Here is a 56,059-nt window from a genome sequence, read left to right as displayed (position 1 = left end):
ACCAGCTGCGCCACCAGGACGTCGCGGCCGTCGACGCGGGCGAGCGCCACGGTGGCCTGCACCCAGGAGCTGGTGCCGTCCAGGCGGCGCACCAGGGCCTCGTGCACGGCGGCACCGGCACCGTCGCGGTCCAGCCCGCGCACGACCTGCTCCAGGGGGAAGCGGCCGTCGGCGGTGAGCACGACGTCCTGCAGGACGCGGCCCACCACGGCCTCGCGACGGGTGCGGAGGAGCGCGCAGAAGGCGGGGTTGACGTCCAGGACCAGGCCGGCGCGGTCGGTCACCGCGATGCCCGCGGACAGCGACTCGAAGACCTGGCGGGTGCGGGTGGGCAGGACGGGCACCGTCTCGAGCACCGTCGCCGCAGCGGTCCCCCCGCCCGCGGGCGACGGCGCGCGCCGGTCCTGCCGGGACGGGTCGACGGGCACGGGCACCTCCTGGGCGGCCACACCAGATGATCCCCGAGGAGCGGGTGCGGGGGAAGGTCCCCGCGTGTCGTAACGTCCTGCGCCGTGCCCGCGACGACGACCACGTCCCACGCGGCCCGTCGCGCCTGGCACGCGTACCGGGCGTGGCGGAACCTGCCGGCCACGCTCGTGGCGGTCGGGTGGGCGCGCCTGCACGGGGTGCGACCGGTCCTGGGCCCGGACCTGCTGGTCGAGTGCGCCCCGATGCCGCCGCGCACCTACGGCCGCGGCGGCACCACCGTCGGCAACGCGTGGTTGCACGGGGGGCTGGGCGGGCCGGCGCGGCGCCGGCACGAGTCCCGCCACGCCGACCAGTACGCGCTGCTGGGCACCGTGCCGTTCCTGGCCCTGTACGGGCTCAACGCGCTGCTGACCGGCAACGACCCCGCGCGGAACGCGTTCGAGCGCTGGGCGGGGCTGGCCGACGGCGGTTACGCGCCGTCGCGGAGGACCGGGCCGGGCACCGGGCGCACCCGCACCGCCAGGACGGCGACGTCGTCCTCGGCGTGACCGGCGACCTCCGCCAGGACCGCGTCGCAGATGCCGTCCGGGCCCAGGTGGGCGAAGCGGGCGGCGGTGCGGGCCAGCCAGTCCACGCCGTCGTCGATGGAGGCGCCGCGGCGCTCCACGAGCCCGTCGGTGTACAGCAGCACCGTCGCGCCCGGCGCCAGGCCGTGCACGTGGTCGGCGCGCTGGAAGGAGGCCTCCATGCCCAGCAGGAGGTCCGGTTCGGTGCGCAGGACCTCCACCCGGCCGTCGGGGGTGATGACCACCGGCGGCGGGTGGCCGGCGTTGGACCAGCGCAGCCGCCACGCCCGGGCGCCCTCGACCGGTTCCACGGTGGCCAGCACGCCGGTGGCCAGCGCCCCCACGCCCAGGTCGCGCATCGCCCGGTCCAGCGCCGACAGCGCCGAGGCGGGCGAGACCTCCAGGGAGTAGCCGATGCCGCGCAGCAGGTTGCGCACCTGCCCCATGGCGGCGGCGGCGTCCTGGTCGTGGCCGGTGACGTCGCCGATGACCAGGCACGCGGTGCCGGAGGCGGTGAGGAAGGCGTCGTGCCAGTCGCCGCCGACCTGGGCGTGCTCGGCCGCCGGCAGGTACCGCACGGCGATCTCCAGGTGCTCCGGCTGCGGCGCCGACGTCAGCAGGCTGCGCTGCAGCGTCTCGGCCAGCGAGCGCACCGCGTCGGCGGCCTCGCGCTCGGCGCGCCGGGCCCGCACCCGGTCCACGGCCTGCGCGGCGGAGGCGGCCAGCGCGGTGAGCAGGTCGCGGTCCTCCGGGCGCAGCTCGCGCGGGCGGCGCCACGACAGGCCCAGGACACCGACGGTGCGGTCGGTCAGGCGCAGCGGCCAGGCGGCCGTGCCGGCGGCGGCGTCGAGGACCGGCACGCCCCGCAGCGCCGACGCCAGCGCCGCCGCCGCCGGGTCGGCGGTGTCGCCGAGGACCTCGAGCCGGCCGGTGCCGTCGGGCGAGGCCTCCAGCAGGCCCAGCACGACGCCGTCGGCGCCGAGCAGCGCGGAGGCGCCGCGGCCCAGCACGCGCAGCACGTCCACCTCGGCGTCGACGTCGGGCAGGGCCTGCGCGACGGCGACGAGCCCGCCGAGGCGCTGCGCCTGCCACGCCTGCAGGTCGGCGCGGCGGCGCTCGGCCTCGTAGGAGGCGGCGGCGGACAGCCCGTCGCCGACGGTGGCGGCGACCAGGCGCAGGAAGTCGCGGTAGGTGGTGTCCGGGGCGATGCGCGGGCTCAGGCGCGCGGCGAGGACGCCCGGGGAGGCGCCGCCCAGGGCGGCGGGGATCGGCACCCAGGCCAGCGGGCCGGCGCCGCCGTCCTCGCGCACGAGCACCTGACGGGGCCGCAGCGGCTCGGGGGCCGCCGGCAGGACGTGCTCGCGGCCGGTGCCCACCGCGCCGGGCAGGTGCAGGTCGACCTCGGGCAGGTCCAGCGGGGCGGTGCGCAGCACGTCGAGGGCGCGGTCGGCGACCGCGGCCGGGGAGTCCAGGTCGGTGGCCAGGTCCCCGAGCAGGGTGAGCAGCTCGAGGCGGCGGTGGTCCTGCACCTGGCCGGTGGTCTCCACGGCGATGTCCATGACGCCGTGGACGGCGCCGTCCTCGCCGAGCAGCGGCGAGTAGGAGAACGTGAAGTACGACTCCTCGAGGAAGCCCCTGCGGTGCAGCGGCAGGGGCAGGTCCACCGACCAGGTGGCCTCCCCGGCGAGCGCCTTGTCGAAGAGGGGGCGCAGCTCCTCCCACGCCTCGGGGAACACCTCGCGCACGGGGCGGCCCAGCGCTGCGGGGTGCTTGCCCTCGACCATGTCGGCGTAGGGCTGGTTGTAGAGCATCACCAGGTCCGGGCCCCAGCAGACCAGGACGGGGAACCGGGTGCCCAGGGCCAGCTCCAGGGCCTGGCGCAGCGGGCGCGACCAGCCCGCGGGGTCGCCGATGGGGGTGGCGGCCCAGTCGACCGCCTCGTACGCCTCGCGCAGGCCGCTGGCCTCGGCGAACGGCAACCTCTTCACGCACGGGAACCTAGTCGAGATCACCGACGCGCAGCGCGCCGCGTCCCGGCGCTGACCGGCAGGCCGGGGGTGACCGGCAGGCCGGGGGTGCCGGTCGGCGCCGGGGTGCGGGAAGAGACCGGGCCCCATGTTCGTTGAAGGCTCAACCAGGTGCTCGAGGGAGCACCGCAGGACCAGGCGCCCACGCGGCGCCGGGGAGGGGAGCACCGTGGAGATCGGCATCAGCGCCTTCGCGGAGACGACGCCCGACGCGCGCACCGGCGAGGTCCTCAGCCACGCCCAGCGGCTGCGCGAGGTCGTCGAGGAGATCGAGCTGGCCGACCAGGTCGGCCTGGACGTCTACGGCCTCGGCGAGCACCACCGCCCCGACTACGCCGCCTCCGCACCCGCCGTCGCGCTCGCCGCCGCGGCCTCGCGCACCTCCCGCATCCGGCTGTCCAGCGCGGTCACCGTCCTGTCCAGCGACGACCCGGTGCGCGTCTTCCAGCAGTTCGCCACCCTCGACGGCCTCTCGGACGGGCGCGCCGAGGTCCTCGCCGGCCGCGGCTCCTTCATCGAGTCCTTCCCGCTGTTCGGGTACGACCTCGACGACTACGAGGAGTTGTTCACCGAGAAGCTGGACCTGCTGCTGACGATCCAGCGCGACCCGGCGCACGTCACCTGGCCCGGCGGGCGCCACCGCGCCGCCGTCGACGGCCTCGGCGTGTACCCGCTGCCGGTGCAGCAGCCGCTGCCCGTGTGGATCGGCGTGGGCGGCAGCCCCCAGTCCGTCGTGCGCGCCGGCACCCTGGGCCTGCCGCTGGCCGTCGCCATCATCGGCGGCGAACCCGCGCAGTTCCGGCCCCTGGTGGACCTGTACCGCGAAGCCGCCCGCCGTGCCGGCCACGACCCCGCCACCCTGCCGGTGGCGACCCACTCCCACGGCTTCGTCGCCGAGACGTCCCAGCGCGCCGTCGACGTCCACTTCGAGCCGTACCGGCACGCGATGGACGTCATCGGTCGCGAGCGCGGCTGGCGACCCTTCAGCCGCACCGGCTACGAGGCGGCCCGCAGCCGCCGCGGGGCGCTGCTCGTCGGCTCGGCGCAGGAGGTCGCCGAGAAGGTCCTGCTGCAGCGCGAGCAGCTGGGCATCGACCGGTTCATGCTGCACCTGAGCGCCGGGACGATCCCCCACCGCGACGTGATGCGGGCGGTGGAGCTGCTGGGCACCGAGGTGGCACCGATCGTGCGGGCCGAGGCGGGCCCGACGGTGCCCTCGCACCCGGTCGCCCTCCCCGGCGTCCCGGGGCCCGCCGTCACCACCACCTGATCCACGAACCCGACGTGATCATGCATCGTTGAGGGTTCAACAGTGCATGATCGCGGCGGGAGGGGGTGGGGCGGGGTGAGACGGGTCAGCGGCGCTTGCGGCGCACGACGAGCCAGACCGTCACCGCGGTCAGCACCACCACCACGCCCACCAGGGCGCCGCCCTGGACCTTCGGGCTGCCCGGGGCGCTGTCGCTGGCGCCGTGCACCTGCGTGACGGCGCGCTCCTTGACGTCCGCCACCTTGTGCTGCGCCTGCGCCTTGAGGTCGTCGACCTTGTGCTGGGCCTGGGCCTTCACGTCCGCCTTCGCGGCCAGCGCGTCGGCGGTCTGCGCCAGGCGCTCGCGCGTCTCGACGATGTCGCGCTCCAGCTCGGCGCGGTCGGTGGGCGGGGTCGGCTGGGTGCTGCTCATCGCTTGAAGCCCTCCTTGACGGCGTCGACGTCCTTCTTCACGCCGTCCACCGCCGCCTGCGGCACCGGCGGGGTCGCCTGCTGGACCTCCTTCTTGCCCACCAGGGCGGCCACCGCGGCCACCGCCAGCAGGACCACGGCCACGATCAGCGCCGACAGCCACACGTCCAGGACGAGGGACAGCGCCGCGATGGCGGTGGTCACCAGGGCGGCGATCCCGAAGAACGCCAGCAGGCCGGCGACGGAGAACGCGCCGAGGCCCTTGCCGGCCTTCTTGCCCTTCTCCGTCAGGTCCATCTTCGCCAGCTGCACCTCGTCGCGCACCAGGCGCGACACCTGCTGCGTCAGGTCGCTGACGAGCTGGCCGACGGACTCCCCCGGCGGGGTGCTCGACGCCACGGGGCCCGGGCCCGGTGCGGGCGTGGCGGCGCTGGAGGCGGCGCGCGAGCCGGTGCCGTGGACGACGCTGAGGTCGTCCGTGCGCGTGGAGCTCCTGTCGTGGCTCATGGCTGCGCACTACCCGTCGCGGGCCCCGGTGAAACGCCGGGCGATCACCGGGGCCCGCGGGGGCGTCAGCGCATGTGGGGGTACACGTGCGTGGTCGGCGCCACGAACGTCTCCTTCAGCGCGCGCGGGCTGGTCCACCGCTGCAGGTTCAGGATCGAGCCGGCCTTGTCGTTCGTGCCGGAGGCGCGCGAGCCGCCGAACGGCTGCTGGCCCACGACGGCACCCGTGGGCTTGTCGTTGACGTAGAAGTTGCCGGCCGCGAAGCGCAGCGCGTCCTGCGCCTGCCGCACCGCGACGCGGTCGTCGGCGATCACCGCGCCGGTCAGGCCGTACTGCGAGCCGGAGTCCACCAGGCGCAGCACGTCCTCCCACGCGCCGGGGCGGGAGTCGTCGTAGACGTGCACGGCGAGGATCGGCCCGAAGTACTCGGTGCTGAACACCTCGTCGCCCGGGTCCTCGCCCAGCAGGACGGTCGGGCGCACGAAGTAGCCCTCGGAGTCGTCGTACGTGCCGCCCGCGGCGACCTCGACGCCCGCCGTGGCGCGGGCGCGGTCGATCGCGGCGGCGTTCTTCGCGAACGAGCGGGCGTCGATGACGGCGCCGCCGAAGTTCGACAGGTCCGTGACGTCGCCGTAGGCCAGGGAGTCCACCCGGGCCAGGAACTCGGAGCCCACCCGCTCCCACACCGAGCGCGGCACGAACGCCCGCGAGGCCGCCGAGCACTTCTGGCCCTGGTACTCGAACGCACCCAGCAGCATCGCGGTGGCGAGCACCTGCGGGTCCGCCGAGGGGTGCGCCAGCACGAAGTCCTTGCCGCCGGTCTCCCCCACCAGGCGCGGGTAGGTGCGGTAGCCCGCGATGTTCTCCCCCACGGTGCGCCACAGGTGCTGGAAGGTGGCGGTGGAACCGGTGAAGTGGATGCCGGCCAGGTTCGGGTCGGTGAGCGCGACGTCGGAGACGGCGCGGCCGTCGCCGCCGACGAGGTTCACCACGCCGGGCGGCAGGCCCGCCGCCTCCAGCAGCCGCATCGTCCAGTGCGCCGACAGCATCTGCGTCGGGCTGGGCTTCCACACCACGGTGTTGCCCATCAGCGCCGGGGCGGTGGGCAGGTTCCCCGCGATGGCGGTGAAGTTGAACGGGGTGACCGCGTAGACGAAACCCTCCAGCGGGCGGTGGTCCAGGCGGTTCCACACCCCCGGCGAGGACACCGGCTGCTCGGCGATGAGGCGGCGGCCGAACGCGACGTTGAACCGCCAGAAATCCACCAGCTCGCAGGGGGCGTCGATCTCCGCCTGCTGGGCCGTCTTGGACTGCCCCAGCATCGTGGCGGCGGCCAGCTTCTCCCGCCACGGCCCGGCCAGCAGGTCCGCGGCGCGCAGGAACACCGCGGCGCGGTCCTCGTAGTCCATCGCCGCCCACTGCGGGCCGGCGGCCAGGGCGGCGTCCACGGCGGCGCGCGCGTCGGCGTGCGTGGCGGCGGCGAACGTGCCCAGCACGCTCGCGTGCCGGTGCGGCTGCACGACGTCGATGCGCTCACCGCCGCCGAGCGACTGCACGCCGCCGATGGTCTGGGTGATCTCGACGGGGTTCGCGGCCTGCGCGGTGAGCTGGTCGGTGAGCAGCTTGCGCTCGGTGCTGCCGGGCGCGTAGCCGTGCACCGGCTCGTTGCGGGGGGCGGGGACCTCGGTCACGGACTGCACGACGACCTCCGGGTCGGGTTCTGGGGGTTTCTCAGGCGTGGGCGAGGGAGCGCGCGAAGAAGGCGAGGTTGGCGGGGCGCTCGGCCAGGCGGCGGGAGAAGTACGCGTACCAGTCGGTGCCGAAGGGCACGTAGGTGCGCACCACGTGCCCGGCCGCGGCCAGGCGGCGCTGCTGGTCGGTGCGGATGCCGTAGAGCATCTGGAACTCCGCGGCCCCGGGGGCGCGGTCGGCCAGCAGTTCCTCCGCGATGCGCACGAGGCGCAGGTCGTGGGTGGCGACCATCGGGTACGCGCCGCCGTCCAGCAGCGTGCGCAGGCAGCGCACGTAGGCGCGGTCCACGTCCTTCTTCGCGGGGTGGGCGACCTCGGCGGGCTCGGCGTAGGCGCCCTTGACGAGCCGCACCCGCGAGCCGGGGTGCGCCAGGTCGGCGGCGTCGCCGGGGGTGCGGCGCAGCATGGACTGCAGCACGCAGCCGGTGCGGGGGAAGTCCGCGCGCAGGGCGCGCAGCGTCTCCAGGGTGGCGTCGACGCGCGTGTGGTCCTCCATGTCGAGGGTGACGTCCACGCCGTGCGCGTGGGCGTGCTCGACGAGGGCGCGGGCGCGCTCGGTGGCGCGCGCCGGGCCGTCCGGCAGCAGGCCCTGCCCGAGCGCGGACAGCTTCACCGACACCTCGTTGCCCTCGGCCAGGCCGGCGTCGGCGAGCCGGGTGACCAGGTCGCGGTAGGAGGCGACGGTCTCGTCGGTCTGCTCGGGGCGGGTCACGTCCTCGCCGAGGACGTCGAGGGTGGTGCGCACGCCGTCGGCGGCGAGGGCGCGGACCGCGCGCAGCGCGGCGTCGGCGTCCTCCCCGGCGACGAAGCGCTGCACGACGGGGCGGCTGAGGCCGCTCCCGGTCACGAGGGAGCGCACGCGCGGCGAACCCGCCACGCCGAGGACCACTTGTCCGAACACCTCGACGACGCTAGGCCCGCGGGGGCACCGGGACCAGGGACGAGTGGATGAAGATGCCCGGCGCCCGTCGTACGAGTGGATGAGGGGTGGCAGGGTGGGGACGTGAGCACCACCTCCGCGCCGGGCCTGCAGGAGCTCGTCGACAGCGTCGCCGAGCTCACCGGCGCCCCCACCACGCTGGAGGACCGCGACCTGCACCTCGTGGCCGCCTCCGGCCACGAGGACGTCGTCGACGAGGTGCGGCGCACCTCGATCCTGCGCCGGCGCTCGGACGCGGCGGTGCAGGAGTCGTTCGCGGCGTTCGGCATCGCCCGCGCCCGCAGCCCGCTGCGGGTGCCCGCCGACCCCGCCTCCGGGCGGATGGCCCGCTGGTGCGTGCCGGTGCGCTGGCGCGGGGTGACCTACGGGTACCTGTGGCTGCTGGACCCCGGCGGCCGCCTCGAGGAGCACCGGCTGGCGCAGCTGCACGACGTGGTCGACGCCGTCGCCGCCACGCTCGCCACCCGCTCGCGCACCGCCGACCGCACCGCCTGGTCCGTCGGGGAGCTGCTGTCGCCGGACGCCGCCGCGCGCGCCGCCGCCGCGGAGGAGCTGGCGCGCGAGGCCGTCCTGCCGGCCGGGGAGCTGCGCGTGGTGGCCGTCGCCCCCGTCGGCGGCGAGGCCGCCGGGCCCGTCAACGCCTGGCTGCTGCCGCGCACCGTGCTGGTGGCGCCCGTGGGCACGCGGGCGGCGCTGCTGGTGCCCGGGGCGCTGGCCGCTGCGGACGTCGCCGCCCGCGCCGCCGGCGCCCTGCTGGCGCAGCACCCCGCGGGCGTGGCGGCGGGGGTCTCCGGGCCCGTGACCGCGGCCGGCGCGCACACCGGGTGGCGCCAGGCGCGGGCCGCGCTGCGCGCCGCGCTGACCGCGGTGCCGCGGGGCGCGACGGCGGTGCGCGGCTGGGAGGAGCTGGGCACGCTGCGCCTGCTGGCGCTGGCGGGGGCCGCGGACCTCGCGACCGTGGCGGTGGACGAGCGGGCGCGGCGGTTGCTGGCCGGCGACCCGGAGCTCGTGCGCACCGCCCGCACCTACCTGGACCTGGCGGGCTCGGCGCAGCGCACCGCGGCAGCCCTCGGGGTGCACCGCCAGACGCTGTACCACCGGCTGCGACGGGTGCGGGAGGTCAGCGGGTACGACCTGGACGACGGCACCGACCGCCTGGCGCTGCACCTCGCCCTGACCCTGACCGACCTGGCCGGCTCCTCCTGACCCGGTGTCAGGGGCCGGGCAGGGGCAGGTCGTCGGGCAGGACGTGCGGGCCGGCCACCTGCGGGCGGGGGCCGTCCTGCGGGTGCAGGCGCACCGCCACCAGCGCCACGTCGTCCTCGGGCTCGGGCGGCAGCAGCTGCTCCAGGATGGCGTCGCACAGGTCGTCCAGGTCCGCGTGCGCCAGCTCCGCCACGACCTCGCGCAACCGCGCCAGCCCCTCGTCGATGTCCTGGTCGCGGCGCTCCACCAGGCCGTCGGTGAACAGCAGCAGCGTCGAGCCGCGATCCAGCCGCACGTGGCCGTCGCGGCGCGGCAGGTGCGGGGCGATGCCCAGCAGCAGGTCCGGCTCGCCGCTGGTCAGCTCGGCGACCGTGCCGTCGGGGCGCAGCAGCACCGGCGGCAGGTGCCCGGCGTTCGACCAGCGCAGCCGGGTGACGCCCTCCTCGCGCTCGGTGCCGGTCTGCTCCAGCCGCGCCACCACGGCCGTCGCGGTCGTCGCCACCGCCAGCCCGCGCATCGTCGCGTCCAGCGTGGACAGCACCGCCGCGGGCGAGCCGCCGCTGGAGTAGGCGATGCCCCGCAGCAGGCTGCGCACCTGGCTCATCGCGGCCGCCGCGTCCACGTCGTGGCCCATGACGTCGCCGATGACCAGGACGGTGCCGCCGTCCGGCTGCAGGAAGGAGTCGTACCAGTCGCCGCCCACCTGCACCGCCTGCGCCGCGGGGCGGTAGCGCACCCGCACCTCCAGGTGGTCCGGCTCCACCGGCGGGGTGAGCAGGCTGCGCTGCAGCCCCTCGGCGACGTGCTGCTGGCGCGCGTACAGGGAGGCGTTGTCCAGGGCCAGCCCGGCGCGGTCGGCGATCTGCACGGCCGTCGCCAGGTCGTCCCCGGACAGCGGGTCGTCCCCTGCGGAGCGGAACAGCGACATCATCCCCAGCAGCCGTCCGCGTGCCCGCAGCGGCAGCACGTACGCCGACTCCGGCGCGAGCTGCAGCAGCAGCTCGCGCGCCTCGCCGGACAGCACCTGCGACAGCCGCTGCGCCGCCCCCGACTCGATGACGACGGTGCCCTGCCGCGCCTGCGAGCGCCGCAGCGGCGCGTCGGCCGCCAGGCCCGCCAGGCGCACCCGGCAGTAGCGAGCGGTGAGCTCGCGCAGGGCGGGGTCGGCGTGCCAGGACCCGACGTCGCGCATCTGGCCGCCGTCGTCGACGACGGTGACCACGGCCCACCGCGCCAGCGTCGGCACCACGTGGCGGGCCAGGCGCGCCACGGCCCCGTCGGCGTCGAGGGTGGCGACGAGGTCCGAGCTGACGGTGGCCACCAGTTCCAGCCGGCGCGCGGTGCGCTCCGCCTCCTCCTGCGCCGCGCGCCGCGCGCTCACGTCGAGGAAGTACACCGACAGCCCGTCCGGGTCCGGCCAGGCCCGCACCTCGAACCAGGCGTCCAGCGGCGGCGGGTAGTGCGCCTCGAACGCCACGGGCTCGCCGGTGCGCAGCGCCCGGCGGAACTCGGTGTCGAACGAGGTGCCGGCCGCGTCGGGGTACAGCTCCCACACGTCCCGGCCGAGCAGCTCCTCGCGGGAGCGGCGCAGCAGCCGCTCGGCCTCGGCGTTGACGTACGTGAAGCGCCACTCGCGGTCCACCGAGTAGAACGCCGTCGGCATCGACTCCAGCACCCGCGCCACGCGGGCGTCGTCGCCGCGCGCGGCGGTCGTGTCGTACCCGGCGCCGAGCAGGCGCAGCGGCCGCCCGGACTCGTCGCGCAGCACCTCCCCGCGCGCGGTGATCCACCGGGTCTCCCCCGACGGCAGCAGGACGCGGTACTCCGCCTGGAACGGCGCCCGGCCCTCCACCGCCGCGGCGATCGACTCGTGCACGCGCGGCAGGTCGTCGGGGTGCACGCGCGCGTCGAAGGCGGCCAGGCTGCCGTCGAACTCCGCGGCGGTGTAGCCGAACATCTCCAGCATCCGCTCGTCCCAGCTGATGACGCCGCTGGCGAGGTCGTAGTCGAAGCTGCCGACCCCGCCGGCCGACACGGCCAGCCGCCAGCGCAGCCGGTCCACCTCGTGCTGCACGGACAGGGCCGACAGCTGCAGCTCGCCGACGGCGACGGCGGCCAGGTCGGTCAGCAGGTCCACGTCGGTGCGCGTCCACCGGCGCGGCGCGGGGTCGAAGACGGCCAGGACCCCCACGACCCGGGCGTCGGTGCCGCGCACCGGCACGCCCAGGAAGGAGCCGACGACCCCGGAGGTCACGGCCGGCAGCGCCGCCCACCGCTCGTCGGCGCGGGCGTCGGCCACGGCGAGCGGCGCGGGCGCCAGGGCCGCGGCGGTGAGCAGCGGGTCCACCGGCGCGAGCAGGCCCACGCACGCGCCGGCCCCGGTGGGCTCACCGTCCTCGGTCAGCTCCGCGCGCGCCGACGAGACCGACAGCGAGCGCGCGGCCAGGGCCGCCAGGCGCTCCAGGGCGGGGTGGGGGGCGGGCACGCGCGTGCGCGGGGCGTGCGCGGGGTCGCCCACGACCCGGCCGTCCCTGCCCGCTGCGGGCCTGCCCTGCATGTCCCACACCCTCGACTCCGCGCCGCGGACCTCCCGGACGCACCGACCCACCCGACCGTCGGCTCGATCGGCACGGCACCGGCGGAGCCGTGACGGTCCTCGCCACCACCCTGCCCGTCACCGGGGGTCACAGGATAGGGGCGGGCAGCGACCGGCCGTCGCTGTCCGAGCACACTCCTACGCTGGTGGCACACGCCCCCGCCCCCCGGGAGCACCGGACGCAGGGAGAGCACGTGCGCGGTGACCCCACCCGCGACCCGTTCCGCCCCGGCAAGGGCGAGCCGCCGGCGGGGCGGCCCCAGCGCGCGGAGGTGGTGCGGGCGCTGCGCCTGTTCCGGCCGCACGCGCGCACGCTGTCGGTCGTCGCCGGCCTCATCGCGCTGTCCGCCCTGGCGGGGGTGGCCTCGCCGTTCCTGCTGCGCGAGATCGTCGACGAGGCCCTGCCGGAGCAGGACCTGGAGCTGCTGGCGGCGCTGGTCGGCGGGTTGATCGCGATCGCGGCGGTCACCACCGCCCTGGACGTCGTGCAGGGGCTGCTGACCACGCGCGTGGGGCAGTCCGTCATGCACGGGCTGCGCACCTCCCTCTACGCGCACCTGCAGCGCATGTCGCTGGGGTTCTTCGCCCGCACCCGCACCGGCGAGGTGCAGTCGCGCATCGCCAGCGACATCGGCGCCCTGCAGACCGTGGTGACGAGCACCGGCGCCGAGCTGGTGCAGAACCTCGCCACGGTCGTCGTCACGGTGGTGGCGATGCTCGCGCTGGACTGGCGGCTGGCGCTGTTCTCCTTCACGGTGCTGCCGCTGGCGGTGCACCTGAACCGGCGCGTGGGCCGGCTGCGCCGCCGCATCACCGCGCAGCGGCAGCGGCAGCTGGCGGAGATGTCCGCCACCGTGGAGGAGACCCTGTCGGTGTCGGGGATCCTGCTGACCCGCACCACCGGCCGCACCCGCGAGGTCGTGGAGCGGTTCACCGCCCAGTCCGACGGGGTGGCCCGCCTGGAGGTCGGCTCGGAGATGGCCGGGCGCTGGCAGTGGTCGCTCATCACGCTGACGATGGCGGCGGTGCCGGCGCTGACGTACCTGCTGGGCGGGTGGCTGCGCGGCACGGGCACCGCGCTGAGCATCGGGACCCTGGTGGCCCTGGTGACGCTGCAGGCGCAGCTGTTCCGGCCGCTGGGGGCGCTGCTGCGCATCCTGGTGCGGCTGCACGCCTCCATGGCGCTGTTCACGCGCGTGTTCGAGTACCTGGACAGCGCCCCGGAGGTCGCCGAGGCGCCGGACGCGGTGGAGCTGCCCCGCGCCCGCGGGCGGGTGGAGTTCCGCGGCGTGGAGTTCCGCTACCCCGGCGCGGACCGCCCGGCGCTGAGCGGCATCGACCTCGTCGTGCCGGCGGGCACGTCGCTGGCGGTGGTGGGGGCCACCGGCTCGGGCAAGACCACCCTGGGCTACCTGCTGGCCCGGCTGTACGACGTGGACGCCGGAGCCGTGCTGATCGACGGGCACGACGTGCGCTCCGTGACCGCCCGCTCGCTGGCCGAGGCGGTGGGCGTGGTCACGCAGGAGACGTTCCTGCTGCACGCCAGCATCGCGGACAACCTGCGCTTCGCCGCGCCGGACGCGGGCGAGGAGGACCTGCGCCGGGCGGTGCGCACCGCCCAGGTGGACGCCGTGGTGGACGCCCTGCCCGAGGGCCTGGACACCGTGGTCGGCGAGCGCGGCTACCGCTTCTCCGGCGGCGAGAAGCAGCGCATCGCACTGGCCCGCGCGGTGCTGCGCGACCCGCCGGTGCTGCTGCTGGACGAGGCCACCAGCGCGCTGGACACCCGCACGGAGCGGGCGATGGCCTCGGCCCTGGAGGAGGTCTCCAGCGGCCGCACCACCGTGACGATCGCGCACCGGCTGTCCACGGTGCGCGGCGCCGACCAGATCGTCGTGCTGGAGGGCGGGCGCATCGCCGAGCGGGGCACCCACGAGGAGCTGCTGGCCGCGGGCGGGCGCTACGCGGAGCTGGTGGCCGCCGACGAGTCCCGCGGGGCGGTGGAGCCCTCGCTCTGAGCGGCCGCCACGGCCGCCTCGGCGCGCTGCAGCAGGGCCCGCACGCCCCCGTCGAAGGAGGCGGAGCGCTCCTGGGGGGTGGCCTGCACCACCCGCACCACCACCCCCACGGTCCGGTCGCCGCGGCGGCGGCCGCGGCCGGGCAGCGGGGCGGGCGGCACCCACTCCGCGACCCGCCCGGCGAGGGCGTCGGCCGCCGCGGCGGTGGCGCCCGGGAGGACGGCGACGAACTCGTCCGCGCCCCAGCGCCCGGCGGTGGCGCCGGCGGGCAGCAGCGCGAGCAGGTGCGCGGTGAACGAGATGAGCAGCGCGTCGCCGGCGACCCAGCCGTAGGAGTCGTTGACGGCGCGGAAGCCCCGCAGGTCGGCGCGCAGCACGCTGACGGGACCGTCGTCGGCGCGGGCGGCGGTCAGCGCCGCGGCCAGCCGCTCCTGCAGCAGGCTGCGCCCGGCCAGACCGGTCAGCGGGTCGCGGCGGGAGGCGTCGGCGAGCCGGACGGCGCGCTCGCGCAGGGCGCGGGTGGCCTCGCGCAGGGACCGCTCCAACTGCCGCTCGCCGGTGACGTCGCGGCTGACGAGGACGACCCCGGCGCAGGCGCCGTCCGCGCCGACGAGGGCGGTGGCGCCGACGTCGACGAGCAGGTCGCGCCCGGCGGCGGTGACGACGGGCACGGCGGAGCGCGACCACGTGCCACCGGCGGACACGGCGTCCACCAGCGCGCGGAAGTCCTCCTCGAGCCGGGGGCTGTGCCGGGTGAGCACGTCGAGGTGGCGGCCCACGACCTCGTGCGCGGGCGGTCCCCACAGCCGCTCGGCTCCGGCGTTGGCGAAGACGACGGTGCCCGCCAGGTCGGTGACGACCACGGAGTCGCTGACGCGGCCCAGCAGGTCGGCGCCGTCCCGGGGGGAGGGCGTGCCCTCGTGCACGCGCAGCACGTGGTGGTGCTGCGGGGGTGAGCCGGGCGGGGCGCTCCACCGGGTCAGGACGCCGCAGACGGGCGCCCCGTCGGGCCGGGTGAGCAGGACCTCCCGGGAGGTGGGTGCGTCGCCGGGTCCCGGCGCCGGGCCCGGCGGCGCACCGGTGCCGGCGCCGAGGAGGGCGGCGGCGCAGCGGCCCAGGGCGTCGGCGGCGGCCACCCCGAGCACGCGCTCGGCGGCGGGGTTCCAGGAGGTGACCAGGCCGTCGGGGCCGGTGGACCAGCAGGGGTCGGGGGCCCCGGCGAGGTAGTCGGCCAGCTCCGCGCCCACCGCAGCGGGCACCGCGGCGACCGGGGGCTGCGCCGTGTGCGGGGCCACGGGTGCGCTCGCCACTGCCACTGCTGCTCCTCCCGCTCCCGTGCGGCCGCTTCGTCGGCCCACCCCCTGACCGTCGGTCGTCGCGGGGCGCGGGTGCAGGGACCGATCGGGTGGTTCAGGCGGGCGGACCGGCGTGTCGGGGGGCGCGCGCCGCCGCGAGCAGCGCGGCGACGCCGGCGACGACGTCGTCGAGGTCGTCGGGGGCCACCCCGATGGACGAGCCGGCCCACAGGCCGTCGCCGACGAGCTGCACGACGCGGGACAGGACCCGGTCGCCGACCTCCTCCTCGATGGCGGCGCGCCACTCCTCGGTGGCGGCGGTGAAGGCGTCCGAGGCACGGGGGTCGCCCTCCTGCGCCAGGTGCAGGACGGCGACGGCCGTGCGGGAGAGCGGGTCGCCCTGCTGGGTGACGGAGGTGCGCAGGTAGTACTCGGTGGCGCCGGCGGGGGCGGTGCGCATCTCGCGGGCGTCGTCGCCGGCCATGCGGCGGAAGCGGTCGAGCAGGCCGTCGACGAGGGCGTCCTTGGTGCCGAAGTGGTAGAGGAGCCCGCCCTTGGAGACGCCGGCGGTGGCGGCGACGGCGTCGAGGGTGGCGCCGCGGGAGCCGGCGGCGACGAGCAGTTCGCTGAAGGCGTCCAGGAGCCGGTCGCGCGTGCTGGGGGGGCTCGTCACGCCCAGGAGGTTAATCGACAGCCGCTGTACCGTCCGGACGGTACAGTTGGACTGCACCGTCTGGACGGTGCACCTCCGAGCCGACGACCGAGGACCTCCCCCGTGACCCTGCCCGCCCCCCGCGCCGGCGCCCGCCAGTGGGCCGCGCTGGCGGTGCTGATGCTGCCGGTGCTGCTCATCTCGGTGGACACCACCGTGCTGAGCTTCGCCGTCCCGCACCTGAGCACCGCCCTGGCGCCCACCGGCACGCAGCTGCTGTGGATCGTCGACGGCTACTCCCTGGCCATCGCCGGCCTGCTGGTCACGATGGGCGCCCTGGGCGACCGCTCCGGCCGGCGCCGGCTGCTGCTCGTCGGCGCCGCCGGGTTCGGCGCCGTCTCCGCGCTCGCGGCGTTCGCCCCCTCCGCGGAGGCGCTCATCGCCGCCCGCGTCGCGCTGGGCGTCTTCGGCGCCACCCTCATGCCGTCCACGCTGGCGCTGCTGCGCAGCGTCTTCCCGGACCGCGAGCAGCGGCGCACCGCCTTCGCGGTGTGGGCGGGCGCGTTCGCCGGCGGCGCCGCGCTGGGGCCCGTGGTGGGCGGGGTGCTGCTGGAGCGGTTCTGGTGGGGTTCGGTGTTCCTGGTCAACGTGCCGGTGGTGGCGCTGGTCCTGGTGCTGCTGCCGCTGCTGGTGCGCGAGTCGCGCTCGTCGGCGCCGGCGCGGCTGGACCCGCTCAGCGCCGCGCTCGCCACCGCGGCCATGACGGGCGTCGTCTACGGGGTCAAGGCGCTGGCCGACCACGGCCCGGGTGCCGCCTCGCTGCCGGCGCTCGCGGCGGGCGTCGCGCTGGGCGTGGTCTTCGTGCGGCGGCAGACGACGCTGGCCGAGCCGCTGCTGGACGTGGGGCTGTTCCGGCTGCCGGTGTTCCGCACCGCGGTGCTGGCCAACCTCATGAGCATCTGCGGGATGACGGGGATGCTCTTCGCCGTCTCGCAGTACCTGCAGCTGGTGCTGGGGCTGTCGCCGGTGCGCGCGGGCCTGCTGCTGCTGCCCGGCGCGGTGGTCTCGGTGGGTGCCGGGCTGCTGGCCGCGCGGCTGGCCCGGCGCGCGCGCCTGGACGTGCTCATCGCGACCGGTCTGCTGCTGGGCACCGCCGGCTACGCGGTGGCCGCCACCCTGGGGCCGGCCGACGACGGGGCCGTCACCCGCAGCGCGGTGCAGCTGGCGGTGGCGTTCGTGGTGCTGTCCGCCGGTGCGGGCCTGGCCGAGACCCTGACGAACGACGCGATCCTGTCCACCGCGCCCGCCGACCGCGCCGGCGCCGCCTCGGCGATCTCCGAGACGGCGTACGAGGTGGGCGCGGTGCTGGGCACGACGGTCCTGGGCAGCGTGCTCAACGCCGTCTACAGCGCGCAGGTGCGGGTGCCGGCGGCCGCGGGCGCCGGGCAGGTCACCGCCGCCACCGAGACCCTCGGCGGTGCGGTGGAGGTCGCCGGGCAGCTGCCGGGCGCCGCCGGGGCCGGACTGCTGGACTCCGCCCGCGAGGCCTTCGCGCACGGCCTGGACACCACGGCCGTGGCCGGTGCGGTGCTCACCGCGCTGGCCGCGCTGGTGGTGCACCGACAGCTGCGCCCGCGCGCGCTCGAGGCGCGCGCACCCGAGCACGCCCGGGTCTGAGGGCGGGCGCGGCGTCCGGCCGCACCCGTCCGCCCACCGCCTCGAAGAGCTGTGTAACGCCCGGGGGCGAGCAGCGATGTCACCGCTGAGCCCGGGGGGCTCGCGCCGCAGTCCGGGGGGACCTGCGGTGCGGGACGGGCTCGCAGGGGGGGAACACGGTGTCGCGCCTGGCGGCGGGGAAGGGCTGCCAGGCGCTGCACCGGGTCCCGCCGCACCGGACGGCGCCGTGACGACACCGGCGCGGTGCTCACCACCACCGCCACGAGCCGCGCACGACCGCGCCCGGGGCCCTCAGGGCGTGACGGCGGGCGCGGGGTTCGTCAGCAGTTCGGCGGCCCGGCGGCGGTGCAGGTCCTCGGCGGCGCGCAGCTGCCGCTCGGCGCGGTGCGGGAGCTCGCGCACCGCGCGCGCCCACTCGCCGCCGTCCGTGCGGTCGCCGGCGGCCTGGACGACCTCGACGGCGTCGGCGAGGACGCGGGCGGCGACCTGGCGCCGGTGCAGCCCGGCCAGCAGGTCCTCCAGCTCCAGCAGGGCCTGCACGGCGTCCTGGCGGGTGGACGGGGCGCTGGGGATGCGGTCCAGCACGGGCAGGCGGTGCAGCAGGGGCAGCAGCCGAGTGGCGCGGGTGGAGGCCCAGCCGGCGCCGAGGACCGCCCAGTCGGTGGGTGCGCCGAGGCGGCGCATCGCCGCGCGCACGGTGGCGCGGTCGGCACCGACCTGCCGGCGCAGGTCGGACAGCACGGCGCGCTCGGCGGCGAGGTCGGGGTCGCGGCAGGCGCGGCGCAGCTGGTCCAGCAGGGTGCCCACCCGGGCGAGCTGCTCGTTGAGGTAGGCGGCCAGCGCGGGGTCGACGGCCGCGCGCGGGGTCCGCAGGCGCATCAGCACCCGGGCGACGCTACGGGGAGGCGTGCGACCGGTCGAGCCCGGGGCGGGGCCGGGGGCGCGCGTGACCTTCACCCGTCCGGGTGGATGCCGCCGAACGGGTGGAAGCACTCCGGGGAGTGACGTAGCGTGCCTACGTAATCACTCACAGCTGATGCGGGGGAACCGATGGACGGCGCTCAGGGCGGTCTGCTCATGACCGACGGACCGGCGGTCGACACGACCGTGACGCTCATGCCCACGACCGGCGCCGTCGACACCGGGCCCCGCGTGCACACCGGCACCGTCCGTTCCTGGACCGCCGGCGCCGCCGGCCTCGTCGTGACCAGCCACGTCTCGGCCCCGCCCGCCACCGTGGAGGCACTGGACGGGCAGCGCGTGTGGGTGAGCACCGAGGCCGGCGAGGCGGGTGCCGTGGTCCCGCACGCCGTCTTCCAGGCCGTCGCCCAGGCGCACCGCGCCGACGAGCTGGCCCTGACCGGCGTGATGCTCCTGGCCTCCGAGACCCGCCGCGGCGCCGTGCGCGTGCCCGCCTCGCTGCCCGTGCACCTGACCACCACCGACGGCGTCGCCGACGCCCGCACCGTGGACCTGTCCCGCAGCGGCCTGCGCCTGGAGGCCGAGGACCTGCCCGCGGAGAACACCGAGGTGGACATCGCCCTCGAGCTCGAACGCGGCCTGGAGGTCCACGCCCGCGGCGAGGTCGTGCGGGTCGACGACGAGGCCCACGAGGCCGTCGTCCGCTTCGTCGGGCTCGACCAGGACGCCGCCGAGGTCCTCGAGCGCAGCGTCCTGTCGGAGCTGGCGAAGCAGAACCGGGGTTCCTGACCCCCGCGACGGTGGCCGGGCGGCCCCTCCCCCGCCCGGCCGCCCTCGGCGCCGCGGGGCCTCCCGGCGGCGGGTTTGGCGGCACGCGCAGGGGGTAGCCCCACCAGTGCGGTGCCGACCGCGCCGCGCGCCGAGACAGACCCACCGGAGGGATCGCCGTGCCCAAGCTGCCGCAGCCCGTGAACGACAACACCATCAAGGTCCGCCAGCTCAGCCACTACCAGTTCTCCTGGGTGGCCGGCGAGCCCGGCGAGAACGGCACGTACACCCTGCAGCTCGTCCTCGACGAAGGCGCGTGGGAGGAGGTCCTGACCGTCACGGCCGACGACGCCGACGCGCTGCAGGACCTGCTGGAGAACACGAAGGTCGTCCACTACGACATCGAGCGCCGCACGCTGATGTTCGGGGTCACGCCGACCGGTGAGTGAGCACGGCCGCTGGTGAGGCGGCGGCCCGGGGGGTCCGCGGGCGTTCTTCCCCAACACTCGAAGCCCCCCGGGCCGCCGTGACCAGTGGACCACGGACCGCGGCCGCGAGCCACCCCGGGGAACCCGGCCGCGGGGCTCACGTAGAACCGGTCCAGCGCCTGCGTCGCGGCGCGCCGGTCCTCCAGCACCGCGGCGGTCCCCCTGCGGGGAGGCAAGCTGTCGCGATGGCACACGGCGTGATCAAGGGTTTCAAGGCGGAGAAGGGCACCGGCGCCACCCGCGTACGCCGTCTCGGGCCCGGGGAGACGCCACTCCCGGCAGGGCCGTCTCCTCACCCGAAGCCGCAGCGACGCTGAGTCTCAGACCCGACCTTTCGCGCTTCTACTCGCTCATGCCGCTGACCAGCGTCAAGCGGAGCAGGCTCATGCGGTAGTGACCTCGCGGTAGTGCTCCACGGTGGGGAACGGGTCGTAGAAGTGGTGCAGCAACCGCCTCCACTCCTGGTACTGCGCTGATCCCCGGAAGCCCTCGGTGTGGTCCTCGAGGGTGTCCCACTGCACCAGCAGCAGGTAGGCGTCGGGACGCTCCACGCAGCGGGACAGCGTGAGGCGTCGGAAGCCGGGCATCGCGGAGATGATCGTCTTCGCCTTCGAGAAGGCGACCTCGAAGGCGTCGGTCTGACCGGGTCGGACGTCGAGGACGGCTTGCTCGAGGATCACGGTGTCCATCCTTCCCGATGGACGTGCGTTGGCGGGCGTGGGCACGACGACCGCTCGCTCATCCCGCCGTCCGCGCGCGATCGTGGTCGCTCGGCGACCTCACGGTCTTGTCGATGGCCGGACGCGTGCTCGAAGCGCCAGTGGTCCTCTCATCGCTGCCCAGGACGCACGATCCACCCACCGCTCGGGGCCGAAGCGGTGGGTGGCCACTCGGTGGGTGGCCACTCGGTGGGACTCGCCCGGCAGTCCCAGAGCACTGGCGGGCACAGCCTGCGCTCGACAAGCCGCCGCACCTCACGAAGGCTGAAGCGATGAGCCAGGAACGGTGGTGGCAGGCAACGAAGAAGCCCGGCACGTCGCTGGTGCTGGGACTGGTGTGGGCGGTGATCGCGATCGTGCAGTGGTGGTCGATCAGGGACCCTGGAGCCAGCCCGTGGCTATGGCTCAGCCGCGCAGGCAGCACCGGCATGGCCTTCTACTACCTGGCGGCCTGGGCAGCACGCCGGTCGAGAGAGCCGACCAGCCAGCCGCGCTGAGCACCCCCTACAGCCCTCGATCAGCCCTGATCCGACGCGCAGGACGAATCACTACGGCGCTGGTCTCGTGCGCTGGAGCCTGCTCGGACTCCCACTGCTGAGGGGATGTCGCCATGACCGTCGACGTCCGCGTGTGCTTCCTCGGCGACTCCTTCGTCGCCGGCGTCGGCGACCCGCAGCACCTGGGCTGGGCCGGACGCCTCGCCGCCCACAGCCACACCCGGGGGCAGGCGCTGACCGGCTGCAACCTCGGCGTCCGCCGCGACACCAGCACCGACGTCCTCGCGCGGTGGCGGGCCGAGTGCGCACCACGCCTGCCCTCCGGCTGCCGCAGCGGCATCGTGCTCTCCTGCGGCGTCGACGACACCACCCTCGACGGCCCCACCGGGCGGGGCGCACCGCGGGTGGCTCCCGACGTCTCCACCGCCAACCTCGCCGCCCTGCTCCAGCAGTTCCCGACCGCAGCCCGGTCGATCCTGGTGGTCGGGCCCCCACCCGTCGACGACGAGGAGCAGAACGAGCGCATCGCGGACCTGGACGCCGCCCACCCGGGCGCGGAGGGCTACCAGGTACTGACCGCACTGGTGCTGCCCGACTGGCAGACCTTCTCGGCCGGCTTGCAGACCTACCCGTCGCGTCCCTGACCGGCACCGGGGACACCACGCGGTGCGCGCGGTCGTGGCCCCGGTCGCACCTCCGTGGAACTCCGCAGGACGCGCCCCGGCTAGTCGTCGTCGCGGGAACCTCTGCCGCTCCACCCGCGCACCGCCAACCACGCGCCGCCGGCGACGGCCGCCCACGCGGGCAGCCGCAACCAGCTGGAGCCGTGGAAGAACCCCGCGTCGCTCGTCACCGGGTTCGGAGCGCCGGCGCGCAGGTTCGCCTCCACCGCGTGCAGCGCGATCCCGGCCACGATCAGCAGGGCGCCCGCGAGCAGCAGGCCGCCGTTGCGGCGGGCGGGGGCGCCGCGTCGGCGGGGTTTCCGATCCACCCCACGACCCTGCCCACGACCACCCCCGCCCGCACCCGCCGATCGTCGCCCTCGCGACCGTCCGCTCAGGCCGGGGTGGAGGCGTCCGCGTACCGCAGCACCGCGCCGATGCCCTCGACGAGGTCGGGGCGCTCGGCGACCAGCTCGATCTCGGCGTCCGAGGCCGCCAGCGCCCGCACGACCGCGGCGTCCGCGCGCACCTCGACCGGGTCGGTGGCGCCCAGCGCGCGCACCTCGTCCGCGGAGGTCCCGATCTCCAGCGGGGACGCACCGACCCAGAGGGTCTTGGAGTCCTCGCCGGGGTTCGGGTCGTCGCGCAGCAGCACGGTGCGCACCTGGCCGCGGCGCAGCGCGTCCACCACCGGCGCCAGGCCCTTCACCGCGCGACCGCCGCGGCCGACCTCCTGCTCGAACTCGTCGACGACGGCGTCGCGGCGGCGGCGGCGGACCTCCTCCAGCGCCTCGGCGACGGCGGCGTTGAACGACTCCTCGTTCACGCCGGCGTGCCGGCTGCCGCCGGGAACGTCGACGAGCAGCTCCAGCACCTGCTTGGCGGCCTTGCCGCGCAACGCGGCCGCAGCCTTGGTGTCACCGGTCAGCAGCACCACTTCGGGGTGCTGCTGACGCACGATCGTGTGCAGCTCCTCGGCGACGGCGGCGGCGTTGTGGTCCCAGGAGTCCTGCACGGCGTGCTGGTAGCGCAGGTGCGCCCAGCCCCCGCCGGGGATCTTGTGCAGCAGGTCGTGCCCGGCGGTGACCTCGCGGACCTCCGCGCTGCCGCGGGGGGCGTCGGAGCTGGTGACGGTGATGTCGGCGCCTGCGCGGTCCAGCTCCACCAGCACGTAGCGCACGTCGTCGGCCAGGGAGCGCACCAGCGGCATGAGGTTCGCCACCGGGCCGGTCGTGGCCTCGTCCTGGGCGGGCGGGTCCGGCAGCAGCACGTCGATCTCGATGCCGTCCGCAGAGGCGATGAGCGCCCGGCCGACCGGCCCGCCGACCTCGGCCGGCGTCGTGGCGATCCCGTCCAGGGCCGCCAGCGCCGGTTCGGGGGCGCCCTGCCCGGCGAGCGCCTCGCGGGCGTCCTTCCAGCGCACCTCCATCTCGTGCTCGCCCTTCTCCCGGTTGCGGGAGACGTCGACGTAGACGCAGACGTGCGGGCCGGGATCGGTGGCGACGGGCTTGAGCCAGTCCAGCTTCACGGACGAGTCCTCCTCAGCGAGCTTCGACAGGACGTGTTCTCGGCTCTTACCCAGCGTGGCGAGCGTCAACCCCGCGACACGCCGCCCACGGGCCCGGTGTACGTCCAGCGCCCGCCGTCGCGACGGAACGCGGAGACCTCGTGCTGCACGTCGCGCCGGCCGCCGTCGCGGGCGTGGGCCTCGAACTCCACGGTGCCGGTGTCGTCGAAGGGACCGCCGCCGGTGGTGGCGAGCACGAGCAGGCGACGCCAGCGCCCGCCGCTGCCGGTCACGTCCAGGTCGGCCGGGCGGGTGGCGGGGTCCCACGTGCGCAGCAGGTGCGCGGCGTCCTCGCGGATGAAGGCGGTGTAGCGCGAGCGCATCAGGGCCTCGGCGGTGGGGGCGTGCTCGCCGGCGTGGAACCGCCCGCAGCACGCCTCGTACGGCTCGCCCCACCCGCACGGGCAGGGTGCCAGGTCGTCGATCTCGCGCACGTGCCCACCCTGCCACTCCCTCCTGCCCCGGGGACCTGGCCGCGTACCTGCACGGGCCGGGCACCCAGGAGGAGCACGTGTACGCCGGGCGCTCCGGGGGTGCGGTCATCGGCGGCAACGTGTGCCTGGACGGCAGCCGGGACGGCACCACGTGGGCGTGGATCCTGACCGACGGAGCCCGCACCAGGGCGGACATCACCCGCCCGATCTGGCACGCCTCGCTGCGCTGCGCACCAGGCGACCGCACGCTCACCGATGATGAGTGGGCGCAGGCGGCGGCGGTGTTCGCCGAGGCGATGGGCTTCGTGGACCGCATCGGCTCGGACGTGCCGTGGCAGGAGCGTGCGACGCAGCCGTGGGTGGTGGTGCGCCACGGTGCCGACCACGTGCACCTGGCGGTCTCGCGGGTGGGCTTCGACGGGCGGGTCTGGCACGCCCGGCAGGACTACCGCCAGGCGCAGGCGGCGTGCGCGCAGCTGGAGCAGATGTACGGGCTGAGCGTGGCGCCGCGGACGTCCACGAAGGAGACGCAGCGAGTCGCGGATCACCAGCTGAGCGCGGGGGAGTGGCGGCGCGGGCAGCGCACCGGGGCGGCCCCGGAGCGGGTGCAGCTGGCCGAGCGGGTACGCGCCGCCGTCGAGGCCGCAGCAGGTGCGGGGCGCGAGGGTTTCGAGGCCGCGCTGGAGCGCGCGGGGGTGGGCTACCGCGCCAACGTCGCGGGCAGCGGGCGGGTCAGCGGGTACTCCTTCACCCTGCCCGGGCACACCGATGCGCAGGGGGAGGCGGTGTGGTTCCGCGCCTCGCAGCTGGACCGTGCCCTGTCGTGGTCGAAGGTCGCCCCGGTGCTTCAGACGCCCGTGGCGGCGCCAGCGGTGCAGGTGCCGAAGAAGGCGCTGGAGTCCCGCGCCCGGCACGAGCGGCGCGTGGAGCAGGCGCAGGCCGAGGCCGAGGCACAGCAGGCTGCGCAGCGTCTGGACGCGCTGCCGACGGTGGTCGCCACGCGGGTGAGCGGCGACGACGCGTGGTGGGCGCAGCGACGGCGAGGCGGCCGGTGCGGCCATCGCCCAGCGCGGGCAGCTGGAGAAGCAGGTGGACTTCCTGCGCCGGATGCACCAGGACGCCCTGGAGCACCAGGGCCGCCAGGGCCGCACCCCGGGCCGGGCGCAGCAGGCCGCGGCGAAGGCAACCACCCGGGCCGCGCAGGCGAGCCCGAACCGCACGGCCAACGACTCCCCGCGCGATGCCGGGCGCGCTGCAGGCTTCGACCGCTCTTAGCCTGACTGACGTGCAGCAGGCGCGCAGAGACGTCAGGACCCGCCCGGTCCTGCTGCGCGTGCTGCTCGTCGTGGCCGTCGTGGTGGGTTTGTGCTCCATGCACGTGCTGGCCGCCGCGGTCAGCCAGCACCACGCCGCGGTCCACGAGACATCGAGGCCCACGGTGGTTGCAGCCGCAGCAGATCCTGCTGCCGGTACGGCTGGCGGATCCGGCTCCTCAGCCGGTCACGAGGCAGCGTCCGCGGCGCCTCACCAAAGCTCCTCGCGCGCTGGTGCGCCCACCTTCGCCGGCGCCGTGCACGCCGGCGTGCAAGCGGTTGACGATCACCACGACCACCACGGGATGCTCGACTGCGTGCTGTTCCTCAGTGCCGGCATCGCGATGCTGCTGGTGCTGGTGGCCTGGGCAGCTCGCTGCGCGCTGCGCCGCTCGTACTGGCTGCTGCCCGCGTGGCGGCGTGCGCTGCTCACGCTCACGCCCTGGCGTGGCCCACCGCCGTGGCGATGGCCACGCATCAGTCTTTGCGTGATCCGGGTTTAGACCGAGCGAACGCGCCCGGCTGCTCGATGCGATCGACGCATCAGCGGCTCGCGGTGCTGCTTCGTCATGCCTGAACCCCACCTCGTGCAAGGAGCTTTCGCGTGCGTACCACCTTTGTGTCCACCCACCTCGCTGCCGTGGTTCCCACCCGGACCAGCCCCCCTGCGTGGCGGCGTTTCGGTGTCCTGGCCGCGGCCGGGGCCTTGTCACTGACCTTGACCGCCTGCGGTGGCCAGGACGCTGGATCGATGGACCACTCCGCCATGGGCGCCTCCTCGGCCGAAGCCTCGCCGAGCTCCACAGCCAGCACCCCGGCCAGTGCCACGACCGGCTCGAGCACCGCGGTCGAGGCCGAGCACAACGACCAGGACGTGATGTTCGCCCAGATGATGCTCGTGCACCACCAAGGCGCGATCGAGATGGCGCAGATGGCCACCACCCAAGCCTCCGACCAGGAGGTCAAGACGCTGGCTGCGGCCATCGAGGCCACTCAGCAGCCGGAGATCGAGCAGATGACGTCCTGGCTGCAGACCTGGGGCGAGCCGGTCGAAGCGGGCTCCTCCGTGAGCGGTGACACGAGCGGCGACATGAGTGGCGGCATGGACGGCATGGACGGCATGGACCACTCGATGGCCGGGATGATGAGCGAGGAGCAGATGACGCAGCTGCACAACGCCACCGGCGCCGACTTCGACCGCATGTTCTTGCAGTTGATGATCGAGCACCACGCCGGCGCGGTGCGCATGGCCGAGATCGAACAGCAGTACGGCCTGAACACCCAGGCGCTGGAGTTGGCCGACTCCATCGTGATCTCGCAGAACGCCGAGATCGACCAGATGAAGCAGATGCTGGCAGCGATGGGCTGAGCCCACCCAGTAGTGCCTGATCGTCGCTGAGCGCCGGCACCGGTTGCCGGCAGCACCCACGACGGCATCCACGGCGAGCACCGTCGGCCCCACCCGCACGACCGGTCGGGCCGACGGTGCCGGCGAGGACCAGCACAAGCCGGCAGATGTCGAAGAGGGCGAGAGGCAGGGCCCCTTCGGCGTGCCGCCCGTCCTGCGGCAGACCTGCCGACCCCTCCCGCCGGAATACCCCCGGGGGGTACCTGCTTGCAGGAAGGTGCCGCATCCGGCACGGGGGCTGCCCCGGGCATGCGCCTGCAGCAGCCCTCGGAGCTTTCCCCGCCCCGCCTCCAAGGAGAAGCCGTGATCCAGGACATCGCCCTGACCGACGGACCCGTCCAGACCAGCACCGGGTGCGCCTGCTGCGCCCCGGCCCAGGATGCAGCCGACACGACCGCCAGCCCGGCCATCGCCAGTCCGGTGCTCGGCAGCCCGGTCACCGGCCAGGACCCCGGGTCCCGGGAGGTGAGTGCGGTCTACGGCGTCTCCGGGATGACCTGCGGCCACTGCGTGGCCGCCGTGCGCGGGGAGCTCAGCGCCCTGGCCGGTGTCACCGACGTCGAGGTCGACCTCGTCGCCGGCGGCACCTCGACGGTGACCATCACCGCCACCGCCCCGCTGGAGCAGGCGGCCGTGGCCGCCGCCGTCGACGAAGCCGGCTACGCGCTGGCTGCTCCGCCCCGCTGACTCCACCGCTGACCTTCGCCACCGTCTCGACGCCCTCGAGGAGGCCGTGATGTCCCACGACCACACCGGTCCGCACACCGGTCCGCACACCGGTCCGCACACCGCCGGCTCACCGGCCGCTCAGCACCAGCAGGTGGACGGCCTCAGCGTCCACCGCACCGGCGCCGGTCGGGAAGCCCGCGCCGGGCACAGCACCCACGTGGAGCACGGCTCGGGGCACGGCTCGGGGCACGGCTCGGGGCACGGTTCGTCCCGTGGTGCGACGTCGTGGGCGATGGCCGCCCAGGCCACGCTGCACTGCCTGACCGGCTGCGCCGTCGGCGAGGTCCTGGGCATGGTCATCGGCACCGCGCTGGGCTGGGGCGCGGTGGCCACCATCGCCCTGGCGGTCGCCCTCGCCTTCGTCTTCGGCTACGCGCTGACCGTGCGGGGGGTGCTCAAGGCCGGCGTGGACTTCCGCACCGCGCTGAAGGTCGCCCTGGCCGCCGACACCGTCTCCATCGCCGTCATGGAGGTCATCGACAACACCGCCATGCTGGCCATCCCCGGCGCCATGCACGCCGGCGTGGCCAGCTGGGTCTTCTGGGCCTCCCTGGCCGGCGCCCTGGCCCTGGCCTTCGTGATCACCACGCCGGTCAACCGGTGGATGATCTCCCGCGGCAAGGGCCACGCCGTGGTCCACGCCTACCACCACTAGGCAGCACTGAGCAGTACCAGCGCACGACCCGGCACCACCGGTCCCGGCGACGCCGAGTCCGCTGGTGCTGGGTCCGGTGGTGCTGGGTCCGGTGCTGTCTGCCTCACCCCAGCCCGACTCGCCGGTGCCGTCGCGGCACCGACCGAGGTCGGCGCGCTCCGAGCCGAGGAGGATCGATGACCGCACACCCCAGCGGGCGAGGCCGGCCCCTGCTGCGGACCGCCGCGCTCAGCGCCGCGGTCCTGCTGGCCGGTTGCGCCGGTGCCGAACCCGCAGCCGTGCAGCACCGCGGCGGTGACTCTGAGCGCAGTGACAGTGAACGCGGTGAGGGTGGGCACGCCGCTGCCGCCGCTGCTGCCACCGCCTTGCCCAGTGCTCACGTGCACGGCGTGGCCGTCGACCCCGCCGACGGCCGGGTGCACCTGGCCACCCACGACGGGCTCTTCCGCTACGAGGAGACCGGCCCGGTGCGAGTGGGGCCCGTCATCGACCTGATGGGCTTCACCGTCGCAGGCCCGGACCACTTCTACGCCTCGGGCCACCCCGGTCCCGGCGTGGACCTGCCCGATCCGGTGGGTCTGATCGAGTCCACCGACGGCGGGCGCACCTGGCAGGTGCTCTCACGGCAGGGGCACTCGGACTTCCACGCCCTGGCAGCCTCCGACGCCGGCGTCGTCGGCTTCGACGGCGCTCTGCGCTCGAGCCCGGACGGGACGACGTGGCACGTCCTGGACGCTCCCGTCGAACCGCACGACCTGGCCGCCTCCCCCGACGGGGCCGTGCTGATCGGAACCAGCGAGACCGGCCCGGTCCGCTCCACCGACGCCGGGCGCACCTGGTCGGCGATCGAGGAGGCGCCGCTGCTGCAGCTGGTGGACTTCGCCGGTGGCACCACCGTCGTAGGGGTGAGCCCGGACGGGACGGTGGCGCTGAGCACCGACGCCGGCGCGACGTGGAGCACACGGGGGCGGGTCCCGGGAGCACCGCAGGCGGTGGGCGCCGACCTGCAGCCCGACGGCACAGCGCGCCTGCTGGTGGTCACCGACGCAGGCGTCCACGACTCCCGCGACGACGGGGTGAGCTTCACCCCGCTCCCCGCCTGAGGAAGACGACGGGGACGAGGACGTGTCGCACCGGTCACTCGTCCTCGGCGCCGCTGGCGTCGGCCAGGACCGTTAAAAAGGGGCGGTTCGGGTCGAGCCGTCCCGCGGCGCCCGTGCCGAGCGACCCCACAAGCACCTCAGCGATCGCCCCTCGTCGCCTCCCCAGGTCGAACGGTAAGGACCGTTCCGGTGCGGGAGAGCCTGGAGGGCCGTGTCTGACCGGTGAGGGCTGGTTGTGGTGCAGTGATGTTGCTTGACCAAGATGGACCCATGCGCGAGGAAGATCAAAAATCAGGGCAGGGCGATCAGCCTTCGGCTCAGTACGTCGAGCCCACCAGCGGGCTCGGGCGGCAGTTGGCGGACCTGGCGCAAGAGCTGCACGGGCATGAAGACCCTCAAGCGGTGATGGAGCGCATCGTGGCCGCAGCAGCCGCGCTGGTGCCCGGCGCTGAGGACGCCACCCTCACCCGGGTGCGCGGTCAGCACGTGACCTCCGCGGCCGCCACTGATGAGCGCGGCCGGGGCCTGGACGCGCTGCAGGATCAGATCGGTGAAGGTCCCTGCCTGGACACGCTCTTCGCGCAGGAGGTGGTCCGGGTGGATGACCTGAGCACCGATGCGCGCTGGCCGCAGCTGGCCGGGCGCGCCGGTGAGGTGGGTCTGCGCAGCATGCTGTGCCTGCGCCTGTACGTCGCCGGCAACAACCTCGGCGCGCTGGACCTGCTCGCGGCGGCACCGCACGCCTTCGATGAGGAGTCCGCGGAGGTCGGGCAGCTCTTCGTCGCGCACGCCGCAACCGCGCTGGCCGCCACCGAGCAGGTGAACAACCTGCAGGTCGCCATCGCCAGCCGCGACGTGATCGGGCAGGCCAAGGGCATCCTCATGGAGCGCTTCAAGATCACCGCTGATCAGGCGTTCGCGCTGCTGACGCGCGTCAGCCAGGAGCGCAACCGCAAGCTGCGCGAGGTCGCCGACGAGCTCGCCGCGACCGGCCAGTTGCGCCAGTGAGCACCGTGCAGTGAGCACCGTCAGTGAGTGCCGCCGTAGCCGGGCGCTGACACCTTCCGCAGGGCTCCTCGGTGAGGTGTGCTCGGCTGCCGCGACGGCGGGCGTGCGAGTGAGCGTCGCGATGAGCTGGTACCGAGAAGACGTGCCCGGTGCCGCTAGTCCTTGTGCCCCTACCCCGCTCGTACTCCGCCAAGCGCGAAGATCACCGCAGCTGGGGGGCGGTGCCGTGTGTCCACGCGCTGCGCGGTGCGCTCACGACGTCGGCTCGTGCTTTGCCACCTCGTGCTTCGGCACCTCGCACCACACCTGCGTGCACCCCGGCAGCTGGTGCCAGCCCCACTGCCGGCTCAACTCGTTCAGCAGCACGACTGCCTCGTCGGCCACGTCGACGCTCACCGGCCCGGCCAGGTCGACCAGGACGGTGAGCCGGTCGGGGTGCTCGTGCACCGCTAGGGCCAAGACCTGGTGCACGCGCCCACCGACGGCCATCAACTCCGCTGCTGCCTGCACCAGGTCGTCAGCGCGCTCTTCCTGCATGCCGCTCTGCCGGGCGTACAGGCTGAGGAAGCGTCGAGCCTGTGCGAACGCGTCGGCATCAGGGGCCAGCTTCAGGTAGACCTTGTCTGCGGCATCTGGGTCAGGACTCACGGTGGATCTCTTCCTGAGTGCGGGGTTGGCGTGCTGTGGTACCCGACACCTTCCGGGTGCCACCCGGCGCGGCGCGCTCTGATCACGCCGATGCAGGCACCCCGCCCCGTGCCGATCCTCATCGTTGATCAGCCAGCTCGTTGGCGCTCAGCGCCCGGTACAGCGTGGCACGCGAGACGCCCACGGCTTCAGCGGCCTCACGGGTGGTGCGCCCTTCGGCGAGCAGGCCGCGGGCGGCGGCCAGCTTCGCCGGGGTCATCACCGCCGGGCGTCCTCCGCGCCGCCCGCGGGCGGCGGCCGCTTCCAGGCCGGCGGTGGTGCGCTCACGCAGCAGGTCGCGCTCGAACTCCCCCAGCGCCCCGAAGAGGTGCAGCACCAGGCGTCCGGTGGCGGTGGTGGTGTCGATGGACTCGCTCAAGGACCGGAAGCCCACTCCCCTGCCGTCCAGCTCATCGATGAGCTGGAGGAGGTGGCGCAGGGATCGGGCCAGGCGGTCCAGGCGCCAGACGACCAGGACGTCGCCGGGCCCGAGGCGGGCCAGGACATCGCCCAAGGCGGGTCGGGCGGCCAAGGCGCCGGAGGCGGTGTCGGTCCAGACCCGGTAGCAGCCGGCGGCGGCCAGGGCGTCGTGCTGCAGGGCGGGGTCCTGGGCGGTGGTGGAGACGCGCGCGTAGCCGAGCAGGTGGCCGGGGCGGCGGCTGGGCTCTGGGCGTGAGGCGGGGGCGGACACGGTCGGGACCGTCTCAGAAAGCGCCCACACGCCGCTGGTGAGACAGAAGTTGTGGACACGGGTTCTGAGACGGCGTGTCGTGGCGTGGCGGCCTCTCCCCCGCGATGTCTCAGAACCGGTCAGCCCCAGACCAGGTGCCCCCCTGTCGAAATCACCTCGACCATGCTCTGGAAGTCGGTGCTACGGGGATCAGGCGTGATCCCGTGTCGCCGCATGCTCCTCTCCAGAGCTGGCTTAACCTGATCGGCACCGCGACCCCGGTATGGGGACATGTCCTGATCGATCACCTTCACGGTTCGCTTCACGGCGTCGCCCGCCGCACGCTGCAACGCCTTCTCGTCCATCTCGAACTTGGTCATGCGGGCAAGGTAGGCGCCATAACCGACAACGGCGCCTTCTTTGCCGCGCCGCAGGTGGAACCTCAACCGGACGCAGCGCCGCGGGCTGGTCGTCACCTGTTCGTGCAACAGTCCCTCTTCGTCCGCGGACACGAATGCGCTGCTGAGCGTGCGGGTTGACCTCGCCCCAGGGGCGACGTCGATGCTCGTCCCACGACCGTTCGGCACGCGTGAGGGAGAGCACGATGGACGAGAAGCTGAGCGCCGGCGAGTTCGAGGCGCTCACCGGTCTGACGCCGAAGGCGCTGCGCTTGTACGCCGACCGCGGGATCCTGTCGCCGGCGTGGGTGGATCCGGTCAACGCGTACCGCGCCTACGACCGTGCTCAGGTGCGGCACGGCATCTCCCTCCACCTGCTGCGGCGAGCTCAGGTTCCGATGGTGGAGCTGGCGAAGGCCGACGACTTCGACTTCGAGGGTCGGCGACAGGCGGTCGCTTCTCAGCGACTCATCGAGGACTTCTACCTCGACGTGGCGGAGAGGATCGCCGCCTTCGACCCCGACGACTTCGTCGCCCACCACAGCCCGGCGCCGGCGCTGGAGTGGATCGGCGTCGTGATCGATCTCGGCATCCCCGACGACATCGATGGTCGTGTCGAGGCCTTCAGCGGGCTCGCGATCGATGCGCCCGCGGTCGACCGGGCCTTCGAAGAGCTGCTGAGCGACGTCGGTGCGCCCCCTTCGGACATCGTCTGGACCGCCGTGCCCGAGGCCACCCGGAACGGAGGCGGGCGGATGCTCATCGCCCGACCTGCGTCACCGCACCGCAAGCCGCCGACCCCAGAGCTGGTGCAGGCCCACGTGCGGTCACGCACCGGGCGCGAGGTGACCGCGACCGCCGGCACCCTGCCTCGTCGCCTCGAGATCACGTTCACCAGCGCCGGTCCGGACGACCCTGGTCCCGTCGAGGAAGCGGCCCTCGGCTACCTGCACCTCCTCGCCTTCGAGCACCACCTCCAGCAGCACCAGCTCACAGCGATCCAGGCCACCCCACGTCAACTCGTCCGCGGCGCCTCCCTGCTCGACGGTCCCGCCCCGATCAGCGTCTTCGACGCCCGCCCACCAGCAGGGCTGTAGCCACCGATCGGCCCGGTCTGAGGCAGCTGCCACCGCTCAGCTGCTTCCGGATAGGCGCTCGGCCGGAGACCCGACCAGCAGGAACTCATCCTGGCGCGCCTCACCGTCCCGCAGTCGATCGTCTTACGGGACCGCGAATCCGGACCGTGGCTCTGCCAACGATTCGGCTCACCGCCGTCAACCTGACAGTCCCGTAAGACCCGTCCGGTGAAAAGTCCCGCACAGGCACGTCATACGGCACACTTCAGGCATGGCGGGACTGAAGATCGGCTACGCCCGGGTCTCCACCACCGGGCAGGACCTCACCGCCCAACGCGAAGCCCTGCTCCGTCTCGGCGTCGAGGCGGACCGCATCTACGTCGACCACGGCCTGACTGGCACCAACCGCGCACGACCCGGCCTGCGTGAGGCGATGGCCGCCTGCCGCGCCGGCGACACCCTGGTCGTCACCAAGCTCGACCGCCTGGCCCGCTCCCTGCCCGATGCCCGCGACATCCTCGCCGAGCTCACCGAACGCCAGGTCGCCCTCGACCTAGGCGGTGCCCGCCACGACCCCACCGACCCCGTGGGGCGGCTGCTGTTCAATGTGCTGGCCATGGTCGCGGAGTTCGAGTCCGACCTGATCCGGATGCGCACCCGCGAGGGCCTGGCCGTGGCCAAGGCCAAGGGCCGGCTGAGGGGCAAGCAGCCCAAGCTCAGCCCCCGCCAGGAAGCCCACCTCGTCGCCCTGCACGCCAGTGGTGAGCACTCCCCCGGTGAGCTCGCCGAGCTGTTCAAGGTCGGCCGTTCCACCGTCTACCGCGCCATGCAACGCGCCACGCAGCGCTCGGGCGAGCCGGGAGCAGCGACGCCATCAGCTGCCCTCGCCACTCCCACCACCGGAGACATGTAGCTCCGCCGGACCGCGCCAGGCACTGCGACTTCGCTCGAGCCGCTCCTCCGCTGCGTCTCACAACCGGTCGCTCGTGAGACGGATCGGTCGAACAGTGATCGCACGCGCACGCCGATGAGCGGGTCGCCGGCGGCGCGGGCGCACCCCTCGCGCGGCTCGACCGGTTACGACCGTGGCGTGCAGCAGCGCCGCTACCACCGCAACGCGGCGAGCACCGATCGATCAGCCGGCCTCACGGGCAGCCGATCCGACGGATCGCGGCAGCCGTCGAGACCGGCTCGAGGCCGTGGTCGGCAGCACCGAGCAGGACGTGCAGCTCCGCGTTCGGCAGCAGTGCGGCCAAGCGCTGCGCCGCGGTGGCCAGCAGTGGCCACGTCCTGGCCCCGCGCAGCACGAGGGTCGGCACCTGCACCGCGGCCATCGCCGGCGTCGGCACGGGCAGCACCGCGGTGATCGTGGCGTCGTGGACCACCGACTGCGCGATGGCCTGCAGTCGAGGGAAGAGCGCTGAGCGCTGGATGCCCTCCACCACCTGCGGCGGCAAGCCGATGCCTTCGAGCTGGAAGGTGCTGACCACCTCGGCGGTGCGGCCCTCGTCCACCATCCGCTGCAGCCGCTCGGGCAGGTCGGCCGCAGGCGCTGCAGGCGGTGGGGCCGTCGCGGCTTCGTCCTCGAAGCGGAAGGGCGGCTCGTACAGGAACAGCCGGTTGATGGGCAGGCCGTCCGCCGCGGCACGCAGGGCCAGGACCGCTCCGGAGGAGTAGCCGAAGACGGCGGCCCGGCCACCGGCCACCTCGAGCAGCGCCCGCAGGTCCTCGACCTCCCGCTCGATCGCGTACGGCGGGGTGTTCGAGCTCTCCCCGCGGGCACGGCGGTCGTAGGTGAAGCAGGTGTACGCGTCGGCCAGCTGTGCCGCGATCGGCGCGCACGTGTCGCGCAGGTTGAACGCACCGGGGACGAACACCAGCGCCGGGCCTTCGCCGACCTGCTCGTACGCCAGCGTGGTGCCGTCCTGCGCGGTCGTGGTCTTCATGCTCTGCTCCTCAGCGGTAGGGGCCATCAGCTGTTGCGACATCCACCTGCTGCGACACCCGCGACCTGCAGGACTCATCGCTCTCGCGGCCCCGTCCCCATCGAGCACCGCCCGCTCGGCGAGCCCCCACCGCCTCGGGCGAAGGCGCGAGCAGGTCAGGAGGTCAGGAGGTCAGGTAGCGGCCCAGAGCCGCGGTGGCCCACCGCGCCGTGAGGGCTGCGGACGGCCCCACGCTCATCGTGCGCCGGGGCACGACCGCCGTCTCACGAACGGTCGCTCCTGCGGCAGCGAGTCCCCATCACGCGGTCACGAGTGGCCGGCGACTGCGCCCCTGTGTTGGAGAGCGGTGAACGCACGGGCACCGGACGGTCCACACCATCGACGACACCCAGGTCGTTGACGACACCCAGCACCAGCGGTGGGAGAGCTCAATGCCCCGGACCACCAAGGGACCGGCGTCCTACTTCCCCGCGATCGAGGCCAAGTACGGGCACCCGGTCGCGCACTGGCAGCAGCTGCTGCGCGAGCACCGCGCCCAGCAGCCCGGCGCCCGGCACATGGAGCTGGTCGCCTGGCTCGAGAGCGAGCACGGCACGGGCCACGGGCACGCCAATGCGCTGGTGGCCGCCGCCTCGGCTGAGGACGGGCGCGCCTGATCCACCGAGGCTCCGCGGCGCTGCCCGGCGCGCCGGAGCGTCGTCACGCTCGCGCCGCCGTGCGGGCGGGGCTGTCGTCTCGCAACCGATCACTTCCGAGACGTGTGGGACGACGACGACACTGCTGTGCCAGCCGACCCGTGCGTCAAAGGGGCTACAGCAGTCCTTGCACCTGCTCAGCCCAGTCGTCGGCTACGAAGCCGGCGCTGGTCATCACCTCTTTCGGTTCGAACCACACCGTCTTGCCGCTGCCCTGTTCCGTGGGCAGCGGGTCCACGCCCCAGTCGCTGGAGATCGACTCCAGCAGCCGCAGGCCCCGGCCGGTGGTGACTTCTTGGCCCATGCGCCGCAGCCGCAGGGAGGCGGCGGAGGCGTCGCTCACGCCGATGCGTACCCGGCCCGAGTCCATCACGCACACCTGGACGCTGAAGGCGGTGCGCGCGTGCAGCAGGGCATTGGTCACCAGCTCCGAGACGCCCAGCTCCGCGGACTCCTCCAGCTCTTCAGCGCCTACCTGGCGCAGCATCTGGCGCACGTAGCTGCGTGCTGCGGCCACGGTGCTGGCCAGCGGATCCAGCACCAGCGGCTGAGCCACCCTGCTGCCCTCGCACGTGCTCTCCTCGCGCGTGCTCTCCTCGCGCGTGCTCTCTTCGTGCATGCCGCCCGAAGTCACAGCTCGAGTGCCTCTGCCGCTTGCCGACTCACTTGCTGCTCCGGGTGCTTGTGCATGCCGGCAGGGGTGTCGGTCCACGGCTGCGGTGGCGCACCGGAGAGCTGGTGGATGAACTGCCCGAACAGCCACCGGCGGTAGGCCACCAGCTGCGCCGAGGCGGGCAGGGTGAGCAGCTGCTGCTCACGGCAGAAGTCGTCGGCCTCCTCCAGCACGTCCAAGACGCGCTGGGCGAAGGCAGCCGCCTGCGCGGGCAGGGTGTAGGTGACGTCGGCGAAGTCCTGCCCGGCGCGTGCGGCGGCGTCCAGGGCCGCCACCGGCTGCTGCTGGAAGGGTGCGTAGCTGCTCTCCAGCTCCTCGGCGACCTGCAGCAGCCGTTGCGGCAGCGCGGGCGCGCCGTCGTGTCCGGCTCCGATCTGCACCAGCGCCAGTTCCCGCAGCAGCTCCTGAGCGTGCTCGTTGAGCGCCTCGCGCAACGCCAACGGCATCTTCAACAGGTGCACCTCGCTCATCTCGCTGCCCTCGCCCACTCACGGAGCCTTGCACGCTGGCGGTTCGACCGCCCGGTCGGGGGCACCACAGCAACCGTTCAAGATCACCGACATTGTCGGTGGCGCGGGTCCCGCAGACCTGAGCGGGCAGCGGTGGGCGGGGGTGCCAAGCGCTGGGCGGTGGTGGCATGCGGTGGTGGCGCATGCGGTGGTGGCAAGTTCAGCCTGGCGCTGCAGTGCTAGTCAGTGCTGGCCTGGCAGGGCCGGCTTCAGCTGGCGGGGCCGGCTTCCGGGGGTCGGGGTCGGTCTTCGGGGTGCATGCGGATCCCCAGGATCGCGGTGTCGTCCTCGACAGCGAGGGCGTCGTCGAGGTAGCGGCGCTGCAGCTCGTCCAGCAGTGCCTGCAACGGGGCGTCGGTGCGGGCGATCTCCTGCACCGTGGTGACCAGGTGGTCCAGGCTGTGGGTCAGGTGCTCCCCGCGCCGCTCGATCAGGCCGTCGGTGAACAGCAGCAGCGTCGCACCGGGCTGCAGGAGGACCTCGTGGTCGCTGCGCGCCAGCCCGGCGGCGACGCCGATGAGGACATCGGGTGTGGTCCGCAGCAGCTGCGCACGCCCGTCGGGGTGCACCAGCAGCGGTGGGGGGTGACCGGCGTTGGACCAGCGCAGCCGGCGCAGACCAGCGGCGCGCTCGGTCTGGGTCTGCTCCACGCGCGCCAGCACCAGCGTCGTCATGGCCTGCATGCCCAGCCCGTGCACCGCGGCGTCCAGGCGCGCCAGGACCTGCGCCGGTGATCCGGCCCGGTCGTAGGCGATGCCGCGCAAGACGTTGCGGACCGCGCCCATGACCGCTGCGGCGTGCATGTCGTGACCGACGACGTCGCCGATGACCAGGCACGTCGCACCCTCACCGTCGGTGAAGGCGTCGTAGAAGTCACCGCCGACCTCATGCCCTTCGGCTGCGGGCCGGTACACCGCTGCCAACTGCAAGTGATCCGGTTGAGGCAAGTCGGTGATCATGCTGCGTTGCAGAGCCAGAGCGAGCTCACCTTGGTCAACGTGCTCACGGGCCCGCTCACGGGCCTGCTCAGGGGCCTGCTCAGGGGCCTGCTCAGGGGCTTGGTCACGGTCCGGCTGCTGGGTTCGGCTGCGGCGAAGGTGCGGCGCGTCCTGCCGCAGGAGAGCCCTGCCGTGCTCGGGCGCGGTCCTCAGCGCCAAAGCGGCGTGGGCGGCCAAGACGCTCCCCACGATCTGGCTGTCGGGGTTGAACGCGTGCGGCAGGCGCGAGTACAAGCTCAACACCCCCAGCGTGCCCGGGGTCGGGGACAGGCGGAAGGACAGCACGCTGCGCACCCCGATCTCGGTGGCGCGCTTGCTGAAGTCCGGCCAGCGCTCGTCACCGGCCAGCTCACCGGTGACGAAGAGCTCCACATCCCCTGCGGCATCCCGTGCAGCGCCCGGTGCGGCGTCCTGGGTGGCATCCAGTTGGGCAACCAGGGACGGTCCCCGCCCGACCTGGTGCTGGATGCGTTCCAGCGAGCGGGCCACCTCGTCGCTGGCAGCGGCAGTGGTGACGGCGCCCTCGCCCGCGATCGAGACCGCGGCGTGCTCACAGCCGGGCACCCTGGCCACAGCGAGGCCGACCAGCTCCTGCAGCACGTGCTGCACGCTGTCGCCGGCCCGCAGCGCACCAGCCGCCTCGGCGATGGCCCGCACCAAGCCACGGTCGATCGAGGTCACCGCCTGACCTTAGGCCAGAGGTGATCCGCACAGTTCACCTCCACGAGGTCTGGTCTCCCCACCCGCCGGGGCTGCGCTTCATCGACCGCGTCCTCTCCGGCGGGCCCCGCCCAACCGCTGTCGTGCAATCGGTCGCTTCTGAGATAGGCGGCTGCTCCACCGGTGGACTGGTCGAGCAGTCGACTTCGCGGTCATGTTGATCTCCGCGTGTGCGACAGCTGTCTGGACAGGAGGAGGATCACCGTGGCCTCGATGGCCTAGCGTCACGGCAGTGGCGCCACCCGAGGACCCGCACGAGGACACGCGGACGCTGGCCGCGATCAGCACCCTGCTGGATCGTGTGCACCTGATGACACCCGGTCAGCTGCCCGATGCCTTGATGCAGGCCGCAGCCCAGCTGGGCTGGAGCGCGGTGCTCTACCTCGTCGACTACGAGCAGCGCGTGCTGGTGCCTGCCTCAGCGGTCGGGGTGTCCGGGCGCCGCGTGCAGGGGGTGGACACCACGCTGGCGGGGCGCTGCTTTCGCACCGTGGAGCCGATGCCGTGGTCCACCGGACATGGGCAGGCACGTGAACAGGGCGTGTGGCTGCCGGTGCTCGACGGGGTGGACCGCCTAGGCGTGCTGGAGGTGAGCTTCCCCGAGGGCACCGACCTGGACGATGCGCTCTGCATCCAGCGTTGCCGGCTGCTGGCCCACCTGGCCGGGCACCTGGTCGTGGCCAAGGGCCCCTACGGCGAGGGCCTGACCCGCATCCGGCACCGCAAGGCCCGTTCGGTGGCTTCGGAGCTGCTGTGGCGGCTGCTGCCGCCGTTGACGTTCGGCTGCGAGGGCCTGGTGGTCTCCGGGTTGCTGGAGCCGGCCTACGACGTGGCCGCCGACGCCTTCGACTACAGCGTGCTGGACGAGACCGCGCACCTGGCCATCTTCGATGCCACCGGCCACGACCTGAACGGCACCGTGCTGGCGGCGATCGCGCTGGCCGCTTACCGCAACAGCCGCCGGCAGGGCCACGGCCTGTACGACAGCGCCCGCACCCTGGATGAGCACATCGGCGCCCACGGCAACGGCGAACGCTTCGCCACCGGGGTCCTGGCCGAGCTGGACCTGCCCAGCGGGCGGTTGCGCTACCTCAACGCCGGGCACGAGCCTCCACTGCTGATGCGCGAGGGCAAGGTCGTCAAGGAGCTCAGGAGCGGGCACCGCATCATGTTCGGCCTGGGCGAGGGCGAAGCCAGCGTCGGTGAGGAGTGGCTGCAGCCCGGTGACCAGGTCGTCTTCTACACCGACGGCATCCCCGAAGCCCGCAGTCCCGAGGGGGACTTCTACGGCTTGGAGCGGCTGATCGACCAGCTGGCCCGCTCAGCGGCAGCGGGGCTGGCCGCGCCCGAGACGCTGCGCCGCATCGTGCACGCGGTGCTGGAGCACCAGAACGGCGTCCTGCAAGACGACGCCACCGTGCTGATCGCCCAGTGGGCCAGCGGCAAGGAGCACGCCGCGATCTCCTCGGCCACCGGCAGCATCGCCGCGCAGCAGCTCTCCCCTCACGACGAGCACGGTCACCACCTCCCCCGACGCTGACCTCCCCCGGCGCTGAGCGACCAGCCGCCTGCTGCAGGCTTGTGCTGCGCACGGGGCGGCTGAGTGAGCCGGTTAGCGTGGCGCCACCGGTAGCGGCCGGAGAGCGGGAGGACCAGCTCTGGCAGCGTGAAGGAACGTGAGGCACATGGGCGCAGCAGCCGAGCACCGGCGCAATGGCCGTGAGGACGCAGCCGGCGCTGCCCCGCTGGACCTGGTGAACGCGCTGGCGGACATGGCGCGCGAGCTGCAGCGGCAGGAGGACCCGCAAGCGGTGATGGAGCGCATCGTGCTCGCCGCGGTGGCGCTGGTGCCCGGGGCGGAAGACGCCACGATCACCCGGGTGAACGGGCGCCGGCACGTCTTCTCCCAGGCCGCCAGCAGCAAGCGGGCCCAGCGGCTGGACGAGCTGCAGGAACAGACCGGTCAAGGACCCTGCCTGGACACCCTGTACACGCAGCAGACCACCCGGGTGCGCGACCTGGCCACCGAGACGCGCTGGCCGCTACTGGCCGAGCACACCGCGCACGCGAACGTGCGCAGCATGCTGTGCTTCCAGCTGTTCGTCGCCGGCGACAACCTCGGCGCCTTGAACCTCATCTCCGCTCGCCCGGACGCCTTCGACGACGAGGCTGAGGAGATCGGACTTCCGTTCGCCACGCACGCGGCCATCGCGCTGGCCGATGCCGAGCAGCTGGTCCACGTGCGCACCGCGATGGCCGGCCGCGATGTGATCGGGCAGGCCAAGGGCATCCTCATGGAGCGCTACAAGATCACCGCCGATCAGGCGTTTGCGCTGTTGACCCGCGTCAGCCAGGACAGCAACCGCAAGCTGCGCGAGATCGCCGAGGAGCTGGCCGCCACCGGCCGACTAGGCCGGTGAGGTCGGGCCGGTGAGCTCGGGCCGGTGAGGCCGAAGCGGGGAAAGTGGCACGTGTCCTGCACCCGCCGCTGTGAGTGACCCGCCGCTGTGAGCGGCTGAAGCAGCTGCACCCGTGCAGCTGCACGTCAGCGCCGAGGACAGGTCACCGGGCTGTGACGTGCCCTGCTCGATCAGTCGCGCTGCTGGCGCAGCAGCTCATCGAGCAGGTCCCGCAGCACGTGCGGCTGCTCGTACAGGCCCTCGTAGTGCTCACCGACCTTGCGGGTGCCCACGGCGATGACCGTCACTCCCGCCAGCTGCAAGGGCACGGCGAAGTCGGAGGGCAGGTAGGCCTGCGCAGACAGGGCGAGCAGTCGCTGGCGGTCGTCTTCGTCAAGGCTCTGCCACCAGGCACCCACGGCTTCCCGCTCGCTCACGCGCCCAGCGTGTGGCACCGCCGAGGGTTCTTGCGTGTTCAACCAGCGTGGTTCACCCGGTTGCCGGTGTCGTTGCCGACCTCGGTGAGCGACTCACTACATCCGCGCATGCCGTGTTGTAGGCGCGGTCGCCATCTCAGAACTGGTCCCTTCTGACCGGGGTAACGAGGCTGTGCGTTTCCTGCAAGCGGAGACGGCTGCGCCTCACCGCCCGAACGACATGCCGGTGTGCGTCGATGAGGTCTGCGCGCCTGCGCCGGCTCGTGACGGTTCCTTCGCCGGCGACGAGGTCGCGCAGGGCAGGTGCTGCGACGGCGCCCCTTGGAGGTCGTTGACCACGGAGCACCCGCAGTGCCGGGTCAGCGCTCCTCCCGGCTACTGGTTGCGGTGCTGTGCCGCGGCCGCGGCGGCTGCGCGCAGCTGCAGGAGAGTCGGTGCCTGCAGCGGCAGGAACGCGGCTTCGCGTCGCCGGCGACTGCTCGCACTGCTCGCCTGGAAGCCCGTCCCGCCGTGAGCCAGCCCTTCCAGCTCGACCGCGCGAGCTGCGAGGTGCAGAGCGTCGATGCGTGCGAGGGCGAAGGCCGTCGGCTCAGCGGCGTCGAGGCCGGCGGCCAGCGCTGCCAGCTCGTCGGCCACAGCGTCGCGGTGCGCTTCCAGCGCGCGGTGGTCTTCACCCAGCACCACGGTGACCGGCCCGCTCCCGGCTGCCGCCGAGGCCTCAGCGGTGGAGGCGATCGCACCATCGGCGACGCCCAGCGCCAGCGCGGCCTGGGTCAGCAGCATCGTGGGCCGGCACAGGCTGAGGAAGGCGAGCAGGTCCCGGGTGAGCACGGCACCGGCGGTGACCGGGGTGCTGTCGAGCTCGATGCTGCTCGTGCCGGTGGAGTTCAACGCCAACAGCGGCACCGCGGGCCCGACGTGGACGCCGGGAGCACCGAGCCGGAGCGCGGCGACCAGGCGCCCACCGTCTCGAGCGCGTGCGGGGACGACGACGACGGCGTCGGGGAACAGGTTGGAAGCCCACGGGATCGGCCCGGTGAGGGTCCAGCCGCCCGCTACCTGCTCGGCGAGGACGGGAACGGGGGCCCCACCGCCGGCGTCGGCGATCGCGGGCGCCAACGCGGTGGCACCCGGCAGCACCCCCGCGCCCAGGTCAGCCAGGACGCCCACCAGTTCCGGCTCCGGTGGGCAGCAGGTGAGGTACTCCACGACCATCGTCTGCGACCAGGCGACGAAGGCGTCCGCGAGGCTGGCGGCCGCGACCGCACGCAGCAGGCGCACGGCCCGGCCGACGCGCGCGGTGCGGTCGCCCACCGGCCGCAGCAGCCCCCGGTCGCCGAGCCACCGCAGTCCCTCGCGCACGTCCTGCGTGCCGGCGTCCACGGCGGCCGCCGTCGCGGTGAAGTGCTCGTGCACCTGCATCAGCTCAGCGGCGGTGGGAGAGGTCGGCGTCACGGACCCATCCTGCCGGTGCGCACCGCTGACGCACCGGGCCGTCGTGGTAGGCATCGGCGTCGTGGACCAGCGACCCGTGGATCAGCGAGCACCCATCACGCTGGCCGGCGTCGGGGTGCGCTTCGGCGAGCGGCAGGTGCTGCACCACGTCGACCTCGAGGTCCACCCCGGTGAGCTGCTCGCGCTCGTCGGGCCGTCGGGAGCGGGGAAGTCGACGCTGCTGCAGGTCCTCGCCGGCCTGCGCCGGCCGGATGCCGGGACGGTCCGCCGTCCTGCGGATGGACGTGGGACGACCGGTCTGGTCTCGCAGCACCCGCACCTGCTGCCCTGGCGCACGGTCGCGGGCAACGTCGCCCTCGGCCTGGCTTACCGGCGCAACGGTGGCCGCTGGCCCCGCCGCCCCCCGCACGGTGAGCGGGTCGCGCGGCTGCTCGACGAGCTGGGCATCGCGGACCTGGCCGGCCGGTTCCCCTCGCAGCTGTCCGGCGGTCAGGCCCAGCGGGTCGCGCTGGCCCGGGCGATCGTCATCGAGCCGCAGCTGCTGCTCCTGGACGAGCCGTTCGGGGCGCTGGACCCCGTCACCCGGCGCGACCTGCAGGACTGGCTGCTCGCCCTTCACCGGCGGCGCGGCCCGGCGACCGTCCTCGTGACCCACGACCTCGACGAGGCGCTCCTGCTCGGAGACCGCGTCGGGCTCCTGAGCACCCGGCCGGGCCCGATCGACGTCGTCCCGAGCTCCGTGTCCGCCCGCGCCGGTCTCGCCGACGGCAGCGCCCACCGCGCGCTGCTCGCCCGGTTCCCGGCTGATCGCGACGTCCGCGACCTCGCCGCGGACGACGGCGAGCGGGCGCCGGACGGGCCGCCACGAGCAGCCGGTGGCGGGCCGGTGGGTCGCCGGCGGGTGCTGCGGGTCGCCGGCTCCGCGGCGCTGCTGACCGCACCCTTCGTCGCGGCCGCGGTCACGGGCCCACCAGCCGCAGCGCCCGCGCGCGGGCAGCAGCCCGCGGTCGGTGGCGGGCCGGTGCGGGTGGGCTACCTGCCCATCACCGACGCCGCCCCCCTGCTGCTCGCGCACGCCGACGGCGACTTCTCCGCGACCGGCCTGGACGTCCCGCGCCCGGTGCTGTTCCGCTCCTGGCCGGACCTCGCCGAGGCCCTGCAGAGCGGCACCGTCGACGTCGTGCACATGCTCATGCCCCTGGCGGTCCAGCTGCACCACGGCGCGGGCGTCCCGGTGCGGTTGCTGCTGTGGAACCACGTCAACGGCTCGGCCCTGACGGTGCGTTCCGACATCGACTCGGTCGCGCAGCTGGCCGGTGCCACGGTGGCGGTGCCGTTCTGGCACTCCATCCACAACATCGTGCTGCAGCAGCTGCTGCGGGCCTCCGGCCTCACCCCGGTCTTGCAGGGTGAGGCCTCCGCCGGCGCGGGGACGGTCAAGCTCGTCCTGATGGCGCCCTCGGACATGCCACCCGCTCTGGCAGCCGGCCAGGTGGCCGGCTTCATCGTCGCTGAACCGTTCAACGCTGCGGCGGAGGTCCAGGGCATCGGCAAGGTCCTGCGCTTCACCGGCGACGTCTGGAAGGACCACGCCTGCTGCGTGACGGTCGTGCACCAGCGGCTGCTGGACGAGCGGCCCGCTGCGGCGGCCGCCGCCGTCCAGGCGCTGGTCGCCGCCCAGCGCCGACTGCGCGATCAAGGGCTGCGCGCCGCCCAGACCCTCTCCAGCGGCGGCTACCTGCCTCAGCCGCTGCCCGCGCTGCAGCGGACGCTCTCCACCGACCAGGACGCCGCCTACGTCCGGGACGGAGCGATCCAGCACCCGCAGTGGCGACAACGCCGCATCGGCTTCCAGCCCTACCCCTACCCCTCCTACACCGCACAGCTCGTGCGCGCGATGAAGGAGACCGCCGTGGTGGGCGAGACCTCCTGGCTCGACGACCTGGACCCGGACGGCGTCCACGGGCAGCTGGTGCACGACGACCTGGTCCTGGACGCGATCCGGTCCAACGGCGGCTTCGACGCCTTCGGGCTGTCCGGCCCCGAGCGCACCGAGGTCGTGCTGCCGTGAGCACCCGGCACGCTCGGGGCCAGCGACGGAGCGGCGCGACGCCGGCCGCCACCCCGCGCAGGTCCGCCCTGCTGGCACGCCTCGCGGCCGTGCTCGCCGCCGTGATCGCGTGGTGGCTGGTGTGCGACGTCCTCGCCCGCGACAACGCCGTGCTCGGCCGGATGGGCCCGGGACCGACCACCACGGCACTGTGGGACCTGCTCCACCAGCGCTCCACCGCCGTGAACGCCGCAGCCAGCCTGCGCCGCCTGCTGCTCGGTCTGCTGCTGGCCGCCGTCGCCGGCACCCCCCTGGGCCTGCTCCTGGGGTCCCGCCGCCTGCTCGAGCACGCCACCGCCCCGCTCGTCGCCGTGCTCCGCACGACCTCACCGCTCGCGTGGGCCCCGCTGGCCATCGTCCTGCTCGGCGTCGGCGACGCCCCCGTCGTCGCCCTCGTCGCCCTCGCCGCGATCTGGCCGATGACCCTCACCACGGCCCACGCGGTCCGCGGCCTGGACCCGGCCGCCCTCCAGGTCGTCCGCTCGCTCGGCGCCAGCCGCATCGAAGCGCTCGGCACGGTGGTGGTGCCCGCCCTGCGCCCGCACGTGCTCGCCGCCCTGCGCCTGGCGCTGGGGATCGGCTGGGTCGTCCTGGTGCCCGCGGAGATGCTCGGGGTCGACTCCGGGCTCGGGTACGCCGTCCTCAACGCCCGGGACCAGCTCGACTACCCGCAACTGGCGGCCACCATCGTGCTCATCGGCGCGACCGGGTTCCTCCTCGACCGCCTGCTGCAGCCACCAGCCCCCACCGGCGACGGCCCCTGACCGCCCGGGGCGGGACCGGGCCAGGACCGCCGTCCCCCCACCGCTGCACGAGCGCGCCCCCGCGGAGCTCACCACCCCGTGAGCCGCTGTTGCGCGTCTCGAGAACGGTCGGCAGTGCGGCACGGGACGACGTCAGGGGTTGCCGGTGGCGGGACGGGAATGGATCGGTGTCCCGCGCCGGTTGTCGTCCTCGCCGCGTGGACGGGGAGCCACGGGCTTCCTCTGCGCCCGGCTGCCCCAGCCCCGCGACGGAAGACCCCCCATGACTTCGCGCACGGACCTGCCCCCTCCCACCGGCGCGAGCAGCCCCGCTCAGCCGTCCCGCCCGAGCACGGGGCGCACCGCCCTGGTGCTCGGGGCCTTCGTCGCCGTCGGGCCGTTGACCATCGACATGTACCTGCCGGCCCTGCCCACCATCGTCACGCAGCTCGAGACGACCGAGGCAGCGGTGCAGCTGACCTTGACCGGCACCCTGGTCGGCCTGGCCCTGGGGCAGCTCGTGATCGGTCCGCTCTCCGACGCCCTGGGCCGGCGGCGACCGCTGCTGGCCGGCACCGCCCTGCACGTGCTCGCCTCGCTGCTGGTGCTGCTGGCGCCGAACATCGCCGTCCTCGGCGCGCTGCGCGTGCTGCAGGGCGTGGGCACGGCGGCCGGCGCGGTCATCGCCCTGGCGATCGTGCGCGACCTGTTCGACGGTCGCGCGGCGGCCACGATGCTCTCCCGGCTGTTCCTGGTGATGGGCGCCGCGCCCGTGCTCGCCCCGACCATCGGGGGCGAGGTGCTGCGGTTCACCTCCTGGCGCGGGATCTTCGTCCTGCTCGGCCTGTACGGGCTGCTCCTGCTGGCGGCCGGTGCGCGAGCGCTGCGCGAGACCCTGCCGCCGGATCGGCGCCGTCCCCTGCGCCTGGGCGCCACCGTGCGCACCTACCGCGCCCTGCTGCGCGACCGCACCTACCTCGGCCTGGTCCTGGTGGCCGGGCTGACCATGGCCGCCCTGTTCAGCTACGTGGCCGGCGCCTCGTTCGTGTACCAGGGCCAGTTCGGCCTGGACCAGCAGCAGTTCGGGCTCCTCTTCGGTGCCGGTGCCTTCTGGTTGATCGCGGCCACCCAGCTCAACCCGCTGGCCCTGCGCCGCTTCGCCCCCTCCCAGGTGCTCCTGGCCGGCACCGTCGTCGGCCTGCTCGCCGGTGCGGTGCTGCTGGTGCTGTCCACCACGGGCACCGGTGGCCTGGCCGGGGTGGTGGCACCGCTGTGGGCGGTGCTGTTCTGCACCGGCCTGGCCCTGCCGAACGCTCCGGCGCTGGCCCTGTCGCGGCACGGTGAGGCCGCCGGCGCGGCGGCCGCGCTGCTGGGAGCCGTCCAGTTCGGCGTCGGCGCGCTGGTCTCGCCCCTGGTGGGCCTGCTCGGCAACGACGCACCCGCCATGGGCGTCGTGATCCTGGCCGCCCTGGCGCTCGGCACCGCCGTGCTGGTGCTGCTCGTGCGGCCCTGGCAGCTCGTGGGTGAGGACGGCTCCGCCGTCCCCGCCGGCCGCTGAAGGGGCTGAGGGCGCCCCAGGCCTTGCCTTTCTAACTTAGAGGGGCAAGGCTCGGGTGGTGCCCGACGCCCTCACCTTCGACCTGCACTTGCTGACCGCGCGGCTGGACCGTGCGGCCGACCGCATCCTGCGCGCGGAGCTGGACCTGCCCTACCGCCGCTTCCTGGCACTGCTGCTCGTCGGCGAGGGCGCCCCGACCCAGCGGGTGCTGGCCGAACGCCTGGGCATCACCGAACCCTCGACCAGCCGCATGGTCGCCGTCCTCGCCGAGGCGGGGCTGCTCGAGGCCACCGCCGAGGCGGGTGGCGGCAACCGCCGCCGCCTGGCGCTGACGGCGGCGGGCCGCGAGCGCGTCGACGCCTGCCGGCGGCTGCTGGAGGGTCGCTTCGCCGACCTCGTCACCCGCAGCGGCGTGCCCCACGCCGAGTACGCCGCGCACACCCGGCGCCTGCTGGCCGCCCTGGACGGCTCCCTCGACGCCGTCCCGCACGACGGGCGGGCGGACTCCCCCGCACCGCCCTCGAGACAGACCGCGTAGAGAAGAGGTACGGCCGTGACCGGATGGACCCCGCTGCTGGCCGCCCACGCCGCCAGCGCCCTGATCTGCCTGGGGCTGGGCGCGCACGTGCTGCTGCGCCGCACCAAGGGCGACGGCGCCCACCGCGCGGCCGGCTGGTGCTGGGTGACGGGCATGACCTTCGTCGCCACCAGTTCCTTCGCGATCCGCGACCTGCGCGACGGCCGGCTCAGCCTGCTGCACGTGCTGTCGGTCGTGACGCTGGTCAGCCTCGTCCTGGGGATCCGCGCCGCCCGCCGCCACGACGTGCGCGCGCACCGGGCGAACATGCGCGGCAGCTGGTTCGGGCTCGTCGGTGCCTTCCTCGGCGCGGTCGCGGTGCCGGACCGGGCCGTCCCCACCTTCGTGGTCACCGAGCCGCTGGGGGCGCTGGCCGCGGCCGGCGCCACCGCCGCCGCCACCGCGGGGCTCATCGCGCTCGCCCGCGCGGGCGGCCGGCGCCGCCCCGGCGAGCGGGCGGTGGCGGTCAGTAGCGGAAGGCGCTGACCAGCTGCTGCAGCTCGGCGGCGGCGCGGGAGACCTCGCCGGCGGTGGTGGCGGTGTGGCCGGCGCCGACGGTGGTCTGCGTGGCGGTGGCCGCGATGCCGGAGATGTTCGCGGCGATCTCCTGGCTGCCGGTGGACACCTCCGAGACGTTGCGGACCATCTCGGCGGTGGTGGCCGACTGCTCCTCCACCGCGGCCGCGATCGTGGCCTGCAACCCGTCGATGCGGGCGATGACTTCGCTGATCTCCGAGATCGCCCCGGCCGCGGCGGACGCGTCGGCCTGCGTCGCGCCCACCCGCCCGGTGATCTCCTCCGTGGCCCGCGCGGTCTGCTGCGCCAGCTCCTTGACCTCACCGGCCACGACGGCGAAGCCCTTGCCCATCTCCCCGGCCCGCGCCGCCTCGATGGTGGCGTTCAGCGCCAGCAGGTTCGTCTGCTCCGCGATGGAGGTGATCAGCTTGACCACGTCACCGATCTCCCGGGAGGAGGCCGACAGCCGCTCCAGGATCGCGGAGGCGTCGGCGGCGTTGGCCACCGCCGCGGAGGCGACCTGGGACGCCTCGGCGGTCGAGGACGCGATCTCCCGGATCGCCGCGCTCATCTCGTCGCCGGCGGCGGCGACGGTGGAGATGGACGTGCTGATCTCCTCGGTGGCCGCGGAGACCACCTGCGACTGCTGCGCGGACTCCTCCGCCCCGGACGACAGCTGCGTGGCCACCGCGTTCAGCTCCTCGGAGGAGGAGGCCAGGGTGCCGGCGTTGGCCACCACCTGGCCCATCACCTCACCGAGCCGCTCGGTGGAGCGGTCCAGGGCCTGCGCCATCACGCCGACCTCGTCGCGGCTGTCGATGCCCACGCGCTGGTCCAGCCGCCCCTCGGCCAGGCCCTCCACGACCGCGACCACCCGCGCCAGCGGGCGGGAGATGCCGCGGGAGATCGCGACGGCGACGGTGACCGCCACGGCCAGCGCCAGCGCGATCGTGGCGGTGATCAGGGTCAGCGCCGAGGAGTACGCCTGCCGGCCCTGCTCGGAACGGGCCGCGGACGCGGCCTCCTCGCTCTCCTCCATCGCCTCCAGGGCGGTGTTGAGCTCCTCGTTGATCGGCGTGGTCGTCTCGGCGCGGGCGGCGGCGAGCGCGGTCAGGTCCCCGGCCGTCGCCAGGGGGACCAGCTCGTCGCGGGCGGCGCGCCAGTCGGCCAGGTTCTCCTCGAAGGCGCGCAGCTGCTCCTGCGGCTGCGAGGGGTCGGTGCCCAGGTACTCGCTCCACGCCTCGTCCAGCGCGGCGTCGTGCTCCGCCGCCCGCTCGGTGATCCTGGCGCGGCCGGCGTCGTCGACCTGCAGGGCCAGGTCCGAGAGGTCCTTGGCCGCGAGGTTGAACTCGTTCTGCGTCCTGTCCAGGGCGTGCACGGAGACCACGCCCTCGGCGTACATCGCCTCCAGGCGCTCCTGCGCGCTGCGCAGCTGCACCAGGCCGACCACGCCGACCACGAGCAGCAGCAGGCTGACCACCCCGAAACCGGCGAACAGCTTCGCCCCGACCTTCACGTCCCGCAGACGACCCACGGTCACCACCCCCGTCCGAACGTGCCGCCACGCCCTCGTGGCGCACGACCGTGCCGGGTGGCTGCGTGCTCAACCACCTCGACCGCACCAAGGGCATCGGCACACGGTGAGGGGACGTGGACCGGGGACCACCCGATCGGGTCAGGCGCAGATGTCGTCGGTGGCGACGCGTGCGGTGATCGTGGGCTCCGGGGACGCCGGGGCGCTCGCCGCGGGAGCGGCCCCGGTGACGCGGGCCCGCACGTCGGTGACCGCGTAGGCCGCGGAGGACACCTCCACCACGACGGCGCCGCCCAGGCTCTCGTCCAGCCGCGTGACCGCACCGCCGAACGCCGCCGCCACGGTCTGCGCGCTGTCCGCGCGGTCCGCCCCGTGGCGCACCAGCACCGGCACCGAGGGGTCGCTCGCCTCGCCGTCGCCGACCCCGGCGATCCCGAAGCCCACCCCGGCCAGCGCGTCGGCGACCGCCGCGGCGGTGCCGGCGGGCGCACCGGTGTTCAGCACCTGCACCGACACGTCCCCCGGGGCCACCAGCAGCTCCGAGCTCGCCGACGGGTCCGTCGTGGCCTCGGGGGCGGGGGTGGCCTGCCCCGCGGTGTCCGTGCGGATGCGCTGCCACAGCTCCTCGGCGGCCGCCGTCCACTGCACGCGCGCCTCGTTCGGCGGGTAGGGCTCGGTGGGGACGGTCACGAAGCGCACGCCGCCGGCGGGCAGGCCCCGCAGGCTCTGCGCCAGGTCCACCAGCTGGCCGACCTCGGCCAGCTCCGGGTCGGTGGTCACCGACTCGGTCGCCGCGTCCAGGAAGGAGTACAGCCGGTCCGGGCGCAGCAGCATCTGCGAACTGGTGATCTCCTGCACGATGGAGGACATCAGCGCCTGCTGGCGCTCGATGCGGGACAGGTCCGAGCCGTCGCCGATGCCGTAGCGCACCCGCGCGTAGGCCAGGGCCGTCTCACCGTCGACCTGGTGGGTGCCGGCCTCCAGGTGCAGGTTGGCCCGCTCGCTGTCGATGTCCTCCGGTGTGCAGATCGTCACCCCGCCCAGGGCGTCGATCATCGAGCGGAAGCCGCTGAAGTCCACGACCGCGTAGTGGTGGACGTAGACGCCGGTGAGCGCCTCCACCGTCTTGATGGTGCAGGCCGCCCCGCCCTCGGAGAACGCCGAGTTGAAGATGTCGAGGTGCGCCTCGATGGTGCTGCCGTCGGCAGCGGTGCAGGCGGGGATCTCCACCATGGAGTCGCGGGGGATGCTCACCAGGGTGGCGCTCTCGCGGTCGCCGGCCAGGTGCACGAGGACCGTGGTGTCCGAGCGGGCCCCCGGGTCGGCCTCCTCACCGCCGTAGGCGGCACCGGTGCCGTCGGCCAGGGCGCGGGTGTCGCTGCCCATCACGAGGATGTTCAGCGGGGAGGTCTCGTCCGCGACGACCCCCTCGTCGGGGCGCTGCCCCAGCAGGCCGCTGACGTCCTGGGCGGTGATGTTGCCCGTCAGCCGCTGGTAGGCGTACACGCCGGCCGCGCCCGCGGCCAGCGCCACGGCGACGAGGGCCACCGCGGCCACGCGCAGCACCCGCCACGCGGTGCGGTGCGCGTGGCTGGCGTGCCGGCCCCGCGCGCGCAGCCCCGCACCGGGCACGTCGGCGCGCGGCGGGGTGGGGCCGGTGGTCGTGGGCACGTGCACAACGGTACGGGGAGCACCGGACCGTCGCGGTCCCGAACGCGTGGCTCACGCGGTGCGTGCGCCACGTCTTCACAGGCGCGTGCCCCGCGGGGGCGCTCAGCCGCCGACGGTCGCGTCGTTGACGGCGAGGTGCTCGGCGACGGCGGGGAAGACGACGGTGAAGCAGAGCAGCACCACGCCCGCCGCGGCGAGCAGGCTCAGGACCAGCCGCACCCACCACGGGCCCGGCAGGGTGCGCCACCACCACCCGTACACGACGTCCCCCTCCCCTCAGCCGACCGCGGCCAGCGACGCCGGCGGCCCGGCGGCGCGGTCCTGCGACGACTCCAGCTGCGCGTACACGATGTACCGCTGGCGCGCGGAGTACATCGGGTGGCACGCCGTCATGGTCAGCCACGCCTCGGTGGGCTGCTCGCCCGGCCGGTCCGGCACCGGCGCGGTGATCTCCACCGCCGTCGGGCTGACGATCCGGTGGCGCCGCACCCGGTACGTGTACCAGCGCTCGGCGGTCGCGACGACGACCGCGTCGCCCTCCTGCAGCTCGGCGACGCGGTTGAAGGGCTTGCCGTAGGTGACGCGGTGCCCGGCGATCGCGAAGTTGCCCACCGCGCCGGGCACCGCGGTGCCGGGGTAGTGCCCGATGCCGTCCTCCAGCTCCTCGGCGCCGATGCCCTCCACGACGGGCACGGCGTAGTCGCTGCCGAAGCGGGGCACGTACACGATCGCGAAGGCGTCGCCGGTGGGCGGGCTCTGGTCGACGTCCGGGACGGCGGGCGCCGCCGACGCGCTCGGGGCCGCCGCGCTCGCGGTGGGGGCCGGGGTGGCGTCCCAGCGCTCCTGCAGGGCGTCGACGGCGGCGGCCTGGGCGCGCTCGCTGGTCAGGTCGGTCCAGTGCAGCTGCCACACCACGAACAGCAGGGTCAGCACGCCCGCGGTCACCAGCAGCTCACCGAGGACGCCGACGGCCCGGCGGATCACGCGTCGACCCGGGCGGCGGTGAAGTCGGTGGGACCGTCGAAGGCGGGCAGCACCAGGGCGTCGGGGTCCTCGTGCGCCTGCACGGACCAGCCCAGCCCGTAGGCGTCCACGTACTGCAGGTACACGTCGACCTGCGGGCTGGCGGCCAGGGCGGCGCGCAGCGCGGCGGGGTCGCCGATCGCGGAGATCGCGTAGGGCGGCGAGTAGGTGCGCCCCTGCAGGACGAGCACGTTGCCCACGCACCGCACGGCGGACGTGGACACCACGCGCTGGTCCACGATCGTCATCGCCTCGGCGCCCCCGGCCCACAGGGCGTTGACGACGGCCTCGACGTCCTGCTGGTGCACGACGAGGTCGTCCGGGCTCGCGGTGGCCGGGCGCACGTGGTCGGGGGCATCGTCGAGCGTGACCGTCAGACCGGGGCCGGTGACCGGCAGCGCACCGGAGGCGATCCCCAGGGCGGGGTCGCTCAGCGGGTCGCTGCCGGCGGAGCCCCCCGCCGCGGCCACGGCACCGCTGAGGGCGTCCACCTCGGCCCGCAGCTCGCCCACCCGGGCGGCGCGCTGGTCGTTGAGCCGGGAGCGCTCGGCGACGAGCGCGCCCAGGTCGGCGGTGTCCGAGCGCAGGTCGGTGCCGCGGGAGGTCAGGGCGCTGGTCGTGAACAGCAGGCCGGCCAGCGCGAACACCCCGGCGACGGCGACGCGTGCACCCACCGAGCGCAGCCGTCGTGCGCGCACGCCGCCCCCTCCCCCGTTCCGCTCACCCGGCGCGCTCACGGCGCGACGGTCAGCGAGGCCTGATCGCACTACGCTAACCGTGCGACCCGTGCGGTCGCGCACCACCCGTCCCGACCCGGAGGTTGACGTGTCCAAGTCGCGCCACGAGCGGAAGCACGACGAGGAGACGGCGGTGGAGGCTGCCGGGGCCACGGGGGACGTCGAGGCGCCCAAGCGCCGGCGTCGCCGCCGCGGCGCGGACGCGGGCGACGACACCGACCGCGCCATCAAGGCGCGCAACCGGCTCACGCCGCGCTGGTGGATCGTGCTCATGATCGCGCTGATGGTCCTCGGCCTGCTGTGGATCGTCGTCTTCTACCTCTCCAGCGCGCAGTACCCGGTGCCCGGCTGGGGCAACTGGAACCTCGTCGCCGGCTTCGGCCTCGTGCTCGTGGGCTTCGCCATGACCACGCGCTGGCGCTGACGACCACGCGCTGACGCGGCTGCGGGCACCGGCCCACCGGGGCGGCTGTGGACAACCCCGGTCGGAGGTGTGGACCGACCGGGGGATGAACGGGGGATGACGACCCCGATGTCCACAGACTTTGTCCACCGCTTCGTCCACAGCCTGTGGACGACTGTGGGAAAGAGCCTGTTCCATCCACAGCGGAACCCACAGCACGTGGACGGTGGCCGTTCGTTCCCACACCTCAGGGACGAGCCTGTGGACGACGGGACGCGCTCCCGGGGCCTCAGAGCACCGTGCGAGCGCCCGCGTAGGCCAGCAGGCACAGCACCACGGCACCCACCGCCGCCACCGCCGCCACCGCCGCCCACTGCACGCCCGCCCCGCGGCGACGGGTGCGCACCAGCAGGGTCGCGACGACCAGGCCCGTCACCAGGCCGCCGAGGTGCGCCTGCCAGGACACGCCGCTGATCACCAGGCCCAGCACGAAGTTGATCGCCACCAGGGCCACCACCTGGCCCGTCTGCCGGCCCAGGTCCCGGTTGACGACGACCAGCGCCCCGAACAACCCGAAGACGGCGCCGGAGGCGCCCACCAGGCTGGTGTTCGCCGTCAGCGGCAGCAGCAGCGCCCCCACCGCGCCGCCCAGCGCCGAGAGGACGTACAGGGCCGCGAAGCGGGCCCGCCCCAGCAGCGGCTCCAGGTAGGTCCCCGTCAACCACAGCGCGTACGTGTTGAACAGCAGGTGCAGCAGCGAGGCGTGCAGGAACGCCGACGTCAGCGGCTGCCACCAGGTGCCGGCGCCGAAGCTGTTGGCGTAGCCGGCGTCGTTGACCAGCGGCAGGTAGTAGTAGACGTCCGCGGGCAGGACGTAGCGCGCGGCGAACATCGCCACGCACACGACCACCACGGCCTTCGTCACGAGGGTGTCGCGGCCGCGGACCGCACCGCCGAAGGTCGTGCGCGGCTGCCGCACCGAGCGGTTGCCCTCCGCGACGCAGTCCACGCACTGCACCCCGACCGCGGCGGGGCGCTGGCACTGCGGGCAGGCGGGCCGGCCGCAGCGCTGGCAGCGCACCCACGACTCGCGGTCGGGGTGCCGGGGGCAGACGGGGACCTCGGTGGACGTCTCGTTCGCGGCGTCGCTCACGGTGCGTCCAACGCTCCGCGAGCCGTCACCGTTCGCGCGTTCCGCGCTCGGCGGAACACCACCGGGTCCGGGCCCGGGGGGTCAGCGCTCGACGTCGACGCCGGTGATGACGACCGCCTCGCGGGGGGCGTCGGCCGGCCCGGTGGGCACGTTGGCGATGGCGTCCACGACGCGGCGGCTCTCGTCGTCGGCGACCTCGCCGAAGATGGTGTGGCGGCCGTTCAGGTGCGGCGTGGTGGCCACGGTGATGAAGAACTGCGAGCCGTTGGTGCCGTGCCCGGCGACCTTGCCGGCGTTGGCCATGGCCAGCAGGTACTTCTTGTCGAAGCGCAGGTCCGGGTGGATCTCGTCGTCGAACTGGTAGCCCGGGCCGCCGCGGCCGTCGCCGCGCGGGTCGCCGCCCTGGATCATGAAGCCGTCGATGATGCGGTGGAAGGTCAGCCCGTCGTAGAACGGCTCGGTCTTCGTCTCGCCGGTGGAGGGGTCCTTCCACTCCTTGGTGCCCTCGGCGAGCCCGACGAAGTTCGCCACCGTCTTCGGGGCGTGGTTCTCGAACAGCTCGATGCGGATGTCGCCGTGGTTGGTGTGCATGGTCGCGCGCATGCGGCTCATCGTCGCACGGGGTCCCCGGGCCACCGCACGCTGGCGCCGACGCCTCCGCTGCGGTGGGATGGGGGTGCTGATCGCCGGCCGGGCACGCACCCGCGCCCCGGGGCGTTGCCACCGGCGAGACGAACGCAGACGGAGGAGGAACGGATGTCCCTGACCAAGAACCGGGCCGGCAAGCTGGTGCAGGTCCGCGAGCAGGGCACGGCCCTCGCGGAGAAGGCCCTGACCGAGAAGGTCGCCCCCGCCGTGGAGAGCGCCAGGACGTGGGCCACCCCGCACGTCGAGACGGCCCGCACGTGGGCCACCCCCCACGTGGAGGTCGCCCGCACGTGGGCCACCCCCCACGTGGAGACCGCCCGCACCTGGGCCACCCCGCACGTGGAGACCGCCCGCACCTGGGCCACCCCCCACGTGGAGACGGCGACGCAGCGGGTGGGCCCCGCCGTGGAGACCGCCCGCGAGAAGCTCGACGAGCTGCTGCCCCGCGTCGTCGACGCCGTGCAGGAGGCCGCCGACACCGCCCGCACGGCGGCCGACGCCGCGCTGACGGCCGCCGCCCCCGCGGTCACGGCGGCCACGACCGCGGCCGGGACCGCCACCGCCGCGGCCGCCAAGAGCGCCAAGGCCACCGCCGCCACCGCGGCCACCGCCGCGGCGGCCAAGGGGACCGCGGCCGCCAAGGGCGCCGCCGACGGCACGAAGGTGGCCCGCGAGCGCAGCGCCGGCGCGCTGGCGGTGCTCAAGGGCGAGGCCACGGTGAAGAAGGCCAAGAAGTCCCGCGGGGGCCGCAAGCTGCTGCTGGTGCTGGGCCTGCTCGGCGCGGGCGCCGCGGCGTTCAGCGCCGTGCGCAGCCGCAAGCAGGAGGACCCGTGGGCCGCCCCGGGCGCCGCCTGGACGCCCGCGGCACCCACCAACAAGCCCACGGCCACCCCGGCGCCCGTCCCGGACGCGCCCGCCGGGGCGGGCACCGGGGCGCCGGTGGCCGACCTGCCCGACGAGCCGCCGTCGAACGCGGTGAAGAACTTCGAGGAGGCCACCGCGCCCGTCGAGGGTGTTCCCGACGCCGACGACACCGAGGGCGGCGAGAAGCTCGCCTGAGCGTCCCCGGCAGCACGAAGGCCCCCACCCGTCGGGTGGGGGCCTTC

Annotated in this window: 58 protein-coding genes (1 of these 58 cut by a window edge); 28 read left to right on the top strand and 30 right to left on the bottom strand. The window is 74.5% G+C overall.

The window, feature by feature from the left end; all coding sequences use genetic code 11:
* A protein-coding gene (locus ACRYM0_RS07155; RefSeq protein WP_432503499.1) for a putative bifunctional diguanylate cyclase/phosphodiesterase crosses the window boundary here: on the bottom strand, positions 1-428 show its beginning. 1,309 nt of this gene lie to the left of the window's left edge; 428 of the gene's 1,737 nt are visible here — the first part of the coding sequence; it begins with the start codon at positions 426-428; the stop codon falls past the left edge of the window.
* A gap of 84 nt (positions 429-512) precedes the next feature.
* On the opposite strand from ACRYM0_RS07155, the gene ACRYM0_RS07150 reads away from it, so the two are divergent.
* Entirely contained in the window at positions 513-977 is a 465-nt protein-coding gene (locus ACRYM0_RS07150) for a hypothetical protein (RefSeq protein WP_432503497.1), read from the top strand.
* On the opposite strand, the gene ACRYM0_RS07145 is transcribed toward ACRYM0_RS07150, so the two are convergent.
* On the bottom strand, positions 899-2,983 hold the full coding sequence (locus tag ACRYM0_RS07145; protein WP_432503495.1) for a SpoIIE family protein phosphatase: 2,085 nt from the start codon (positions 2,981-2,983) through the stop codon (positions 899-901). The genes ACRYM0_RS07150 and ACRYM0_RS07145 overlap by 79 nt on opposite strands.
* A 208-nt stretch (positions 2,984-3,191) precedes the next feature.
* Here ACRYM0_RS07145 and ACRYM0_RS07140 point away from each other — a divergent pair, with 208 nt between their 5' ends.
* The gene (locus ACRYM0_RS07140; protein WP_432503493.1) at positions 3,192-4,292 is read left to right on the top strand and encodes an LLM class flavin-dependent oxidoreductase; all 1,101 of its coding nucleotides are present in this window, start codon (positions 3,192-3,194) and stop codon (positions 4,290-4,292) included.
* 85 nt (positions 4,293-4,377) lie between these two features.
* Here the strand turns inward: ACRYM0_RS07140 and ACRYM0_RS07135 are convergent, their stop codons facing one another.
* From ACRYM0_RS07135 to ACRYM0_RS07120, 4 genes are all read right to left on the bottom strand, one after another.
* Complete coding sequence (locus tag ACRYM0_RS07135; RefSeq protein ID WP_432503491.1) at positions 4,378-4,704, bottom strand: DUF3618 domain-containing protein; 327 nt, start codon at positions 4,702-4,704, stop codon at positions 4,378-4,380.
* A complete protein-coding gene (locus tag ACRYM0_RS07130) occupies positions 4,701-5,210 on the bottom strand; it encodes a phage holin family protein (protein ID WP_432503489.1) in 510 nt (169 codons plus the stop codon). Before ACRYM0_RS07130 ends, ACRYM0_RS07135 begins: the two co-directional genes overlap by 4 nt.
* 65 nt (positions 5,211-5,275) lie before the next feature.
* Positions 5,276-6,910, bottom strand: a complete 1,635-nt coding sequence (gene pruA, locus ACRYM0_RS07125) for an L-glutamate gamma-semialdehyde dehydrogenase (RefSeq protein WP_432503487.1) — start codon at positions 6,908-6,910, stop codon at positions 5,276-5,278.
* Positions 6,911-6,941: 31 nt separating this feature from the next.
* Entirely contained in the window at positions 6,942-7,862 is a 921-nt protein-coding gene (locus ACRYM0_RS07120; protein ID WP_432503485.1) for a proline dehydrogenase family protein, read from the bottom strand.
* Positions 7,863-7,964: 102 nt separating this feature from the next.
* On the opposite strand from ACRYM0_RS07120, the gene ACRYM0_RS07115 reads away from it, so the two are divergent.
* The gene (locus ACRYM0_RS07115) at positions 7,965-9,107 is read left to right on the top strand and encodes a helix-turn-helix domain-containing protein (protein WP_432503483.1); all 1,143 of its coding nucleotides are present in this window, start codon (positions 7,965-7,967) and stop codon (positions 9,105-9,107) included.
* A gap of 7 nt (positions 9,108-9,114) precedes the next feature.
* Here ACRYM0_RS07115 and ACRYM0_RS07110 read toward each other — a convergent pair whose 3' ends face one another.
* Positions 9,115-11,664 (bottom strand): SpoIIE family protein phosphatase, encoded by a 2,550-nt coding sequence (locus ACRYM0_RS07110; RefSeq protein ID WP_432503480.1) that lies wholly within the window; start codon positions 11,662-11,664, stop codon positions 9,115-9,117.
* Positions 11,665-11,897: 233 nt separating this feature from the next.
* Between ACRYM0_RS07110 and ACRYM0_RS07105 the strand changes: the two genes are divergently transcribed.
* Positions 11,898-13,721 carry an ABC transporter ATP-binding protein gene (locus ACRYM0_RS07105; protein ID WP_432503478.1) on the top strand — a complete coding sequence of 608 codons (1,824 nt, stop codon included), beginning with the start codon at positions 11,898-11,900 and terminating at the stop codon, positions 13,719-13,721.
* Here ACRYM0_RS07105 and ACRYM0_RS07100 read toward each other — a convergent pair.
* Both ACRYM0_RS07100 and ACRYM0_RS07095 read right to left on the bottom strand, forming a co-directional pair.
* The gene (locus tag ACRYM0_RS07100) at positions 13,664-15,037 is read right to left on the bottom strand and encodes a sensor domain-containing diguanylate cyclase (protein WP_432503476.1); all 1,374 of its coding nucleotides are present in this window, start codon (positions 15,035-15,037) and stop codon (positions 13,664-13,666) included. The genes ACRYM0_RS07105 and ACRYM0_RS07100 overlap by 58 nt on opposite strands.
* Positions 15,038-15,131: 94 nt before the next feature.
* Positions 15,132-15,689, bottom strand: a complete 558-nt coding sequence (locus ACRYM0_RS07095; protein ID WP_432503475.1) for a TetR/AcrR family transcriptional regulator — start codon at positions 15,687-15,689, stop codon at positions 15,132-15,134.
* Positions 15,690-15,791: 102 nt separating this feature from the next.
* On the opposite strand from ACRYM0_RS07095, the gene ACRYM0_RS07090 reads away from it, so the two are divergent.
* Positions 15,792-17,345: an MFS transporter gene (locus tag ACRYM0_RS07090; RefSeq protein ID WP_432503472.1), complete on the top strand. Its 1,554-nt coding sequence runs from the start codon at positions 15,792-15,794 to the stop codon at positions 17,343-17,345.
* A 291-nt stretch (positions 17,346-17,636) separates the two neighbouring features.
* Here ACRYM0_RS07090 and ACRYM0_RS07085 read toward each other — a convergent pair whose 3' ends face one another.
* On the bottom strand, positions 17,637-18,230 hold the full coding sequence (locus ACRYM0_RS07085) for a hypothetical protein (RefSeq protein WP_432503471.1): 594 nt from the start codon (positions 18,228-18,230) through the stop codon (positions 17,637-17,639).
* Between the two features lie 192 nt (positions 18,231-18,422).
* Between ACRYM0_RS07085 and ACRYM0_RS07080 the strand changes: the two genes are divergently transcribed.
* A complete protein-coding gene (locus tag ACRYM0_RS07080) occupies positions 18,423-19,055 on the top strand; it encodes a PilZ domain-containing protein (protein WP_432503469.1) in 633 nt (210 codons plus the stop codon).
* Between the two features lie 158 nt (positions 19,056-19,213).
* On the top strand, positions 19,214-19,483 hold the full coding sequence (locus ACRYM0_RS07075) for a hypothetical protein (RefSeq protein ID WP_432497947.1): 270 nt from the start codon (positions 19,214-19,216) through the stop codon (positions 19,481-19,483).
* Between the two features lie 422 nt (positions 19,484-19,905).
* On the opposite strand, the gene ACRYM0_RS07070 is transcribed toward ACRYM0_RS07075, so the two are convergent.
* Positions 19,906-20,211 carry an antibiotic biosynthesis monooxygenase family protein gene (locus tag ACRYM0_RS07070; protein ID WP_432503467.1) on the bottom strand — a complete coding sequence of 102 codons (306 nt, stop codon included), beginning with the start codon at positions 20,209-20,211 and terminating at the stop codon, positions 19,906-19,908.
* Between the two features lie 302 nt (positions 20,212-20,513).
* Between ACRYM0_RS07070 and ACRYM0_RS07065 the strand changes: the two genes are divergently transcribed.
* Positions 20,514-20,738 (top strand): hypothetical protein, encoded by a 225-nt coding sequence (locus ACRYM0_RS07065; protein WP_432503465.1) that lies wholly within the window; start codon positions 20,514-20,516, stop codon positions 20,736-20,738.
* 113 nt (positions 20,739-20,851) lie between these two features.
* A complete protein-coding gene (locus ACRYM0_RS07060) occupies positions 20,852-21,382 on the top strand; it encodes a GDSL-type esterase/lipase family protein (RefSeq protein WP_432503462.1) in 531 nt (176 codons plus the stop codon).
* 80 nt (positions 21,383-21,462) lie between these two features.
* On the opposite strand, the gene ACRYM0_RS07055 is transcribed toward ACRYM0_RS07060, so the two are convergent.
* The 3 genes from ACRYM0_RS07055 to ACRYM0_RS07045 all read right to left on the bottom strand — a co-directional run bounded on the left by ACRYM0_RS07055 (position 21,463) and on the right by ACRYM0_RS07045 (position 23,401).
* Positions 21,463-21,729 (bottom strand): hypothetical protein, encoded by a 267-nt coding sequence (locus ACRYM0_RS07055; RefSeq protein WP_432503460.1) that lies wholly within the window; start codon positions 21,727-21,729, stop codon positions 21,463-21,465.
* A 65-nt stretch (positions 21,730-21,794) separates the two neighbouring features.
* Complete coding sequence (locus ACRYM0_RS07050; RefSeq protein WP_432503458.1) at positions 21,795-22,928, bottom strand: baeRF2 domain-containing protein; 1,134 nt, start codon at positions 22,926-22,928, stop codon at positions 21,795-21,797.
* A 65-nt stretch (positions 22,929-22,993) separates the two neighbouring features.
* Positions 22,994-23,401 carry a YchJ family protein gene (locus tag ACRYM0_RS07045; protein ID WP_432503456.1) on the bottom strand — a complete coding sequence of 136 codons (408 nt, stop codon included), beginning with the start codon at positions 23,399-23,401 and terminating at the stop codon, positions 22,994-22,996.
* Positions 23,402-23,478: 77 nt separating this feature from the next.
* On the opposite strand from ACRYM0_RS07045, the gene ACRYM0_RS07040 reads away from it, so the two are divergent.
* The 7 genes from ACRYM0_RS07040 to ACRYM0_RS07010 all read left to right on the top strand — a co-directional run bounded on the left by ACRYM0_RS07040 (position 23,479) and on the right by ACRYM0_RS07010 (position 29,617).
* Complete coding sequence (locus tag ACRYM0_RS07040; protein ID WP_432503453.1) at positions 23,479-24,681, top strand: relaxase/mobilization nuclease domain-containing protein; 1,203 nt, start codon at positions 23,479-23,481, stop codon at positions 24,679-24,681.
* 5 nt (positions 24,682-24,686) lie between these two features.
* Positions 24,687-25,217: a hypothetical protein gene (locus ACRYM0_RS07035; RefSeq protein ID WP_432503451.1), complete on the top strand. Its 531-nt coding sequence runs from the start codon at positions 24,687-24,689 to the stop codon at positions 25,215-25,217.
* A gap of 248 nt (positions 25,218-25,465) precedes the next feature.
* Positions 25,466-26,083 (top strand): DUF305 domain-containing protein, encoded by a 618-nt coding sequence (locus tag ACRYM0_RS07030; protein WP_432503449.1) that lies wholly within the window; start codon positions 25,466-25,468, stop codon positions 26,081-26,083.
* A gap of 342 nt (positions 26,084-26,425) precedes the next feature.
* Positions 26,426-26,809, top strand: coding sequence for a cation transporter (locus ACRYM0_RS07025; protein ID WP_432503446.1), 384 nt, complete (start codon positions 26,426-26,428; stop codon positions 26,807-26,809).
* 49 nt (positions 26,810-26,858) lie between these two features.
* Entirely contained in the window at positions 26,859-27,506 is a 648-nt protein-coding gene (locus ACRYM0_RS07020; protein WP_432503444.1) for a DUF4396 domain-containing protein, read from the top strand.
* Between the two features lie 176 nt (positions 27,507-27,682).
* Complete coding sequence (locus tag ACRYM0_RS07015; protein WP_432503441.1) at positions 27,683-28,609, top strand: F510_1955 family glycosylhydrolase; 927 nt, start codon at positions 27,683-27,685, stop codon at positions 28,607-28,609.
* A gap of 270 nt (positions 28,610-28,879) precedes the next feature.
* Positions 28,880-29,617, top strand: a complete 738-nt coding sequence (locus ACRYM0_RS07010; protein ID WP_432503438.1) for a GAF and ANTAR domain-containing protein — start codon at positions 28,880-28,882, stop codon at positions 29,615-29,617.
* 252 nt (positions 29,618-29,869) lie between these two features.
* On the opposite strand, the gene ACRYM0_RS07005 is transcribed toward ACRYM0_RS07010, so the two are convergent.
* The 3 genes from ACRYM0_RS07005 to ACRYM0_RS06995 form a co-directional block, all read right to left on the bottom strand.
* The gene (locus ACRYM0_RS07005; RefSeq protein WP_432503435.1) at positions 29,870-30,265 is read right to left on the bottom strand and encodes an ATP-binding protein; all 396 of its coding nucleotides are present in this window, start codon (positions 30,263-30,265) and stop codon (positions 29,870-29,872) included.
* A gap of 118 nt (positions 30,266-30,383) precedes the next feature.
* The gene (locus ACRYM0_RS07000) at positions 30,384-30,947 is read right to left on the bottom strand and encodes a recombinase family protein (RefSeq protein ID WP_432503503.1); all 564 of its coding nucleotides are present in this window, start codon (positions 30,945-30,947) and stop codon (positions 30,384-30,386) included.
* Between the two features lie 167 nt (positions 30,948-31,114).
* Positions 31,115-31,486, bottom strand: a complete 372-nt coding sequence (locus ACRYM0_RS06995) for a hypothetical protein (RefSeq protein ID WP_432503432.1) — start codon at positions 31,484-31,486, stop codon at positions 31,115-31,117.
* A 92-nt stretch (positions 31,487-31,578) separates the two neighbouring features.
* On the opposite strand from ACRYM0_RS06995, the gene ACRYM0_RS06990 reads away from it, so the two are divergent.
* Both ACRYM0_RS06990 and ACRYM0_RS06985 read left to right on the top strand, forming a co-directional pair.
* Positions 31,579-32,469, top strand: a complete 891-nt coding sequence (locus ACRYM0_RS06990; RefSeq protein WP_432503430.1) for a MerR family transcriptional regulator — start codon at positions 31,579-31,581, stop codon at positions 32,467-32,469.
* Between the two features lie 250 nt (positions 32,470-32,719).
* Complete coding sequence (locus tag ACRYM0_RS06985; protein ID WP_432503428.1) at positions 32,720-33,361, top strand: recombinase family protein; 642 nt, start codon at positions 32,720-32,722, stop codon at positions 33,359-33,361.
* A 232-nt stretch (positions 33,362-33,593) separates the two neighbouring features.
* Here the strand turns inward: ACRYM0_RS06985 and ACRYM0_RS06980 are convergent, their stop codons facing one another.
* A complete protein-coding gene (locus tag ACRYM0_RS06980; RefSeq protein ID WP_432503426.1) occupies positions 33,594-34,394 on the bottom strand; it encodes an alpha/beta fold hydrolase in 801 nt (266 codons plus the stop codon).
* Between the two features lie 431 nt (positions 34,395-34,825).
* Here ACRYM0_RS06980 and ACRYM0_RS06975 point away from each other — a divergent pair, with 431 nt between their 5' ends.
* Positions 34,826-35,050, top strand: a complete 225-nt coding sequence (locus ACRYM0_RS06975) for a DUF4287 domain-containing protein (RefSeq protein WP_432503423.1) — start codon at positions 34,826-34,828, stop codon at positions 35,048-35,050.
* A 154-nt stretch (positions 35,051-35,204) separates the two neighbouring features.
* Here ACRYM0_RS06975 and ACRYM0_RS06970 read toward each other — a convergent pair whose 3' ends face one another.
* From ACRYM0_RS06970 to ACRYM0_RS06960, 3 genes are all read right to left on the bottom strand, one after another.
* Entirely contained in the window at positions 35,205-35,708 is a 504-nt protein-coding gene (locus tag ACRYM0_RS06970) for an ATP-binding protein (protein ID WP_432503421.1), read from the bottom strand.
* 11 nt (positions 35,709-35,719) lie between these two features.
* Entirely contained in the window at positions 35,720-36,250 is a 531-nt protein-coding gene (locus tag ACRYM0_RS06965; RefSeq protein WP_432503419.1) for a hypothetical protein, read from the bottom strand.
* A 230-nt stretch (positions 36,251-36,480) separates the two neighbouring features.
* Entirely contained in the window at positions 36,481-37,950 is a 1,470-nt protein-coding gene (locus ACRYM0_RS06960; protein ID WP_432503417.1) for a PP2C family protein-serine/threonine phosphatase, read from the bottom strand.
* Positions 37,951-38,221: 271 nt separating this feature from the next.
* Here ACRYM0_RS06960 and ACRYM0_RS06955 point away from each other — a divergent pair, with 271 nt between their 5' ends.
* Both ACRYM0_RS06955 and ACRYM0_RS06950 read left to right on the top strand, forming a co-directional pair.
* The gene (locus tag ACRYM0_RS06955; protein WP_432503414.1) at positions 38,222-39,529 is read left to right on the top strand and encodes a PP2C family protein-serine/threonine phosphatase; all 1,308 of its coding nucleotides are present in this window, start codon (positions 38,222-38,224) and stop codon (positions 39,527-39,529) included.
* Positions 39,530-39,674: 145 nt separating this feature from the next.
* The gene (locus tag ACRYM0_RS06950; protein WP_432503411.1) at positions 39,675-40,409 is read left to right on the top strand and encodes a GAF and ANTAR domain-containing protein; all 735 of its coding nucleotides are present in this window, start codon (positions 39,675-39,677) and stop codon (positions 40,407-40,409) included.
* A gap of 170 nt (positions 40,410-40,579) precedes the next feature.
* Here the strand turns inward: ACRYM0_RS06950 and ACRYM0_RS06945 are convergent, their stop codons facing one another.
* Together ACRYM0_RS06945 and ACRYM0_RS06940 are read right to left on the bottom strand one after the other, a co-directional pair.
* A complete protein-coding gene (locus tag ACRYM0_RS06945; RefSeq protein ID WP_432503409.1) occupies positions 40,580-40,825 on the bottom strand; it encodes a hypothetical protein in 246 nt (81 codons plus the stop codon).
* 375 nt (positions 40,826-41,200) lie between these two features.
* On the bottom strand, positions 41,201-42,280 hold the full coding sequence (locus ACRYM0_RS06940) for an acyl-CoA dehydrogenase family protein (RefSeq protein WP_432503407.1): 1,080 nt from the start codon (positions 42,278-42,280) through the stop codon (positions 41,201-41,203).
* Between the two features lie 76 nt (positions 42,281-42,356).
* On the opposite strand from ACRYM0_RS06940, the gene ACRYM0_RS06935 reads away from it, so the two are divergent.
* From ACRYM0_RS06935 to ACRYM0_RS06915, 5 genes are all read left to right on the top strand, one after another.
* Positions 42,357-44,351, top strand: a complete 1,995-nt coding sequence (locus ACRYM0_RS06935) for an ABC transporter substrate-binding protein (RefSeq protein ID WP_432503404.1) — start codon at positions 42,357-42,359, stop codon at positions 44,349-44,351.
* Positions 44,348-45,154: an ABC transporter permease gene (locus ACRYM0_RS06930; RefSeq protein WP_432503402.1), complete on the top strand. Its 807-nt coding sequence runs from the start codon at positions 44,348-44,350 to the stop codon at positions 45,152-45,154. The genes ACRYM0_RS06935 and ACRYM0_RS06930 overlap by 4 nt, the downstream gene beginning before the upstream one ends.
* A gap of 262 nt (positions 45,155-45,416) precedes the next feature.
* A complete protein-coding gene (locus ACRYM0_RS06925; RefSeq protein WP_432503400.1) occupies positions 45,417-46,691 on the top strand; it encodes a multidrug effflux MFS transporter in 1,275 nt (424 codons plus the stop codon).
* 58 nt (positions 46,692-46,749) lie between these two features.
* The gene (locus ACRYM0_RS06920) at positions 46,750-47,229 is read left to right on the top strand and encodes a MarR family winged helix-turn-helix transcriptional regulator (protein ID WP_432503398.1); all 480 of its coding nucleotides are present in this window, start codon (positions 46,750-46,752) and stop codon (positions 47,227-47,229) included.
* Positions 47,230-47,244: 15 nt separating this feature from the next.
* A complete protein-coding gene (locus ACRYM0_RS06915; protein WP_432503396.1) occupies positions 47,245-47,754 on the top strand; it encodes a DUF2306 domain-containing protein in 510 nt (169 codons plus the stop codon).
* Here ACRYM0_RS06915 and ACRYM0_RS06910 read toward each other — a convergent pair.
* From ACRYM0_RS06910 to ACRYM0_RS06890, 5 genes are all read right to left on the bottom strand, one after another.
* On the bottom strand, positions 47,735-49,318 hold the full coding sequence (locus ACRYM0_RS06910) for a methyl-accepting chemotaxis protein (RefSeq protein ID WP_432503393.1): 1,584 nt from the start codon (positions 49,316-49,318) through the stop codon (positions 47,735-47,737). The genes ACRYM0_RS06915 and ACRYM0_RS06910 overlap by 20 nt on opposite strands.
* Positions 49,319-49,459: 141 nt before the next feature.
* Entirely contained in the window at positions 49,460-50,989 is a 1,530-nt protein-coding gene (locus tag ACRYM0_RS06905) for an LCP family protein (protein ID WP_432503392.1), read from the bottom strand.
* A 102-nt stretch (positions 50,990-51,091) separates the two neighbouring features.
* A complete protein-coding gene (locus ACRYM0_RS06900) occupies positions 51,092-51,250 on the bottom strand; it encodes a hypothetical protein (RefSeq protein ID WP_432503391.1) in 159 nt (52 codons plus the stop codon).
* A 15-nt stretch (positions 51,251-51,265) separates the two neighbouring features.
* Positions 51,266-51,973, bottom strand: coding sequence for a class E sortase (locus ACRYM0_RS06895; RefSeq protein WP_432503388.1), 708 nt, complete (start codon positions 51,971-51,973; stop codon positions 51,266-51,268).
* On the bottom strand, positions 51,970-52,710 hold the full coding sequence (locus ACRYM0_RS06890) for a DUF881 domain-containing protein (protein ID WP_432503387.1): 741 nt from the start codon (positions 52,708-52,710) through the stop codon (positions 51,970-51,972). The genes ACRYM0_RS06895 and ACRYM0_RS06890 overlap by 4 nt, the downstream gene beginning before the upstream one ends.
* A 127-nt stretch (positions 52,711-52,837) precedes the next feature.
* Here ACRYM0_RS06890 and ACRYM0_RS06885 point away from each other — a divergent pair, with 127 nt between their 5' ends.
* Positions 52,838-53,173, top strand: coding sequence for a cell division protein CrgA (locus tag ACRYM0_RS06885; protein ID WP_432503386.1), 336 nt, complete (start codon positions 52,838-52,840; stop codon positions 53,171-53,173).
* 268 nt (positions 53,174-53,441) lie between these two features.
* On the opposite strand, the gene ACRYM0_RS06880 is transcribed toward ACRYM0_RS06885, so the two are convergent.
* Together ACRYM0_RS06880 and ACRYM0_RS06875 are read right to left on the bottom strand one after the other, a co-directional pair.
* Positions 53,442-54,305 (bottom strand): rhomboid family intramembrane serine protease, encoded by an 864-nt coding sequence (locus tag ACRYM0_RS06880; RefSeq protein WP_432503385.1) that lies wholly within the window; start codon positions 54,303-54,305, stop codon positions 53,442-53,444.
* 81 nt (positions 54,306-54,386) lie between these two features.
* A complete protein-coding gene (locus ACRYM0_RS06875) occupies positions 54,387-54,917 on the bottom strand; it encodes a peptidylprolyl isomerase (protein ID WP_432503384.1) in 531 nt (176 codons plus the stop codon).
* A gap of 144 nt (positions 54,918-55,061) precedes the next feature.
* Between ACRYM0_RS06875 and ACRYM0_RS06870 the strand changes: the two genes are divergently transcribed.
* Positions 55,062-56,012 carry a hypothetical protein gene (locus tag ACRYM0_RS06870; RefSeq protein ID WP_432503382.1) on the top strand — a complete coding sequence of 317 codons (951 nt, stop codon included), beginning with the start codon at positions 55,062-55,064 and terminating at the stop codon, positions 56,010-56,012.
* Positions 56,013-56,059: the final 47 nt, after the last annotated feature.

Source organism: Kineococcus arenarius subsp. arenarius, from assembly GCF_050871845.1.
Classification (GTDB): Bacteria; Actinomycetota; Actinomycetes; order Actinomycetales; family Kineococcaceae; genus Kineococcus.
The sequence above is the reverse complement of the archived record's forward strand: the minus strand, read 5'-3'. Positions and strand labels throughout refer to the sequence as shown.

What these genes read in the sequence shown, in the direction of transcription:
- ACRYM0_RS07135 (WP_432503491.1), bottom strand. Translation starts at nt 4,704, where the DNA reads ATGAGCAGCACCCAGCCGACCCCGCCCACCGACCGCGCCGAGCTGGAG.
- ACRYM0_RS07130 (WP_432503489.1), bottom strand. Translation starts at nt 5,210, where the DNA reads ATGAGCCACGACAGGAGCTCCACGCGCACGGACGACCTCAGCGTCGTC.
- ACRYM0_RS07110 (WP_432503480.1), bottom strand. Translation starts at nt 11,664, where the DNA reads ATGCAGGGCAGGCCCGCAGCGGGCAGGGACGGCCGGGTCGTGGGCGAC.
- ACRYM0_RS07080 (WP_432503469.1), top strand. Translation starts at nt 18,423, where the DNA reads ATGACCGACGGACCGGCGGTCGACACGACCGTGACGCTCATGCCCACG.
- ACRYM0_RS07070 (WP_432503467.1), bottom strand. Translation starts at nt 20,211, where the DNA reads ATGGACACCGTGATCCTCGAGCAAGCCGTCCTCGACGTCCGACCCGGT.
- ACRYM0_RS07065 (WP_432503465.1), top strand. Translation starts at nt 20,514, where the DNA reads ATGAGCCAGGAACGGTGGTGGCAGGCAACGAAGAAGCCCGGCACGTCG.
- ACRYM0_RS07060 (WP_432503462.1), top strand. Translation starts at nt 20,852, where the DNA reads ATGACCGTCGACGTCCGCGTGTGCTTCCTCGGCGACTCCTTCGTCGCC.
- ACRYM0_RS07030 (WP_432503449.1), top strand. Translation starts at nt 25,466, where the DNA reads ATGGACCACTCCGCCATGGGCGCCTCCTCGGCCGAAGCCTCGCCGAGC.
- ACRYM0_RS07020 (WP_432503444.1), top strand. Translation starts at nt 26,859, where the DNA reads ATGTCCCACGACCACACCGGTCCGCACACCGGTCCGCACACCGGTCCG.
- ACRYM0_RS07015 (WP_432503441.1), top strand. Translation starts at nt 27,683, where the DNA reads ATGACCGCACACCCCAGCGGGCGAGGCCGGCCCCTGCTGCGGACCGCC.
- ACRYM0_RS07010 (WP_432503438.1), top strand. Translation starts at nt 28,880, where the DNA reads ATGCGCGAGGAAGATCAAAAATCAGGGCAGGGCGATCAGCCTTCGGCT.
- ACRYM0_RS06990 (WP_432503430.1), top strand. Translation starts at nt 31,579, where the DNA reads ATGGACGAGAAGCTGAGCGCCGGCGAGTTCGAGGCGCTCACCGGTCTG.
- ACRYM0_RS06985 (WP_432503428.1), top strand. Translation starts at nt 32,720, where the DNA reads ATGGCGGGACTGAAGATCGGCTACGCCCGGGTCTCCACCACCGGGCAG.
- ACRYM0_RS06980 (WP_432503426.1), bottom strand. Translation starts at nt 34,394, where the DNA reads ATGAAGACCACGACCGCGCAGGACGGCACCACGCTGGCGTACGAGCAG.
- ACRYM0_RS06975 (WP_432503423.1), top strand. Translation starts at nt 34,826, where the DNA reads ATGCCCCGGACCACCAAGGGACCGGCGTCCTACTTCCCCGCGATCGAG.
- ACRYM0_RS06970 (WP_432503421.1), bottom strand. Translation starts at nt 35,708, where the DNA reads ATGCACGAAGAGAGCACGCGCGAGGAGAGCACGCGCGAGGAGAGCACG.
- ACRYM0_RS06950 (WP_432503411.1), top strand. Translation starts at nt 39,675, where the DNA reads ATGGGCGCAGCAGCCGAGCACCGGCGCAATGGCCGTGAGGACGCAGCC.
- ACRYM0_RS06925 (WP_432503400.1), top strand. Translation starts at nt 45,417, where the DNA reads ATGACTTCGCGCACGGACCTGCCCCCTCCCACCGGCGCGAGCAGCCCC.
- ACRYM0_RS06875 (WP_432503384.1), bottom strand. Translation starts at nt 54,917, where the DNA reads ATGAGCCGCATGCGCGCGACCATGCACACCAACCACGGCGACATCCGC.
- ACRYM0_RS06870 (WP_432503382.1), top strand. Translation starts at nt 55,062, where the DNA reads ATGTCCCTGACCAAGAACCGGGCCGGCAAGCTGGTGCAGGTCCGCGAG.